Genomic DNA, 56,917 nt, shown 5'->3' with positions numbered 1-56,917 from the left:
GAGGGCGCACACGTACTGACCGGCGTAGGCGCGAAGGCACGGGTCGAAGAACCCGGTCAACTGATCTGGCGGCTCGAACCGACCGCAGCGGGCGGTCGCCCTGGGGTGACGGGAGGGTCCAAGGACCATCAGCTAGCGTTGAAATCCATCATTTCGGTATCGGCGCTCGGCATCAGGCTGATACCGAACTGACTCCGTCAGCACTCAACGGCGCTCGTCCTCTCGTCGGAAGCCAGGCGGCCGGCACGCTCGGTTAACCGCCGTACACCTCCAGCACGACCACATTCTGATCCATGCTCGGGACGGGTCTGGTCAGTGGTGGAACCAAAGCTCGTGCACGTGGTTGTCCGCACCGCGATACACGACGTGTTGGGTCTGATCGACGTCCCAGGTATAACCGACCATGATGCCGGCCCCCAGACCCGGCACCTGGGTTGCGGCGGCGACCTGTATGTTGCTCCACCCTTCGCCTTGGCGGAACCGCAACTCATTGACACCACCCTCTCTGCCCGTGTACAGCACATGCTGTGTCTGATCGAGATTCCAGGTGTAGCCGGTCAGCGCGTTTCCAGCCTGTGGGCCACCGGTTGCGGTGGTGAGATCGTGGTGATTCCAGCCGTCACGGTGATGGAACCACAATTCGTGAATATGCCCGTCGGACGCGCCTCGATGAACTACATGTTGAGTTTCATCGATATCCCACGTGTAGGCGGTCAGCCAATCAGCTGCCAGCGGGCCACCAGCGGCGGTGGTCAGATCGTTGTGGTGCCAGCGTCCGTCGTACCACAGTTCATGAATATGGAAGTCACCACCGCCGCCTACGACATGCTGGGTGGTGTCCACCTCCCACTGATAGCCGATGGGATTGTTACCCGAAGAGTTCGGTGGACTAGCGGCCGCTAGGCTCAGATCATTGTGGTTCCACCCGTCGCCGTGGTGGAACCACAGCTCATGAATATGATTGTCGGTGCCGAGGTATATTACGTGCTGCGTCTGATCGGCGGCCCGCGTATAGCCATTGACGGCTCCCAGGCCGAGAGAGCCACCTGCGGCAGCGGTCAGGTCGTTGTGGTTCCACCCGTCACCATGATGGAACCACAATTCGTGAATATGACCGTCCGCGCTCACGTACACTATATGCTGGGTATCGTCGACGTCCCAGGTGTATCCAGCCAGGCCACCAACCGACAGCGGAGAACTGGTGGTGGCGGTCAGGTCGATGTGATTCCACCCGTCACCATGATGGAACCACAATTCGTGAACGTGGCTGTCCGCGCCGTTGTACACCACGTGTTGCGTCTGATCGACATCCCAGGTATAAGCGACGAGGCCACCAAACCTGAACTCCATCTCAGGACCGGCTGAGGCGACAGTCAGGTCGTTGTGCTGCCAGACCATGGCAAGATCCTCCGTAATCATAAAGATAACTCGCGCCGCCCCCGCCGGGGCATCGCCATGACTCCATGAATTCGTGCGTGGGCGACGATCGCGTCGTCGACCTCCGGTCCGAGATGTCGGGCGGGCGCTCGCTACGTGAGGATCGCGTCGAAGCTCGACTCGCTGGTTCCGTGCCGGCCGTTGTACGCCTCGAGCATGGCCGCCTGCAACACATGGACACGAACGTCGGAAGTCGCGCGCGGCGACATGACTCCGGGCGCGTTTTCGTAGTTGAAGGCGATCACGTCAATGAATATCAAATCTCTGAGCTTTCGTCCTCGGACGAGCGTGAAGAGCGCCGACGCGATTGCGGGATAAGGCGTGAATTTCGGATCGCCGAGCCATTGCTCGAGATCCTCGCGCGGAACACTGAAATCAACATTGATCGAGCGAAGAGCGCTGATGCTGTCCGCTGCCGAAAGCGGCTGGGCAACCGTTCCCGTTTGCGATTCTTCCGAGCCCACGACGATTGGCCCATGCCAAGCCCACTGCTCATCACGCCAGAAGAAGTCGAAACCTCTCTGCTCACGGCGCCTGGCGATCATTTCAAGATTGCCGTGGTCCGCGTTGCCGAAGTTACTCTGGATCAGCGAGACCTCGTCGTATTCAGCCGTTCCTATCTTGACGGCGAACGACCAGCCTTCGTCAAGCCGGCGAGATTCCCCATGATCACCGTTATCTCTCCAGAAATGGAGAATTCCACCATCCTTTGCGGGAGCCACCAGCTCCAGATTTCCGTAGTGGGCGCCATCGAACGGAATTATGTCGGACTCCTCATCGAGACCGTAGTCACTCTGCATAAGGCAAGGCCTACCGCGAAATGGGCGGAGCACGTGGCCTAGTTCGGTCGGCTGAGTAATGGTGAGAGCTTCCCTCCACCCCTCCTGAACAGGAGCGCCTGAGTGGCCGAGGTTGCCGGTTCTGCCCCACGCATAAACATGAAGCGCCCCTTGATCGGAGACCACTGCAACCAAGATGTCACCGATAAAACTAAGGTCGCCCAGATCGCGCATTTCCTTCCAGCTCGCCTTGACGGTCTGGTTGTGCAGTGTCGTGAGCGCAAGTCCCGCGCCAACGAACTTCCGGTCGAGAAGGGTGTCTCCTCCGAACTGCTCGTTCGGACCTGGACTGCCCATGCGACCCCACGGCTGAATGCCACTCTCGAAGTGTTTCCGCCGCATCATTTCGAAGCCGCCGCTGCCGCCGCCCATCGGCACCACGACGTACAGTGCGCTGTCCATGTGCGAGTCGACGTCCTGGTCAAATATTCCCTCGCGGAACAGTGCACCGGTATATGTGATCGCCGGCGCCCCGACCGCACCGTTGAAAACTCTCCCCGCTTTCGACCAGACGAACGCTCCTCCGTTTTCCCGCCACCAGTGCTCAAGCTCGCCGTCCGCACGCGTGGCGACCGCTTCGAAGTTCTTCAGTGACGAACTTCGGAACGCTGCGAAGTCCGACTCGACCAGGGACGCTCCAACGTAGCGATTGCCCTGCGCGAACAGCGCCGGACCGTGCCACGGCAAGGTCGGATCCTCGTTGTCACGCCAGAAGTGCGCCAAGCCGCCGTCCGGCCACGCGATCAACACTTCGAAATTTCCTGTCCGGCCGGCTCGGCTCTGTATGAAAAACCCGCCGAGCGGCGACACCGCCGGTCGATCACGCCAATCCAACGCCATGGTTCGCCTCCGATGGCCGCAGCATAATCAACCGGCAGTCTAGCTAACTGGCATCACCGGCAGCCAGAGTCGGGCTCGCTCTTTCCTGGTTCTGGATAGATGCTGTCGTTGATCTTTCAGTTCTCACCAATAGGTCGAGTTCGGTGACTGGTCGTGCTGCAACTGGTGCGGCGCCGGCCGGATCCCTATCGCCTATCAAGCCGCCGAAGGGGCCAGTCCGATCAACGCACTCAATCCGCAGAAGTCCCCGCACAGATCGACTCATGGTGGCCGCGTCCGAAGGCCGGCTGCCCCGGGCAGTTCGACAGGTGAAACGGGTCGCCGCAGGTTGTCAACTGCAGTGAGTTCCGCGTACTGCGGCAGCTGTGGCCGTCGCGCGCGGGTTGCAGCGCCTGACAGGGGAACCGGTGGCGCGGATGCCGGAGCGTGCTGCGCCGTAGCCGGATACCGGCGGGACGACGTGTTTCAACGGCAGCAGTGGTCCGCGCGGCTGGCGGTACCTAAGCTCGGCCCGTGATCAGCGAAACCCGGCGCGTCTTCAGCGACCTGCACAGAGACGGCACCTTCGTGCTGCCCAACCCGTTCGACGCCGGCTCGGCCCGGCTGCTGCAGAGCCTGGGCGCGAAGGCGGTGGCGACGACGAGCTCGGGGCTGGCCGCGACGCTCGGCCGGTCGGATCAGACGGTGACCGTGGACGAGCTGATCGCCCATGTCCGGGCCTTGACCGGCGCCGTGTCCGTGCCGGTCGCGGTCGACGCCGAGCGGGGTTACGCCGAGACGCCGGCGGGGGTGGCTGTGACGGTCGAGGCGCTGGCGAGGACCGGCGCGAGCGGGGTCTCGATCGAGGACTACGACCCGGTCGCCGACGCGATCGAGTCGGTGGAGGCGGCGGCGGCCAGGATCGCGGCGGCGGCCGAGGTGTGCGCGAAGCACGGGATGGTGCTCACCGGGCGGTCCGAGAACCATCTGTACGGCGTCGTGGATCTGGATGACACGATCGTGCGGCTCCGGGCGTACGCGGAGGCCGGCGCCGGGTGCGTCTATGCGCCGGGGCTGACCGACCTGGACGACATCCGGCGGCTGGTCGGTGCTGTGGGCGTACCCGTGAATGTCCTGGCTCTGCACGGCGGCCCCAGCGTGCCCGAACTGGCCGCGGCGGGGGTCCGGCGGGTGTCCACCGGCGGGGGCCTGACCTGGGCGGCGTACGCCGGGCTGGCCGCGGCGGCGACGGAACTCTTCGAGCGGGGCACCCTCGAGGCCGGTGTCAACCCCACCGCTTTCAGCGAGGATTAAGCAGCCGGGACTAGGGTGCAGTGAGACGGCCGTCACACGCCCTGGAGGGACGCCCATGCTCAACCTGTCGATCCTGCTCGAGGACTCCGCGCGGACCTTCGGCGCGCGGACCGCGGTCGTGCTGGGCGAGTCGCGGCTCACCTACGCCCAGGTCGACGCGGCCGCCGGCCAGGTGGCAAACCTGCTGGTCAGCCGCGGCATCCGGCCGGGCGACAAAGTGGCGCTGTCCTGCCCCAACCTTCCGTATTTCCCTGTCGTCTACTACGGCATCCTCAAGGCGGGCGCCGTCGTCGTCCCACTGAACGTGCTGCTCAAGGGACGCGAGGTGGCCTACCACCTGGCCGACTCGGAGGCGAAGGCGTTCTTCTGCTTCCAGGGCACCGCCGAGCTGCCGATGGGCGCCGAGGGCAAGGCGGGCTTCGACGAGACGACGGGCTGCGAGCATTTCTTCCTGATCACCGCCGACCCGGCGGCGTCCTCACCGATCGAGGGCGCCGAGACGTTGGGGCAGGCGACGAAAGACCTGCCGCCGATCAGCGGGACGGTGCTGCGAAACGAGACCGACGCGGCCGTCATCCTCTACACCAGCGGCACCACGGGGCAGGCCAAGGGCGCCGAGCTGTCGCATTCGAACCTCCTCCTCAACGCGCTGACCTGCAACCGGCTGTTCTCGTCGACGCCGGGCACCGACACCCACCTGGCCGTGCTGCCGCTGTTCCACTCGTTCGGCTCGACCGTCAACATGAACGCCGGGTTCGCGACCGCGTCGACGCTGGTGCTGCTGCCACGGTTCGAGGCGGGCGCGGCGGTCAAGCTGCTGGAGTCGGAGGACGTGACGTTCTTCGCGGGCGTACCCACGATGTATTGGGGTCTGCTCAACGCCCTGTCCGACGGCGTCGACGTGGAGCGCATCGCCCGGAACATGCGGGTCGCGGTCAGCGGCGGGTCCAGTCTGCCCGTGGAGATCATTCATCAGGTCAAGGACCGGTTCAAGGTCCAGATCCTCGAGGGGTACGGCCTGAGCGAGACGTCTCCCGTGGCCACCTTCTCGGATCCGCACGCGGAGCCTCGCCCGGGTTCGATCGGCATCCCGATCTGGGGTGTCGAGGTGAAGCTGATCGACCCGGAGTGGAACACGATCGACGCCCCGGACGAGATCGGCGAGGTCGCGATCCGCGGGCACAACATCATGCGCGGCTACTACAACCGGCCGGAGGCGACCGCCGAGGTCATGCGGGACGGCTGGTTCCGCAGCGGCGACCTGGCGAAACGCGACAAGGACGGCTTCTACTACATCGTCGACCGGGCCAAGGACATGATCATCCGCGGTGGCTTCAACGTGTACCCGCGGGAGATCGAGGAGGTGCTGATGACGCACGAGGCGGTCTCGCTGGCCGCGGTCATCGGCGTGCCGCACGAGAGCCACGGCGAGGAGATCAAGGCGTACGTGATCCGCACCGCCGGCGCCACGACCACGGAGGACGAGCTGATCGCGTGGTCCAAGGAGCAGATGGCGAGCTACAAATACCCGAGAATCGTCCAGTTCGTGGATTCGCTTCCCATGACAGCGACGGGCAAACTGCTCAAGCGCGCATTGGACTAAGACTCCTAACATTGCGCGCATGACGGAGGACGCGTGACGACGCTGCAGCTGGAACGTCCCGGGTTCACGCGCGTCGCCCAGTTGCGGCACACCTCGCCCGGCCGGCTTCAGCTGATGCTGGCGGTGCTGGTGGCGCTGGGTCTGCTCACCGGGTTGCTGGCCGGTGTGGCCGCGAGTTCCGCCGGGTCGGGCACCGATGACCTGGGCGGCCGGGCGCAGCCGCTGCTGACCGAGGCGGAGACGATCTATTCGGCGCTGGCCGACGCGGACACCACGGCGGCGCAGGCGTTCCTCGGCGGCGGGCTGGAACCGGCCACGCTGACCGTGCGGTACGAGAACGACCTGACTCGGGTGACCACGGCGCTGACGTCGGCTGCCCGGCGCACGCCGGAGGGCGGCGAGTCGGCCGACGCGGTTCGCGAGCTGTCCACCGGTGTGACCCGGTACGCGGCACTGGTGGCGGCTGCCCGGGCGAACAACCGGCAGGGTCTGCCGGTCGGTTCGGCGTACCTCTCGCAGGCTTCGGCCTTGAACCGCGAGATCCTCCAGCCTCAGGCCGACCGGTTGCTCCGGATCGCCCAGCAGGAGGTCGACGACGCCTACTCGTCGGCCCGGAGCACCCCGTGGATCGCGATCTACGTGATCCTGATGATCCTGTTGTTCGTGATGCTGGCGCAGGCGCAGGTGCGGCTGAGCCGGACCACCAAGCGCACCTTCAACATCCCGCTGGTCGCGGCGACCGGGCTGACGCTGGTGCTGGCGCTGGTCTCGTTCGGCGTGCTGGTCGCCCAGCGGACCCACCTGGACACCGCCGAGGAGGACGGCTCGACCCCGGTGACGCTGCTGTCCAAGGCGCGCATCTTCGCGCTGCGGGAACGCGGCGACGAGGCGCTGGCGCTGGCAGCGCGAGGCAACGGCGAGGCCTACGAGCAGGACTTCGGCACCGTGTCGCAGCGGCTGACCGGGCAGTACGGGCTGCTCGAGGTGGCCCGCGCGTCGATCGACGGCGACGCCGAGGGGCATGTCCGGGAGGCGATGGACGCCCACGTGAAGTACCTGGACATCCATCGGGCGATCACCGGGCTGGACGAACAGGGCGACCACGACGGCGCCGCCACCCTGGCCGTCGGTCCCGAGGCGACGACCACGTTCGACAAGATCACCGACGGGATCGGCGCGGCGCTGGACGACCGGATGGCCCTGTTCACCAAGGAGATCGACGCGGCCGGGCGGGGCCTGGGCGCGCTGACCGTGCTGGGCCCGCTGCTCGCGCTGATGATCTGCGCGCTGTGCTGGCTGGGCATCCGCGCCCGGCTGGAGGAGTACCGATGAACCGCCGGCTGGTGTCGCTCGCCGCCGTCACGCTGCTCGGGCTGACCGCGGGCTGCACGGCGAGCCAGGACGGCGGCCGGATCGAGCCGCCGGTCGCCGCGGCACCGTCCGCTCCTCCGCAGGCCGCCGCGCCGGACACCTCCTGCAACCCGCGGGCCAGCCTGCGCCCCGGCGCCGGTTCGATGCCGGCGCCCGGGCAGATGCCGGCCGGCTCGCACATGGCCGCGATCCAGAAACGCGGCCGGCTGATCATCGGCACCAGCCAGGACACCCTGCTGTTCAGCTCGCGCAACCCGTTCACCGGCGCCATCGAGGGCTTCGACGTGGACATGGGCCGGCAGGTCGCGCAGGCCATCTTCGGCAACCCCGACAAGATCCAGATCAAGGTCATCGGGTACGACCAGCGCGTGGATCTCGCCGCGGACGGCACCGTCGACCTGGTCGCCGACACGATGACCGTGAACTGCACCCGGCTGAAGCAGGTCGACTTCTCGGCGATCTACTACGAGGCCGGGCAGCGGGTCCTGGTCTCCACCGACTCGCCGGCCGCCGGCATCCAGGACCTCGGCGGCAAGCGCGTCTGCGCGGTGGCCGGCTCCACCTCGCTGGACAACATCGCCAAGGTCGGCACCAAGCCGGTGCCGGTCGGGCGGACGGGCTGGGCCGACTGCCTGGTCGCGTTCCAGCAGAACGAGGTGGACGCGATCTCGACCGACGACACCATCCTGGCCGGGCTGGCCGCCCAGGATCCGTACGCGAAGGTGGTCGGCGACAAGTTCACCGAGGAGCCGTACGGCATGGCGATCTCGAAGCAGTACCCGGAGTTCACCCGGTTCGTGAACCAGGTGCTGGAACGGAACAAGGCCGACGGGACGTGGAAGAGGACGTACGAGAAGTGGCTGCACGACTTCGGCCGGGCGCCGCAACCCCCGCAGGCCTCGTACCGATGATGCTGGATCCGCGCGCCGAACTGGCGCGTCTCGAGGCGGCCGTGGCCCGGGTGGCCGAAAATCTCGTGGAACTGGACGACAGCGTCGCCAAGCGCGACCTGGACGCGCGGTCGCTGACCGGCCGGACCGCGTCGGCGTGGGCGTCGGCGAAGGACGCGCTGACCCGGCTGTGGGAGGGCTACCGGCAGCTGACCGCCGCGATCACCGAGGCGCGGGCGCTGCGTGACGTGGGCGGCCCGGCGTTCGCCCACCAGGTGCTGGGCCGGTCGATCACGCTGTCCACGTCGGTGGTGCCGCTCCATCAGCGCGGCCTGCTGGGTGCGGGGCAGGAGCGGCGGACCTGCTCGCCGGGCGAGCTGCTGGCCACGATGGAGGACGCGTTCCGGACGGTGGCCGACGTGGCGACCCGGGCCGGCGACGCGTGGCAGCGGCTGCTTCCGGCCAGCGCGGACGCGGCCGCGGCGGTGGCGAACGTGCGCCGGCTGATCGGCCGTGACCAGCAGGGCCTGGCACTGCTGGACGAAGCGGACCGGCGGCTGCGCTACTTCACCCAGACGATGGGGTCCGACCCGCTGGGCGTCGACGAGGCCGAGCTGACCGCGATCCGGGCGCTGGTCGACCGGGCGGACGCCGAGCGCACGTCGGCCGGTGAGCTGCGCGAGGTGCTCGGGCAGCGGCTGGCCGAGGCGCACAAACTGCTGGCCGAGGTGGACGCCGCCGAGCAGGCCGCGGCGGAGGCTGCCGCCCATGTCGCCGACCGGTTCGGCTCGGGTTTCGTGGTGGCGGACGGGCCGGACCTGCGGCCGGATCTGATGGCGGTGGACGCGCTGGCCTCGGCCGGGCACTGGGCGCTGATCAGCCCGCGGCTGGCCGAGTGGACGCGGCGGGCGCGGGCCCGGCTGGACGAGGTGAGCGTGACCTCGGAGCGGGCGGGTGAGCTGCTGTCGGCGCGCAACGAGCTGCGGGGACGGTTCGAGTCCTACCAGGCCAAGGCGAAACGGCGCGGGCTCGACGGTTCGCTGGGCTCGGCGGCTGATCGGGTACGCGAGGCGCTGTACGTGGCGCCGATCGATCTGGAGGCCGCGCGCGCCGCGGTCAACGCCTACCAGGACGCGGTGCGGGAGGCGGCGTCGTGAACTGCCTCCGCAACTGTCCGGGCTCCATCGTGGACGGATACTGCGACACGTGCGGGATGGCGCCGGCCAAGGTGACCACTCCTTCTCCCCCGCCACCGCAACCGTCCCCGGCTCCGCCCCCGCCGCCGCCTGCCCCCTCGCCTGCCCCCTCGCCTTTCCCCTCGCCTTCACCTTCGCCCTCGGTCGAGGAACCCACGGACGATCTCGCCGAGCCCGTCACGGCGCCGATCTCCACGCCGGCCTCCACGCCGACCCGGACGGCACGCAGCACCCGGGCGATGAGCACGCGCACCGGGAGCCGGCGGCGGCGCTTCGGCGGCGGGCTGGTGGACATCGCGCCGATCATCCAGGCGGACCCCTCCACCGCGGTCATGTCGCCCGCCGAGGTGCCCGAGAACAAGCGGTACTGCGCCAAGTGCGGCAAGGAGGTCGGCCGGGGGCGGAACGGTCGCTCCGGGCGTACCTCAGGATTTTGCTCGTCCTGCGGCGAGGCCTTCGACTTCACGCCCAAACTGGGCAAGGGCGACCTGGTCGGCGGCCAGTACGAGGTGGCCGGGCCGCTCGCGCACGGCGGCCTGGGCTGGATCTACCTGGCCACCGACAAGAACGTCTCGGACCGCTGGGTGGTGCTCAAGGGCCTGCTCAACGCGGGTGACGACGACGCGCTGGCCGCCGCGGTCGCCGAGCGCCGGTTCCTGGCCGAGGTCGAACACCCGAACATCGTCAAGATCTACAACTTCGTCGAGCACGACGGCGCCGGCTACATCGTCATGGAGTACGTCGGCGGCGAGTCGCTCAAGGGCATCCTCAAGGACCGGATGGCCGCCAACAACGGCCGGCACGACCCGCTGCCCGTCGAGCAGGCGCTGGCATACCTGCTGGAGATCATGCCCGCGTTCGGCTACCTGCACGACCACGGCCTGATCTACTGCGACTTCAAGCCGGACAACGTGATCCAGACCGGTGACCAGGTGAAACTCATCGACCTCGGCGGCGTGGTCCGGGAGGACGACCTGGACTCGGCGCTGTACGGCACGGTCGGCTTCCAGGCGCCCGAGATCGCCACCCAGGGCCCCAGCCCGGCCTCCGACATCTTCACCATCGGCCGCACCCTGGCCGTGCTGACCACCGACTTCCGCGGCTACCAGAGCACCTACGCGACCAGCCTCCCGTCCCGCGAAACGGTCGACGTCTACCAGCGGCACGAGTCGTTCTACCGGCTGCTCGTCCGGGCCACCCAGGGCGACCCGGCCGCCCGGTTCGACGACGCCGGCGAGATGACCGAACAGATGCTCGGCGTGCTGCGCGAGGTGCTCGCCGCCGAGGGCGACCCGCGTCCCGCCACGTCCCGGCAGTTCACCGGCGAGCTGCGGACCGACCCGCGCAGCGACGCGCCGGACTGGCGGTTCCTCCCCTCGCCGATCGTGGACCTCACCGACCCGGCGGCCGCGTTCCTCGCCTCGGTCACCGTCACCGACCCGCAGGAGGTGCTCACCCTGCTCGGGCGGGCCCCGGCGCACACGGTCGAGGTCCAGCTGCGGGCGATGCGGGCGATGATCGACCTGGGCGCCGCGGCGCGCGACGACCACCCCGGCCTGGACACGTTCGCGCACGCTAAACGGACCCGGGACGCGCTCGGCGCGGCCATGGCCGGCGACTGGCGGGTGGCCTGGTACGACGGCGTGCTCGGGCTGGCCTCCGGCGACCTGCAGCTGGCCCGGCGCCGGTTCGACGAGGTGTACTCGGCGCTGCCCGGCGAACTCGCGCCCAAGCTGGCCCTCGCGCTCGCGCTGGAGCTGGCCGGCGACCACGAGCTCGCGGCCGGCTACTACGACGTGGTGAGCCGGACCGACCCGGCGTACACGACCGCGGCGGCCGGGCTGGCCCGGTGCCGGCTGGCCACCGGCGACCGCAACGGTGCGGTGGAGGCATACCATCGCGTACCCGGCACCTCGGCGGCCTATCGCAGCTCGCGGGTCGGGGCGGTGCGGGCGCTGGTCCGGCCGCATCCGCATGCCGCCGCGGCGGTCACCGCGCTGGCCGCGGCGGCGGAAATGATCAGCAAGCTGGAGGCGGAGGCGGCGCAGGTGGCCGAACTACGGGCAGAACTGCTCGAACAGGCACTGATGGTGTCCGGGAACGGCACACCGGTGCCGGGCACGATCCTGGGCCGGGGCGACGGCATCGCGGGCGAGCGTGACCTGAGGTTCGCGCTGGAGAAGGCGTACCGGGAAATGGCCCGGGCCGCGCACGGCCCGGAGCGGATCCGCCTGGTCGACCTGGCGAACACCTCGCGGCCGAGGACGCGCACGTGACCGCCGCGGTGCAGTGCGTCGCCTGCGACGACGAGCGGGCCGCCGGCGCCACGTTCTGCGAGGCGTGCGGGCGGCGGCTGGTCACCTGCACGCATTGCGGCGGCGGGGTCGGCGACGACGGATACTGCGAGAGCTGCGGGATGATGGCCGAACGCGAGAACGACCACGCCGAGGACGACGCCGGCGCCCTCGGAGCCGCGGTCACCGACCGTGGCAAGCGGCACCACCGCAACGAGGACGCCGCGTTCTTCGCCTCCTCCGACGGCGGCGTGGATCTGGTGGTCTGCGACGGGGTGTCCGCGTCGGCCCGCGCCGACGAGGCCTCCTCCCTGGCCGTCCGGATCTGCGGCGAGGCCCTGGCTTCCACCGAGCCGGTCGACGCGGTCGCCGCCGCCGGGGCGGCGGTCAGCGCCCTCGGCACCGATCGGGACTCGCCGGCCTGCACGATCGTGGCCGCCACGGTGCGTGGCTCCTCGATCCGGGTGGCCTGGGTGGGCGACAGCCGGGCCTACTGGGTGCCCTCCGCCGGCCCCGCGACCCAGCTGACCGAGGACGACTCGTGGGCGCGGCACGCCGTCGCCCTGGGCGCCGACCCGGAGACGGCGATGCACAGCCCGCAGGCGCACGCGATCACCGCCTGGCTGGGCGCGGACGCCCCGGCGGTACGGCCCTCGGCCAAGGACCTGGACGTGGAGGAGCCCGGGACGCTGGTGCTGTGCACCGACGGTCTGTGGAACTACCTGATCGACCCGGCCGACTTCGCCGACGCCGTCCGTGGCAACCTCGACAAAGGCCCGCTGGCGGCGGCGCAAGCGTTGGTCGCGTTCGCGAACGAGCGTGGCGGCGCGGACAACATCACCGTCGCCCTGACACCTGTGGGAGGTCCCCGTGGCGTACTCCGCTGAGGCGTTCCAGAACGAGTTCCTGCCCCTCGGTGGCACCGAGGTCAGCGCGATCGTCACGGTCACCTCGACCGGCTCGGCGACCGGCCGGCGTACCTCCGGCGCCACCGAGGTGATCATCGTCGACGCGTCCGGCTCGATGCAGGCGGAGGGCCGGATGGCGGCCGCGCGGCAGGCGGCCAAGGCGGCGGTGGCCTGCCTCGACGACGGCGTGCACTTCGCGATCATCGCCGGGGTCAGCACCGCGCAGCAGCTCTTCCCCGCGCCCGGCCAGCTCGCCGTGTCCAGCCCGCAGAGCCGCGCCGACGCGATCCGCTCGATCGACCGGCTGCAGGCCAGCGGCGGCACCGCGATGGGCGCCTGGCTCAAGCTCGCCGCCCAGCTCTTCGCCCAGCGGCCCGGCGACATCGCGCACGCCATCCTGCTCACCGACGGCGACAACGGCGAGCACGCCGGCTACCTGGAGAAGGTGCTGGAGAGCATCGGCGGCAACTTCCAGTGCGACTGCCGCGGCGTCGGCACCAACTGGAAGGTCGCCGAGCTCCGCAAGATCGCCGGCGCGATGCTCGGCACGGTCGACATCGTCGCCCGCCCCACCGACCTCACCGCGGCGTTCGAGCAGATGATCACCAACGCCATGGGCAAGACCTCCGCCGATGTCCAGCTCAAGGTCTGGACCCCGGTCAACACCACGATCCGGTACGTCAAACAGGTCGAACCGTCGGTCGTGGACCTGTCGGGCAAACGCGTCGAGGACGGTCCCCGGGCCGGGCGATACCCCCTCGGCGCCTGGGGCGACGAAAGCCGCGACTACCACGTCAGCGTCCAGGTCAACCCCGGCGCGGCCGGCGACGAGATGCTCGCCGCACGGGTGTCCGTGGTCGAGGGCGACGACGTACACGCGCAGTGCCTGATCCGGGCCGTGTGGACCGACGACAGCGGGCTGTCCACCCGGATCAACCGGCAGGTCGCCCACTACACCGGGCAGGAGGAGCTGGCCGACGCCATCCAGGCCGGGCTGGAGGCGCGCAAGGCCGGCGACGAGCACACCGCGACCATCAAGCTGGGCCGGGCCGCGCAGCTCGCGCACGAGAGCGGCAACGACGCCACCACGGAGCTGCTGTCCACCGTGGTGGACATCGACGACGCGGTGACCGGCACGGTCCGGCTGCGCCGCCGGGTGGAGGCGGCCGACGAGATGGCCCTGGACACCCGATCCACCAAGACGGTGCGGGTCGGGCGGGCCTCCTCGTGATCTGTCCCCGCGGTCACGAGTCCGCGACCGACGACTTCTGCGACGTCTGCGGCGTCCGCATGGGCGCCGCCACGGCACTCATCCCGGCGGCGGCCCCGGTGGTGGCCGCGCCGGCCGCGCCGCCCTGCCCGCATTGCGGCACGCCCCAGCCGGACGCCGGCCGTTTCTGCGAGGACTGCGGCTACGACTCGAGCACCGGTCGCGTCCCCGTCCTGACGGCGCCCGCTCCCGCTCCCCGCGGGGAGTGGACCGCCACGATCACCGCCGATCGCACCTGGTTCGAGGCCAACGCGGTCGACGGCGTCACCTTCCCGGCCGACCACCTGACCCGGGACATCCACCTGCCGCCGCCGCAGCTGCGGATCGGGCGCAAGAGCGCGTCCAAGGGCACCGATCCGGAACTCGACCTGGCCGACGACCCCGGCGTGTCGCACAGCCACGCCATCCTCACCCAGAACCTGGACGGCGTCTGGCTGGTCGCCGACGTCGGTTCCACCAACGGCACGTACGTCAACGAGACGCTGCTCGAGGCCGGCCGCAGCCACCCCTTGGCCGACGGCGATGTCCTGCACGTCGGCGCATGGACATGCATCACTCTTCACGCCGATTAGAACACCTGTACTATTCGGCAGATGCGACCTGCCACCTTGCTCCTCGGCGCCGCCCTGATCGCCCTGCCCGTCATCGCTTACGCCACCGCGCCCTCCTCCGCCCCCACCTCGCGCAACTCCGCCCCTGCCCTGCGCCCCACCGCCGTCCCCGCCCCCGCCGCCGCCCTCGCCCGGGCCTTCGCCGAGGCCTGTGACTGGACCGAGCTGGCCCTGCCCACCGGCTACGCCCGGCCCGACGTGCACGCCGCCGGCGGCCACGGCGTCTACGCCGGCGTCGCCTGGGACCTCGACATGGGCCGCAACGAGGCCCTGCTCTGGCAAGGCGGCGTGGCCCGCCCGCTCGGCGACGACACGGATGTCCACGACGTGAACGCGAACGGCGCCGTCGTCGGCCGCGGCAGCGGAAACACGCCGGTCCGCTACACCGCCGGCTACTGGGAGGAGCTGCCCCGCCCGGCCGGCGCGACCGGGGTGGCGACCGACATCAACGACGCCGGGGACGTGTTCGGCGCCCTCGACCACGGCCGCCTGATCCGGTGGCCGGCGGCGAGGCCCGGCACCTACGAGCTGGTCGCCTCGCCCTTTCCCGGCAACCACATCCCGATCGACCTCGCCGAGGACGGCACGCTGCTCACCCGCGCCGTCATGTCCGGCGGCACGGCCCCGGCCTGGCTCCGCGCCGCCGACGGCACGTGGACACTGCTGCAACGCGCCGAGGGCACCCACGAGATCATGCCGGCGGCGGTGGCGGGCGACCGGGTGGTCGGCAGCGACCGGGGTGAGACTGCCCTCGAGTGGGACAGGTCCGGCACGATCACCCAGGCCGTGACGGGTTTCGTCCCGGTCGACGCCAACGCGGCCGGGCAGGTGCTGGGCCGGCTCGATCCGTCCTCCCGGCCGGCCGTCTACCGGGACGGGAAACTCGAGGCGGTGCTGCCGACGACGTTCAACGGCCGCCGGGTCGACCCTCGGGCGCTGGACGACGACGGCACCGTACTGGGCACCGCCGACGGCGGCGACGACGACCCCGACCGGGCGGTGGTCGGCAGCTGCTGACCCGCCTGGCACCGCCTTCTCCCCGCGGCCGCCTTTCGGGGCACGCCTGGTCCTTTGAGGCCTCGCGCGCCCCCCGATCCTTTGAGGGCGCGCGCCCCGATCCTTTGAGGGCGCGGGTGCCCGTCCTTCGTGGGAACGCTTCGGGTTTCGGCCCGGGGCGTTCCCGGCGTTGCTTATCCTCGCGCCGATGAAGGACGAACGGGTGGCCGGCACGGAACGCGCCGAAGTGCTTGCCGAACTCACCCGCGCCCTCGACCAGGGCGACCTCGCCCTGGACGACTACGACTACCGGGTCGCCGCGGTGGGCACGGCCACGTACACCTCGGAACTGCTCGCCCAGCTCAGCGACCTCCCACCGGAATACGCCTGGCTGCCACCCACCGCGGTGGCCCCACCCGATCAGCCGCGCGTGGCCGGCGCCGGCCGCGGCGCCCTGATCCTGGGGATCCTCAGCCTGCCCACGTCGTTCTGCATCTTCGGCGGCATCCTGGGCGTCATCGCGATCTTCCTGAGCCTGCGCGGCGAACGCGCCCGCGGCTTCTCCCCCGCCATGCTCGGCTGCGTCTTCGGCATCGTCGGCGTGGCCCTGTCATTCGCGGCGCTGGCCGCCCTGGTCTTCGCCCTCAACAAGCCAATGTCCCCCTGATCACCCTCCCCGCCCCTCCCCTCGCCGTTCGGCCCTCGCCCCTCGCTCTCCGCCCTCGCCCTTCCGCCCTGGCCCTTCCGCCCTGGCCCTTCCGCCCTGGCCCTTCCGCCCTGGCCCTTCCGCCCTGGCCCTTCCGCCTCCGCCTTCCGCCCTTCCGGTCGCCTTTCGCCTGCCCGGTTGCCCGCCTTCAGCTCGCCTTCCCGGCGGGTTCCGGGATCAGGTACTCGCCGCCGCACGCCTCGGCCAGCGACGGACCGAAGAGCGCCGCCGGAAAGGACACACCCGCCGCCCCCGTCCCCGCCAGCAGGCGGAAGGCCGCCTCGGCCGGCACCGCTCCGGTGAACTGCTGCGCATCCCCCACCCGCAGCCAGCCCTCGCGCACGCTGCCGTCCGCCCAGCGCACCCGCGCATGCCCCCACGAGTACTCGCGCGGCCGCTCGCGAGCCTTGAACTCGAGCCCCGCCATCCGGCGGATCAGGAACTCCCGCAGCGGCCCGATCGCCAGCAACGACAGGGCCGCGGGCAGCACCGCCCGGACGACCGGCGCGTCCGGCACCTCGCTGGAGGCGGCGACCACGGACGGCGCCCCACTGGCCCGCCGGGCGGCGACGAGCTCGCCGAGCGGCATGCTCGAGGTGGTGACCTGCGAGCCGTCCGGCAGCGTGAGCCGGAGCGCCTCGCCGCCGAGCCGGGCGGCCACCAGGGCGCCGTCCCGGTAGCGACGGCCACCGAACCGGCTGCCGCCCTCGACTCCCGGGAGCCCTTCGAACAGGGTGCGGGCCAGTGCCTCGCCCATCACTCCCGCCTCGATCGCCAGCGAGGGCACCATGTCGACCCGTACCGAAAGGGGCTCCGGCCGGTCTTCGCACAGCTTCACGACCACGCTCTCGGTGGCGGTGGCCCCGAAGCCCGCCCCCGTCACCAGCGTCCGTCCGGCGGCGACGGCCTCGTCGTGCAGGCGCAGCAGAGCGTTGGCGGCGGCCACGTCGTTGGCCAGGTCGATGTAGTCGCTCCCGGCGGCGAGGCACGCCCGGGCGATCGGCGTCGCGCTCGACAGGAACGGCCCGATCGTGTTGATCACCACGGCGGGCCGCTGCCGCCGGATCTCGGCGGCGGTCGCGTCCACAGCGCCGGCGACTACGGTACGGCCGCCGCCGGCCCGTTCGGCCACCCGTGCCAGGCGTTCCGCATCCCGCCCGACGAGCACGGGCGTCACGCCCCGGGCCACCAGCTCGGCCGCCACGGCTCGCCCGCTGCGTCCCGTACCGCCCAGAATCCAGACCTCAGCGCTCATCGTTGCTCCTCACCCAGTCATGACATGCCATGTCATCACCATAGCTCGTGATGACATGGCATGTCATCAGGCTAGGCTTGGCAGCATGGTTAGGTGGCAACCGGACGCACGCGACCGCCTGGAGCGCGCCGCGATCGAGCTGTTCCAGGAGCAGGGCTTCGCCGCGACGACCGTGCCGGAGATCACCGCCCGGGCCGGCCTGACCACCCGCACGTTCCACCGCCACTTCGCCGACAAGCGCGAGGTGCTCTTCGGCGCCGTGGAGGAGATGCCCGAGCTCGCCACGCGCATGATCATCGACGCGCCGGCCGCCCAGGAGCCGATGACCGTGATCCTCGAAGGCCTGCGGATGGTCGCCGTCACCCGCTTCGAGGGCCGCCGGGACGACTTGCGCCTACGCCGCGAGATCGTCCGCTCGGACGCCGGCCTGCGCGAACGGAACCTGCACAAGTGGTCGACCCTCAGCGAGGCGATCCGGGCCGGTTTCATCGCCCGCGGCCTGCCCGCGACCAGGGCGGCGCTGCTCGCCGAGACCGCCGTGACCCTGCTTCACGTGTCGTTCGACGAGTGGCTCGACCGGGACGACGACAGCAGCCTCTTCCAGATCATCGAGAACACCAGGGACCTGCTCCGCGAGGCGATCGCCTAGAGCCGATCGACCGGCCCACGCTAAGCGCCGGCCAGGTGGGTGGCGGCGAGGGCGGCAAGATCCGGGGTACGCGCGAAGATCGACAAGCCGCGCCCCGGCCGGGTGCCGCCGTCCCTGGTCCGGTAGTAGCCACCCGCCTCGGTGACGATCAGCGACGTGGCCGCGAAGTCCCACACATGCCCGCTGCTCTGCACCGCGACATCGAGATCCCCGCGCGCGACCAGCAGCGGCGGATGCAACCGCCACGCCCGGCCCGGGATGGCCGCCAGCAGAGCGCTCACCTCGTCGACCGCCGGCAGAGGAACCACGCCGAGCCGCACCCCCGGTTCACCGAGCCCCTCCGGATCGCCGCCGTCCCCGGCCTCGCCCGACTCGCCGGGCGCGCCTGACTCGCCTGACTCGCCTGACTCGCCTGACTCGCCTGACTCGCCGCTATTGTCCGGCGCGCTCGAGCCGACGCCATCGTCGGTGGCGACGGCCAGGTCGAGCTCACGGTCGACGCTGAGCCGCACGTCGGGCACCGCCGGATCGGCCGGCCCGACACTGACGCTGACCTCGTCACCGGGTGCGGCCGCCGGCCCGACACGGAGGCGACGAGCCGACCCGAGTGCGTCGAGCGGCGCCTCCCAGGCACCGCCCCCGCGTTCCGCCCAGAAAACCCGCCGCTGCGCGGGAATCACCGCCACACCGGCCACGATCTCCCCGTCCGACTCGAGCGCGACCAGCACCAGCCACCGGTCGTCCCCGGCGACGAAGAGCGCCGTCCCGTCGATCGGGTCGACGATCCACCGCCGGGCGCCATCACCGGCCTGCCCGCCTTCCTCGCCGAGCACAGCATCGTCGGGCCGCTCCGCCGAGAGCACCGTGCGAATCTCGGCCTCCACAGCCCGATCGGCCTCGGTGACCACACTGCCGTCCGCTTTCACCTCGCGGCGCAACCGCGCCAGGTCGGCGAACCAGCGCATCCCGACCGCGGCCCCGGCCAGCGCGGCCCGCCGCGCCACCTGAAGATCATCGCTCACGGTCCTCATCAGACCACGCCGACCGGCCGCCATGGACCTTTCGAGGTGAAGGTCCGGCGAAGTTCGCACCGCCCTGGCCTTCGTCGGTGCCGTCCTTGCCGCCGGCGCTTTCGCTGAGTGTGGGGGCAGGGGCTGCGGCCGGAGCATGACCTGCCCGCGGCGCCCAGAACCGGATGGTCACGCCATCGTCGCGCCCGGAGGGGTGGCCGCGCTGATGTGGTCCTGGGCCGCCGTCATGTCAGGCGCTGATCCACTCCGTGGCCAGCCGCTGCCCGGACACGTGGCACTCGATGCGGACCGGGCCGGTCCGCGACGACGGGAAGGAGAAACACCCGACCTCGTCGGCGGTGGTCTCGGCAACCGGGCCGCTCGCGTCCAGCAGCCACACCTTGCCCGGCTCCGGCGGGATCAGCTGGCCCTCGATGCCCGCGTCGCTGACCTCGATCTCCACCCGCAGGTCGCCGAGGGCGAAGACCAGGTTGCGCGGGGCGCCGGACAGCGGGCCGCGGACGGCCGCGACCCCGTCCAGCCGGGAGTCGTAGAGCAGCGAGGCCAGGGCCTTGTCCAGGTCGGTCACGTGGTAGGCGAACACCAGCCGACCCGCCGCCAAGATCTGCTGCTCGAGCGGCTCCGGGCGTACCGCGTCGGCGATGTCGCGCATCAGCTCGTCGTCGTCGCTCCAGTTACGCCAGGGCATCACGGTCACCTTCCCATCTGTGCGGAACGATCCGCCTCGAGATATGCCCGCACCGCGTCCGTGTCACGCAGTTTGGCGAGCACCCTGCTGCGGGTCGGCCCGATGCTGCCGATCGGGATGCCGAGAATCTGGCTGATCTCCGAGTACGCGTACGGCGGATCGGCGGCCAGCATGACCAGCAGCTCACGTTGCTGAGGGGCCAGCTGGCCGAGACCGTCGAGCAGCACCTGCCGGCGTTCCACGGCAAGCAGCATCTCGTCGATCTCCGGCTCGGCGGACCGGTCCTCCTTCATGGTCATCGGGTCCACGGCGACACTCCGCCCGTTGACCCGCAGGTACCGCTCGCACTCGTGGCGCGTCGTGGTCGCCAGCCAGCCCGGTAGGGCGGCCGGTTCCCGGATCTGTCCGAGGTGTTCGACCAGGCGCAGCCAGACCAACTGGCTGACGTCCTGGGTGTCCGACGGGGACAGCCGGTAGTGCCGGATGACGAAGCCGACCAGGCCGGCGAAGCGTCTGACCAGCTCGTTCCACGCGTCCTCGTCACGATCGATGCTCGCCTTGACCAGCTCGGGTAGTTCCCAGTCGGCCATGTCCGATGCCATGTCGTCCCCGCTCTGCCGCGACGTGGACCGGACGGCCCCCCAGCCGTCCGATCCATCACTTGGTCCGGAGCCGTGCACGGGATCAACCGAGCCCCTGCAGGATCCGCATCGCCTTGCCATATCCGGCGATCGCCTTGCCGAAGTGGTCCAGTTTGTCCACGGCCGCGCGGGGCTCCAGGCCCTCCTCCTGGCAGATCCGCGCGATCGCACCGGCGATCTGGGGCGCCGCGAACGACGTCCCGCTCCAGAATGCCCACGCATCCGCCTCGAAGGAGTCGGGCGAAGGGTCGAAAACCGGCGACTCGACGCCACTCACGTAGGTGGACCGGATGCCCTCGGCCACCGCGGAGAAGCGGACCTTGTCGCCGTAGGACGACCAGGGCGCCGGGGTGAGGTACGCCGTCAGCCCGGCAACCGACTCGACGCCGTCCAGGTCGGCGGGCCACACCTTGGCCTCGTCGCCGTGGTTGCCGGCGGCCGCGACGATCACGGTGCGGCCCTCGGTCTCGGCCAGGACCTTGGCGACGGCGGCCGCGGTGGCCGGTGGCGGCTGGTCGTCGACGGTACGCACGCCGAGCGACAGGTTGATGATCTGCGCGCCGTCCTCATGGGCCGCGAGGATCGCCTCGGCGATGTCGTAGTCGGTGGCGAAGCCGTCGGTGTCCGCCGCGCGGTACATGCTCAGCGCGGCGCCGGGCGCCACCCGCGCGATGATGCCCGCCACGAACGTGCCGTGACCGGCCTGGTAGTCGAGCAGCCCGTCCGGCCCGGCCGGCAGGATGTCGAGCACGTCGATGTTGTCGTCGCGGCGCTCGATCGTGTTGAGCCAGCCGTCGCCGCGCTGCTGGCGCGGGATGCCGGTGTCGATGACCGCGACCTTGATCGGCGCGTGGCCGGGCTCGCTGGGCAGAGTAGCGGGCCCGGCCGCGCGGTCAGCGGCCGGCGGCGCGGCCGTTTCGGGGCCGCCGGTCAGGGTGCCCAGCCCGGCGGTCGCCTGGCCGGGCGCCGGGGGCGGGGGCGGCGGGGGTGTCGGCTCGGGACCGCCGACGCCCTTGCCCACCGCGGCCATCGTGGCCAGGTAGTTGGGGAACGCGGCGACCTTGGCCGCCTCGCCCGCGGAGAAGACCCGGTCGAGATCGGTCGGCGCCGCGGCCGGCCGGCGGACCAGCACGTTGCGCGCGCGCCCGGTGCCGTCGCTCGCCGACTCGAAGTCGGTGAACAGCGATTTCGCGTCGTCGGCGGCCCACGCGTCGGACGGGAGGACCACCTCGCCGCGGGCCCGCAGGCTGACCGTGCCGTCGCGGCGGCCGCGGAACTCGACCTGCGGCCGGGCCTGATCGCCGCAGCGCCGGCCGATCAGGATGCCGAGGAGACGCTGGTCGGCGCCGCTGGTGCCGGCGCCGAGCTGGCCGGTCTGCTGCCCCAGGATCGCCCGGAGCCGGGCCGTGTCCTCCGGCCCGTAGGATTCGGGATAGTCCCCCTCAAACGCGTAGCCCAGGCGGTCTTGCTCGAATCTCATGGGTATCCCCGGTTCCCTCACACGGCGGAAGAAGGTCTCTTGGCAGGAGTAGAGACGCCAGTCGACCTCGTGATACACGCCAGGCGTGTCCATGAGGGAATAATTTCGGATCCCCGCCGGTACGGTCCGGTCGCCGCCGATCTGGTGCGGCAGGCTCGGCGGTCGGGTCCACCGGCCGCACTGGCGCTCGCCCTCCGCGCGCAGGCCTGGGGACGCCGCGCGCAGTTCGCCGCCGCGGAGGCGAAACGCCTGCTCGACGAGGCTGCGACAGTGGCCCGGCGGCATCGGCTGGAGCACGTTCTGGCCGAGGTTCTGATGACCCGCTCGGTGGTCAATCAGGAACTCGGCAACATGGCCGGCGCGTCTCGTGATCTCGATCACGCCCGGCCGATAGTCGGTCCCGACGAGGCCGTCGAGCTCGCCTTCCAGCGGGCGGTGCTCGACCAGAACCTCGGCCGGCTGGGCCCGGCGGCCGAGGCGTACCGGGAACTGCTGGCCGGTGACGGGTTGTCCGCCCGGCTGCGAGTGGTGGCCGGCAACAACCTGGCGATGATCGAGTCGCAGCACGGCCGGCACGGCGACGCGTTGCGGCTGCTGGCGGACGCCGGTCAGGCCGCGCCCGGCGTCGGGCCGGCGCACGTGGCCATGGTCAGCGAGACGCAGGCCTGGGTGACCGTGCACGCCGGCCGGCTGAGCGAGGGCATCCGGCTCTTCGACGAGGCGGCCCGAGCGCACGAGGCCGCCGGGCTGCCGCTCGGCGAGCACTTCATCGAGTACGCCGACGCGCTCATCGACCTGCGCCTGATCCCCGAGGCGGCGGGCGCCGCGCAGGCCGCCGCCGACGAGTTCCGCCAGCACGGGGTGCCGCTGATGGGCGCCGAGGCGGAGCTGCGCGTGGCCCAGCTCGCGCTGCTCGCCGGTGACCCGGAACGGGCCGAGGCGGCGGCGCAGGCGGCGGCGCGCAGCTTCGACCGGCAGGGCCGGCGGGCGTGGACGGCGCGGGCGGCGCTGGTGCGGGTCGAGGCGCGATTACAGGCCGGCACGGCCGCCGGCGGCGACCTGCGCGATGCGCGGCGGGTCTGCCGGACCTTGGAGCAGCAGGGCACGTGGGCGTACGCGGTGGACGCCTATGTGATCGCCGGCCGGGTGGCCGCGCACCTGGGCCGCCGCGACGACGCGGTCGGGCTGTGGGAACGGGCCGCCGAACTGGCCCGCAGGAGCCCGGTGCTGGTGCGGATGCGTGGGAGCGTGGCCGGGGCGAACGCCGCCGCCCTGCAGGCGGACGATGCCGGCGTACTCGCGTACTGCAGAAAGGGTCTCTCCGATCTGGCCCGGCACCGCACCGCGCTGCCGTCGGTGGAGCTGCGCGTGCTCGCCTCCGGGCACGGCGCGGAGCTGGGGCAGCTGGGTCTCGAGGTGATGGTCCGCGGTGGCTCGGCGCCGCGCGCGCTGGACTGGATGGAACGCACCCGGGCGGCCGCGCTGCTGGCCGTGGAGCCACCCGGCGGCGCCGACGGTGGCGACCTGGCCGAGCTGCGCGGTCTGCACGCCGAGCTGGAGAGCCTGACCACCGACGGCGATCGGCGGGTGACCGCGCCGGAGCCGCTGCTCGCGAAGCAGAAGACCGTCGAGGACCGGATCCGCCGGGCGAGCTGGCGGCAGCGGGCCGGCGCGCAGGCGGTGACCACCACGATCAAGCCGGCGCAGCTGCGGTCCGACCTGGACGGCCGGGTGCTGGTCGAGTTCGCGAACCTCAAGGGCGACCTGGTGGCGGTGGTGGTCGAGCCGCGGAGCAGCAGGCTGGTCCAGCTCGGACCGGTGTCGGCGGTGCTGAGCCAGATGCGCACGCTCTTCTTCGCCCTGCGCCGGATGACCCAGGAGTTGCCCGCGACGTCGCTGGCCGCGGCCCGGCTCAGCGCCGACTCCCGGGTGTCGCGGCTGCGCGCGATGCTGCTCGCGCCGCTCGGCCTGCCGGACGACGCCGAGCTGGTCGTCGTGCCCGTCGGCCACCTGCACGGCATCCCGTGGTCGGCGTTGTGGGACCGGCCGGTGTCGCTGGCGCCGTCGGCCGGGATGTGGGCGCGGACGGCCGCCACGTCCCGCGCGAACGGCCTGACGGTGCTGGTCGAGGGGCCGAGCCTGCCCGGCGCGACCACCGAGGTGCTGCGGCTGCGGGAGCTGTACCCGTCGGCCACCGCGCTGAGCCCGCCGGAGAGCACGTCCGCCGAGGTGCTGCGCCTGCTGGACGGCGCGGCGCTGGTTCACCTGGCCTGCCACGGCTGGCTGCGCGCGGACAATCCGCACTTCTCCTCGCTGGTGCTCAGCGACGGCCCGCTGACCGTGCAGGAGCTGCACACCAGCGGGGTCGCGCCGCACCGGCTGGTGCTCGCGTCCTGCCAGTCCGGCGCCGACGTGGCGTACGCGGGCGACGAGGTGGTCGGCTTCATCAGCTCGCTGCTGGCCCGCGGCACCGGGGGCGTGGTGGCCAGCGTCGCCGCGGTGCCCGACGTGGCCGCCGTCGACCTGATGTACGCCCTGCACGAGCAGCTCGCCGGCGGGCAGACGCTGGCTCGCGCCCTGCATGCCGCCCGCTCCGACCTGGACCGTGACGACCCCGCCAACTACGTCAACTGGTGCACTTTCAGCGCCTACGGAGCGGCCTGATCACGCTGCGAAGTCGATGTATCAGGGCCGACAGTCGGGTCTCTGACTCTGCGTGGATGTCGGACTGGAGCACGACAAGCACAACGGATCAGGGCACCGGCGGCAGGCCGCCGTGCTCTTCGCAGACCTGACCGGTTTCACCACGCTGGTCGAGACGGTCGAACCGGAGATCGTGTACCAAGTGGTGAGGCCGCTGATGGATGACCTGGTGGCAATCGCGAGACGGCACGGCGGGGAGATTCAGCAGGTTCTCGGCGACGGCTTCATGTGCGTCTTCGGCCTGCGGGAGACGATCGGTGACGAGGCGGACCGCGCGGTCCGGGCGGGGCTGGCACTGGTTGCCGCCGGCGGCAGCCGCTCGGTGCGTCCGTCGGTGCACGCGGGGGTCGAGTGGGGCGAGGTCTTCGTGACCCCGTCCTGGCCGCCCGCGGGGTACGGCGTGTGGGGACGCGCCGTCAACCTCGCGCAGCGGCTGTGCAGCCTGGCCGGTCCGGGCGAGTTGCAGATCGGCCCGGGGGCGTACGCGATGGCCGGGCGCGGCACGGGCGGGATCCCGACCGGGCCGGCCGTCCTCAAGGGCATCCGGATGCCGGTGCTGAGTCACCGGGTGCCGGCCGCCGCCGGTGCCGCGACCGGCGGTTACAAGCTGGTCTGATAGGCCAGGACGCCTCGGTTGACCGCGGTGATCGCCTTCCGGGCGGCGCCGCGGACACCCTCGGACGCGGCGGGCGCGTCGCGGAGCTGGGTGAGCAGGTCGAGCACCTGCCTCGCCCAGCGGACGAAGTCACCGGCGGGCATCTCCGAGTCGTAACTGGTGGAGCCGCTGGCCAGCACCCGGGCCAGCGGCTCGCCGTTGGCCCAGCGGTAGATCGGCCAGACGAAACCGGCGTCCGGCTCGCGGGTCAGCGACAGGCCGTGGTCGGACTCGTCGGACTCGATGTCGGCCCACAGCTTGGCGCACGCGTCGACCGCGGCCATGATCGGTCCCTTGGGGACGGACGCCCGTTCGTCGCCCTCGCGGCGCGACTCGTAGAGCACCATGGACACCGCGGCGGCGAGTTCCTCGGGGGCCAGGCCGTCCCAGATGCCGCGGCGCAGGCACTCGGCGACGAGCAGGTCGGCCTCGGTCCAGATCCAGCCGAGCATGCGGCCGGCCTCGGTCACCCCGCCGTCGGGGGTGAGGTAACCGCGGGCCGCCAGGATCGCGCAGACCTGGTCGAACGTCCGCGCCAGCGAGCCGGTGCGACCGGCCACCTTGGAGCGCAGCGCGTCGGTGTCGCGTTCCAGCCGGTGCCGCCGCTCGGCCCAGCGGGCGTGGTCCTCCCGCTCCGGGCAGGCGTGGCAGGGGTGCTGCCGCAGCTGGATCTTGAGCAGGGCCACCTCGGCGTCCTCGCCGCCGGTCGGCGACTTGCCGCGCTTGCGCCGGGTGTCGCCGTGCCGGTCCAGGCCGGTGGTGCCGATCAGGGCGGCCAGGTCTCGCCGGGCGCCCGGCGAGCGCGGGTTGAAGTGCCGCGGCACCCGGATGCGTTCCAGCACCTCGATCTCGCCGCTGAAGTCGGCGCCGCTGACCCGGCCGGCCCAGCGGTCCTGGGTGACCACCAGCGGACGCGGCTCGCCCAGGCCACCGGCGCCCGGGTCGACGACCACGGCCAGGCCGGCCCGGCGGCCCTGCTGCACCCGGATCACGTCGCCGATGCGGAGCCGCTGCAGCGAGGACGCCACGGCCGCGCGGCGCTGGGCGTTGCCCTGGCGGGCCATCGCCTTCTCCCGGTCGGCGATCGCCACCCGCAGCGCGAAGTACTCCTCGAAGTCGCCGTGGTGGCAGGAGACGTCCTTGTCGTACGACTCGATCGTCTCCTGGTTGCGCTGCACCTGCCGGGCCAGCCCGACCACCGAGCGGTCCGCCTGGAACTGGGCGAACGACGACTCCAGCAGGTCCCGGGACGCCTCCGCGCCGACCGAGCCGACCAGGTTGACGGCCATGTTGTACGACGGCCGGAACGACGACCGCAGCGGATAGGTGCGGGTGGACGCCAGCCCGGCGACGTGCCGGGGGTCCACATCGGGGTTCCACAGCACCACCGCGTGGCCCTCGATGTCGATGCCACGCCGCCCGGCCCGGCCGGTGAGCTGTGTGTACTCCCCCGGGGTCAGGTCGACGTGCGCCTCGCCGTTGAACTTGACCAGCCGTTCCAGCACCACGCAGCGGGCCGGCATGTTGATGCCCAGCGCCAGCGTCTCGGTGGCGAACACCGCCTTGACCAGGCCGCGGACGAAGCACTCCTCGACCGCCTCCTTGAAGGCCGGCAGCATGCCCGCGTGGTGCGCGGCGACCCCGCGCTCGAGCCCGTCCAGCCACTCCCAGTAGCCCAGGACGGTCAGGTCCTCCCCCGGGATGCTGGCGACCTTGGCCTGCGCGATCCGGCGGATCTCGGCCCGCTCGTCGGCGCCGGTCAGGCGCAGCCCGGCGGCCAGGCACTGCTGCACGGCGGCGTCGCACCCGGCCCGGCTGAAGATGAACACGATGGCCGGGAGCAGCCCGGCGCGGTCCAGCCGGTCGATCACCTCGGCCCGGGGCGGCGGGGTCCAGCGGCGGGGCCGGCCGCGCGGACCGGCGGCCCGGTCGGTGAGCTCCAGCCGCCGCTGCATCTCCCGCGAGTACCGCAGGAGCTCGGGATGCACGTCGTGTTTGCGGGCGGCGTCGGCGTCGTGGAAAAGGTCGAACATCCGCTTGCCGACGAGCACGTGCTGCCACAACGGGACCGGGCGGTGCTCACTGACGATGACCCGGGTCTCACCGCGAACCGTGACGAGCCAGTCGGCGAACTCCTCGTAGTTGCTGACCGTCGCGGACAGCGACACGAGGTTGACGGACGGGGAGAGGTGGATGATGACCTCTTCCCAGACCGCGCCGCGGAACCGGTCGGCGAGGTAGTGCACCTCGTCCATCACCACGTAGGCCAGCCCGTCGAGGCTGGACGAGCCCGAGTAGAGCATGTTGCGCAGCACCTCGGTGGTCATCACCACCACGGGCGCGTCGCCGTTGATCGCGTTGTCGCCGGTGAGCAGGCCGACCCGCTCGGCGCCGTAGCGCTGCACCAGGTCGTGGTATTTCTGGTTGGACAGCGCCTTGATGGGCGTGGTGTAGAAGCATTTGCGCCCGCCGTCGCGCAGCGCCAGGTGCACGGCGAACTCACCGACCACCGTCTTGCCGGCGCCGGTCGGCGCGCACACCAGCACGCCGCTGCCCTGCTCCAGGCCCTCGCACGCCTCGCGCTGGAAGTCGTCCAGATCGAAGCCGACGTCCACCATGAAGTCGTCCAGCGCGGGGAACTCGGCCACCCGGGCCGCCCGCCGTCTCGACTCCGCGTAACGCTCGGCGGGACTAGTCATGACCACCAGAGTAGGTCGTGAGTGTGACAGGTTGCGATCCCGGCGGTTGCCGACGGGAGTGTCGGAGGCACTCGGTATCGTGCGGGGCGTGCCGGATACTGAGCATCGTCCCGTTGATGCCGTGCTCTTCGACTTCCACGGCACGCTCGCCCAGGTCGAGGACCCGGTCGCCTGGGTGGTCGCCGCGGCCGCGGCATGCGGCGCGGCACTGGACCGGGGGCGCGCGACCGTGCTGGCCGACCGTCTGGTCACCGCGGGCCGGGCCGGTGGCCCGCTGCCCTACCGGGTGCCGCCCCATCTGGCCGAGCACTGGGCCGACCGCGACCTGTACGAGCACAGTCACCGCGCCGCCTACACCGGCCTGGCGGCGACCGTGGCGACGGACGTCGAGGGCCTGGCCGACGCCCTGTACGACCGCCTGCTCGGCCCCGAGGGCTGGCTGCCCTATCCGGACACCGAGCCGACGCTGCGCACCCTGCACGACGCCGGCATCCGGGTCGGTGTGGTCAGCAACATCGGCTTCGACATCCGCCCGCACTTCGCCGCCTGGGGCCTGGAGTCGCTGGTCGACGCGTTCGCGCTGTCCTACGAGGTCGGCCGCTGCAAGCCCGACCCGGCCATCTTCCTGCGCGCCTGCGGGATGCTCGGCGCTGATCCGGAGCGGACGCTGATGGTCGGTGACACCCCGGCTGACGCGGGCGCGGTCAAGGCGGGTTGCGCCGCGCTGGTCCTCCCGGCGGCCGAGCCCGGCCGGGTCAACGGACTCGGCGCGACCCTCGCCCTGGCCCACGTCTGAACGCGTCGCGCCGCCGGGTCCCGCCGGACGCGTGTGCGAGCCGTCCGGCGCGGGTGCCCCCCTCACGGCCGGTCGCGCCCTTTCGCTGGGCGCCCCGCGAGCCCAACGCATCCCGTGGGACAACACGCCCACCGAGAACGCAATCGGCAGGACGCGTCTAGCGGAGCAGTTTCAGCGCTCCGGGGACGCAGGTGACGGTGATCGGCAGGGGCCCGGTGCGCTCGCCGTCGGCGTACCCCACGATGTCGTCCGCGTGGATCCGCACCTCGCGCGCGCGATAGGTGGTCACCAGCGGGTCTGTGACGTGCGTGCCCTTGATCAGGCGGGGCCGCAGGCGGGCCAGCTTGAACCGGCTCATCGGCGCGGCGACCACCACGTCGAGCAGCCCGTCCGTCGGGTCGGCGCCGGGCAGGATGCGCATCCCGCCGCCGTAGCTCTCGCACACGCCGATCGCGACCAGCACGCCCTCGAAGCCGCGGTCCACGCCGTCCAGTTCCAGCGCGTACACCCGGGGGCGCAACCGGGCCATCTCCAGCGCGATCGCGACGTCGTAGCGCCGCGGCCCTCGCGGCCAGCGCATCCGGTTGGCGCGCTCGTTGACGATGGCGTCGAAGCCCGCCGCCAGCACCGCGCCGAACCAGCGCACCTCGCCGTCCGTTCCGGTGATCTTGGCAAGGTCGATGCGGTGGTCCCGGCCGTCGGTCAGTGCGGCCGCGATCGACTCGGCCGCCGTCAGAGGAGCCAGGGGTACGCCCGTGCCGGACGCGAAGTCGTTGCCGGTGCCGGCGGGCACCACCCCGAACGGCACGTCCCGCCCGGCCACGGCCTGCAGCGCCTGGTGCACCGTCCCGTCGCCGCCCACCGCGACCAGCGCGGCCACGCCCTCGGCCACGGCCCGATGGCACGCCTTCTCGGCCTCCTCGGCGTTGGCGGCGTCCAGCATCTCCACCACCAGCCCGGTGGTGCCGAGCCGCTCGACCACGCCGGGAATGAGTCCGCGGTGCCGGCCGCGCCCCGCGGAGGGGTTGGCCAGCACCGCGATCGTGTTGGTTGTCACAGCGGGAGAGGTTACCGGTCAGGTCATGTCGTCGAAACGGCGCTCCAGCGGCAGTGGCTTGGCCACCGGCTCCGGAGTCTCGAGGGCGGTGGCGCCGTCGACCCGCCCCATCGCGCCGACCGGCTCGCGGTCGTCCTCGATCGGCGAGATCTCGTCGTCGTCCAGCCCGGCGTAGATCTCCTTGCCCCGGCCCTTGCGCCGGTCGTTGAGGAACGCCACACCGACCGCGGCCAGGTAGAGCACGACCATGCACAGCGCCAGCAGCGTCATGCCGAACGGGCCCGGGTCGGGCGTCGCGATCGCCGAGAAGCCGAAGGACAGGAACACCACGATCCGCCACCAGCTCAGCAGCCGGCGCGCGCTGACCACACCGGTGAAGTTGAGCATGAGCAGGATCAGCGGGAACTCGAAGGCCGCCCCGAAGATCAGGATCATGCTGGTCACGAAGCCGATGTAGGCGCTGACCTCGAGTTGGGTGGTGTCGCCGATGACACCGGCCTCCATGATGAACGGGAGGCTGTGCTGGATGACGAAGTAGGCCAGCACGGCGCCGCCGATGAACAGCGGCGCGGCGATCGCCACGAAGATGTAGGCCCACTTGCGCTCGTGCTTGTGCAGGCCCGGGGCGATGAACGCCCACAGCTGGAAGAGCCAGACCGGGGCGCCGACGATGAGGCCGACCCACAGCGCGATCTTCAGCCGCAGGACGAGACCGTCGGTGGCGCCCAGCACGACGAAACGGCACTTGCCGTCGATCCACGAGCTCTCCAGGCCGCAGTACGGCCCCTCGAGGATGTGGAACACCCACTGGGAGATGATGAAGCCGACGATCAGGCCGGCAACGATGCCCAGCGCCGCCCAGAACAGGCGGTTACGGAGCTCCCGGACGTGCTCGATCAGCGTCATGGAGCCGTCGGCGGCCTGCTCGAACTTGGTCGGCCCCTGACGGCGCAGGGAGATGGCCACGGCTGATCAGCGGTCGTTCGTGCGCTGCACCGGGTCCACGTACGGCTGCTGCGCCTGTGCCGGACCCTGGCCGTTGCGCTGCGGGTTGTGGATCTCGGTGGGGTGCAGCGGCTCACGGCTGTGCTGCGGCTCCGCCTTCTCCGCGGTGTCGTTGTTGTCGTCCACCAGGCCCTTGGTCTCGGCCTTGATGATTCGCAACGACCGGCCCAGCGAGCGCGCGGCGTCCGGCAGTCGCTTCGCGCCGAAGAGCAGCACGAGGACGACGACGAAGACGATGATGTGCCATGGCTTGAGGGCACCCATGGAGAACTCCAGTCGGTCGGATCATGACAGGGGTGGTGCGGGGTCCATCGTACGTGGGGTTTCGGCGATGTAACCCGTCGCGGTAGCTGTGTATTGGCAGTGTGCCGGTGAAGTTCCGGACAACTCAGGACTAACGCCGCTTCATCGACGTTTCGCGCCGGGGAGCCAGGCGTGCTTGCCGGTCGGCTCGCCGTGCCCCGCCTTGATCAGGGCCAACCGCTCCTGCATCGTGCCGGTCCGCTGTTCCAGGCCCAGCAACGTCTGCTGCAACTGCTCCGCGTTGGTCTGCAGGGTCGTCGCCTCGGCCTGGCGGCGCTGCAGACGCTCGCCCGCCCGGCGCAGGTCGGCCAGCTTGCCGAGCAGCGGGAACGCGACCACGGCAAGGATGACCAGGCCGAGGACGCCCGCGCCGATGAGTATCCAGGTCATCACGGTGACGACCCTACCGGTCCGGGGTCGCGTACTGGTCGAGGGCCGTGGTCGCCTGCGCGCGGATCCGCTCCAGCAGTTCCGGCGGTCCGGTCACGGTCACGTCCGGCCCGACGCTGCTGAGCAGCCGCTGCGCCCAGCCCAGGTCGGTCACCCGCATGCTGACCAGCCACTCGTCGCCGTCCGGCCGCACCGACTCGACCGGGTAGTACTCGGTGATCCACCGGCTGCCCCGGCCCACCCGCAGCGTCACCAGCGGCAACTCAGGCCCCGGGTGGAACACGCCGTCGCTGACGTCGGCCGGGGTCGCCTCGGCCGGCGGGCGGGCCGCCTCGTCCAGCTCCGACCAGGCGTCGATCCGGTCGATCCGGAACATCCGGGTGGCCTCGGCGCGCCGGCACCACGCCTCCAGGTACGCCTTGCCGCCGACCATCAGCATCCGCATCGGGTCGACCGTGCGCTCGGTGGTCTCGTCCCGCGTCGCGGTGTAGTAGGTCAGGTGCAGGGCGTGGCCACGGTCGACCGCCGCGCGGATCCGGTCCAGCCGCTCGGCGTTGGCCGGGAGGCGCACCGACACCGGCGCGTCGGCCAGGTCGCCCGCGGCGCTCTCGATCTTGGCCAGGGCGCGCTCGATCACGTCGCGGTTACCCGTACCCGGCGTCTCGGCCAGCATCCGCAACGCGACGACCAGCGCGAGCGCCTCGTCCTGGGTGAGGCGCAGCGGCCGGTCGATGCCCGCGTCGTAGGTGATCGTCACGCGGTCGCCGTCGAGGACCATGTCGATCAGGTCGCCGGGGCCGTACCCGGGCAGCCCGCACACCCAGAGCAGCTCCAGGTCGGCGCGCAGCTGCTGCTCGGTGATGCCCAGCCCGGCGGCCGCGTCGGCCACCGCGATCCCCGGCCGGGCCAGCAGGTAGGGCACCAGGTTGAGCAGGCGGCCCAGACGGTCGGCGGAGGCCTTCGGCGGCGCCCCGCGCTGCTGCGGCATCACGTCGCCGCCACGTTCTCGTGCCGGGCGACGATCTCCTTGAGCTGCTGGATGACCGCCTCGCGCAGCTCCGGCGGGCCGTCCGCGCGCACGTCGGCGCCGTAGCCGACCAGCGTCGCGGCCAGCCGGTCCGGGTCCGAGTACGGAATCGTCAGCACATCGCCGTCGGCGCCCGCGGTGGAGTCGACCGCCCAGCGCCGCAGGCCCGCCGCCCGGCCCGGCCGGACCGTCACGGTGGCCCGCCCGTTGTGCGCCACCGGGCCCGACCAGCGGGAGACGTGCTCGATCAGGTCCTCGTTCGCCGGCGGCTGGTACGCGCCCGCGCGGCCGGTGAGACGCACGTTGCCGACGATGCGGGAGAGCCGGAAGCTGCGCGAGGCCTTGCGGTCCCGGTCGTGGCCCACCACGTACCACCGGCCCTGCCAGCACACCACGCCCCACGGCTCCACCCGCCGGACCGCCGGTTCGTCGCGCTCGGGCACCCGGTAGGAGAAGGACACCGCCCGCCGCTCCCGCGCGGCCGTGGTCAGCGGGCCGAACGCCGGGTCCACCGTCACCACCGGCTCCACGCCCAGCGTGGCCTGCGGGTCCACCTCGACGCCCGCGGCCCGCAGCTTGGCCAGGCCGGACGACGCGGCGGCGGCCAGACCGGCATGCTGCCACAGCCGGGCGGCGATGCCCACCGCGGCGGCCTCGTCCGGTTCCAGCAGGATGTCCGGCAGCGCGTACTCCCGGTGGGCGATCCGGTAGCCGAGCTCGTCGTCGAACGCGTTCGGCCGGGCCATCTCCAGCGGAACGCCCAGGTCGCGCAGCTCGGCCTTGTCCCGCTCGAACTTGCGCTGGAAGGCCTCGTGGTCCTTCGGGTCCTCCGGGTCGTGCTCGTAGCCGGGGACGGTCGCGGCGATCTGCGCGGCGGTCAGGAACCGTCGCGTGGACAACAGGCAGATCACCAGGTTCACCAGGCGCTCGGTGCGGGTCCGCGACACGACCGAAACGCTAGCAGCCCGGCGGCCCCACGGTTATCCGGCGACACCGTGGGGAAGGAGATCGGGTGCCGACCAGTGATACCGCCCCCGTCGGCCTGGCCGGCGCCGCCGCACCCGCCGAGGTGGCCGGGACCGAGATCGACGCCGCCTCCGACGAGGCCGAGAGCCGCCTGTGCCGGCGCTACCCAGAGATCCGCTACGTCTTCCTCGACCCGACGCGCGGCACGGCCGGACGCAACCACCGCGACGGCGGGACCGACCTATAAAGTCCCGACCCATGGTGCGCTGGCGGTCCGGGACGGTTCTTGCTCTCCGCCGCTCGTGGCGCGGCGCGAGCGAGCTGACGGTGCGCACCGGCGACGGCGAGGTGCGCGCGCTGGCCTACCCCGACCTGGTCGGCCGGCCCGAGGTGGGAGACCGGGTGCTGCTCAATGTGGGCGCGCTGGTGATGGGTCTCGGCACCGGCGGGTACGCCCTGGTCGTCGCGATCCCCGACCGCCTGCCCCCGGATCCCGCCGACGCGGGCACCGACCGCGACGCGGGCCACCTGGTCAAGGCCCGCTACACCCCGCTGCAGCCGATCCTGCTCGGCGTGGACGAGGAGGCCTCCCCGCACCGGGACACCATGGTCGCCGCCGACTCGCTCGACGGCATGCCGGTCGTCACGGCCGATCTCCACTCGGCGCTGCCCGCCGTCCTGGCCGGCATCCACGCCGACCGTCCGGCGGCCCGGGTCGCCTACGTCATGCTCGACGGCGGCGCCCTCCCCGCCTGGTTCTCCCGCACCCTCGACGGCCTGGCGGGCACGCTGGCCGGCACGGTCACCACCGGCCAGTCGTTCGGCGGCACCCTCGAGGCCAGCACGGTGCACACCGGCCTGCTGGCGGCACGGCACGTCCTGGGCGCCGACGTCGCGATCGTCGCCCAAGGCCCGGGAAACCTCGGCACCGGTACGCCCTGGGGCTTCTCCGGCGTGGCGGTCGGCGAGGCGATCAACGCCGTGGCAGTCCTCGGTGGCCACCCGATCGGCTCCGTCCGCTTCTCCTCCGGCGACGGCCGGGCACGCCACCAGGGCATCTCGCACCACTCCCTGACGGCGTACGGAAAAGTGGCCCTCGCCCCCGCCGACCTGGTGCTCCCCGCCGGCCTCCCGGCCACCCCGCCGAGTCTCCCCCCGCACCGCGTCGTCGAGGTACCCACCGACGGCCTCGAGGCGGCGCTGCGTGCCTCACCGGTGCCACTGTCGACCATGGGCCGCTCCTACGACCAGGACCCGTGGTATTTCCTCGCCGCCGCGGCCGCCGGCCGGCATGCGGGGACGTGCATCCGCTGAGCGGTAACCCGGCTTGATCTGATATCGACACAAGCCGATATTGAGGTATGGACACCGTGGTTCCGGCGCATCGCCGCCGCGCCGTCGTAGCCAGCACGGTCGGCACCACCATCGAGTGGTACGACTTCTTCCTCTACAACACGGCCGCCTCGCTGATCTTTCCGGCCCTGTTCTTCCCCAACCACGCCGCGTTCACCGGCATCCTGCTGTCCTTCGGCACCCAGTTCGTCGGCTTCGTGGCACGCCCGGTGGGCGCGGCGATCTTCGGCCACTACGGCGACCGCATCGGCCGCAAGGCCACCCTGATCGCGACGCTGGTGCTGATGGGCGCCACCACCACGCTGATCGGCCTGCTCCCGACCTACCAGACCATCGGGTACGCGGCGCCGATCCTGCTCGTCCTGCTGAGGATCGGCCAGGGCATCGGCGTGGGCGGCGAATGGGGCGGCTCGGTGCTCCTGTCGATGGAGTGGGGCACCCCCGGCCGCCGCGGTTTCTTCGCCAGCTGGCCGCAGGTGGGCGTACCCCTGGGCCTGGTCACCTCGACCGGCGTGGTGCGCCTGACCAGCGACTGGACGGGCCCCAGCTTCGACAGCTGGGGCTGGCGCATCCCGTTCCTGCTGAGTGTCGTCCTGATCGGCATCGGCCTGTACGTCCGCCTGCGCGTGCTGGAGAGCCCCGAGTTCACGTCGGTCGTCGACACCGGCAAGGTCGCCCGCCGCCCCTTGCTGAAGGTGATCCGCACCGAGTGGCGCACCATCCTCGGCTCAGCGCTGGTCCGGCTGGGCGAGCAGGCCCCGTTCTACCTGTTCACCAGCTTCATCCTCACGTACGGCACGAAGCAGCTGGGCCTGAACCGGGACGGCCTGCTGGACGACATCCTGATAGCCGCCACGGTGGGCCTGGTCACGGTGCCGTTGTTCGGCCACCTGTCCGACCGCTTCGGCCGAAGACGCGTCTACGGCGCCGGAATCATCCTGACCGGAGCCTTCGCGTTCCCCTATTTCGGCCTGCTCGACACCAAGGCGACGGGCCTGATCCTGCTGGCCGTGGTCCTGTCCCTGGTCTTCCACGACATGCAGTACGGCCCCCAGGCAGCCCTGATAGCCGAACGTTTCGGAACAAGCCTCCGCTATTCCGGCGCCGGCCTCGGCTACCAGCTGGCGTCGGTGATAGCCGGCGGCCCGGCCCCCCTGATAGCCACCAAGATCCTCCAGGAGACGGGCTCCAGCACCGGGATCAGCTGGTACATCATCGGCTGCTGCGCGCTAGGCCTGGTCGCCCTGATCTTCATCCTCCCCCGGGCCACCCGGCCGAGGCCCGAGTAGATCCCACCGATTCCCGGCCACGTCCAGAAAGACCGCCACCTGCCCGTAGGCCTCCACCCGAGGCTCGGTCACAAAGACCACCCCACGCTCCACCATGCGCCGGTACGCCGCGCCGAAGTCCTCCACCCGCAGAAAGAACCCGACCCGACCCGCCACCTGATTGCCGACCGCCCCCCGCTGACGCGCATCGGCCCGAGCAAGCAGAATCCCGGTCCGAGCTCCGGGCGGCCGCACCACAACCCACCGCTTGGCCCGCCCGTCATTGGTCAGCGACGGCGAGTCCTCCACGAGCTCGAACCCGAGCACCCCCACAAAGAAGTCCACCGCCGGCCCATATTCATCCACCACAAGCGCCACGAGCTCCAAATGCACCCCGCACCCTAAACACCCCCAACGCCCAGCACACGCGACGACCACCCGGCCGGCGAGCAGACGCGGCGCGAACGACCAGCCCGGACGAGCGGCCCGACGCGCGAACGGCCCGGACGAGCGGCGCGGGCAGACGCGCGCGGGCAGGCGCAGCGCGGCGCGGGGCGGGGCGGGGTGCGCGGGTCGGGCAGGCGCGGGTGCGCGGGGCGAGCGGGCGCGGCGCCGGGCGAGCGGGCGCGGCACAGGGCGAGCGGGCGCGGCACAGGGCGATGCGGGCGCGGCACAGGGCGATGCGGGGCGATCACGGGCAGGGCACGCGGCCGATCGGCCGAGCAGGCGATCGCAATCGGAGTCGAGACCCGGATGAGGCCCAACAACGATCCGACCCCGACCCGGAGCCGTAGGCCCTCGCCAACTCCCCAAGCAGGACCACAACAGGTCTGGGGCGGGGATTGCCCACTGAGACATCAAGCTTGACGGGCTCAGTGGGCAATCCCCGCCCCAGACCCCCACAGTGACCAGACTCAGAGCCGGGCGGAAGGCACGAAGACCACAATCGTCCGTAACCCCAGCCGCCGGCAAACAACCCGGAACAGATGCAAGGAGAGAAAGTTACGAAGTAACGATCAGATACAGCCACCCCGCGAGAATGACCCCGAGAACCGCAGCCATGACCCAGGTAGGGACGCGATGCCCCCCAGCCCGATTGCGCTGGATCTCGGCCCGGATCCGCTCACGCCGACGCGAGACCCGCGCCCACATGACGTCCTCGATGGTCCGCTCACGCTTGCCGGAGGAGGAAGGGCCGGAAGCGGAGGGGCCGGTGGAGGAAGGCTGGTCGGAGGACATGATCCGACCAGCCTAGCGAACCTCTCACATGCTGGCGATGAGCCGCTCGACCCGTTCGTCGTACGCCCGGAAGGGGTCCTTGCAGAGCACCGTGCGCTGCGCCTGGTCGTTCAGCTTGAGATGCACCCAGTCGACGGTGAAGTCGCGCCGCTTCTCCTGCGCGTGCCGGATGAACTCGCCCCGGAGGCGGGCCCGGGTGGTCTGCGGCGGCGTCTCCTTGGCCTCGAAGATCTCGAGATCGTTGGAGATCCGGTCGACCTGCTTCCGCTTCTCCATCAACGCGTACAGTCCTCGCCCGCGGCGCACGTCGTGGTAGGCCAGGTCGAGCTGCGCGATGCGCGGGTGTGACATCGGGATCTGGTGCTTGGCCTGGTACCGCTCGATGAGCTTGAGCTTGGAGACCCAGTCGATCTCGCGGGCGACCGGGTCGAGGTCGCCGTTCTCGATGGCGTTCAGGACCCGTCCCCAGAGTTCGACGACCCGCTTGGCGGTCTGGTCGCCGCCGCGCCGCTCGACGAACTCGGTGGCCTTGGCGAGGTATTCCTGCTGGATCTCGAGGGCGCTGACCTCTTTGTTGTTGGCCAGCCGGATCTTGCGGCGGCCGGTGACGTCGTGGCTGACCTCGCGGATGGCCCGGATCGGGTTTTCCAGGCTGAGGTCGCGCATCACCACGCCGGCTTCGATCATGCGCAGGACGAGGTCCGCGCTGCCGACCTTGAGCAGCGTGGTGACCTCGTTCATGTTGGAGTCGCCGACGATGACGTGCAGGCGCCGGTAGCGTTCGGCGTCGGCGTGCGGCTCGTCGCGGGTGTTGATGATCGGCCGGCTGCGGGTGGTGGCGCTGGAGACGCCCTCCCAGATGTGCTCGGCTCGCTGGGACAGGCAGAAGACGGCGCCTCGCGGTGTCTGCAGCACCTTGCCGGCGCCGCAGATCAGCTGGCGGGTGACGAGGAACGGGATGAGCACGTCGGCGAGCCGGCCGAATTCGCCGTGCCGGCTGACGAGGTAGTTCTCGTGGCAGCCGTACGAGTTCCCGGCCGAGTCGGTGTTGTTCTTGAAGAGGTAGATCTCGCCGGCGATGCCCTCGTCGTGCAGGCGTTTCTCGGCGTCGACGAGGAGCCCCTCGAGGATGCGTTCGCCGGCTCGGTCGTGGGCGACGAGGTCGGTGACCGAGTCGCATTCGGGTGTCGCGTACTCGGGGTGGGAACCGACGTCCAAGTAGAGGCGTGCGCCGTTGCGGAGGAACACGTTGCTGCTGCGTCCCCAGGACACCACGCGGCGGAACAGGTATCGAGCCACCTCGTCGGGCGAGAGCCGCCTCTGCCCCCGGTACGTGCAGGTGACGCCGTACTCCGTCTCCAGGCCGAAAATTCGCCGTTCCATGTCGAAACACTAGCCGTCCCGGACCCGTGATTGGCAGTCACCACTCACCGTTTCACCGGGTCTGACCGTGGAGTCTGCGCCGCTAGCTGCGGATACACTGCCGGCGGGATGAAATTACTGGTCACCGGCGGGGCCGGCTTCATCGGTTCGCATCTGGTCCGGAGCGTGTTGTGGGACCGGCTGCCCGGGCTGGAGGGCGCCCGGGTGACGGTGCTGGACAAGCTCACGTACGCCGGGAATCTCGCGAACCTGGGCCCGGTCGCCGAGAGCGACCGTCTCGATTTCATCCCGGGCGATGTCTGCGACGCGGCGCTGGTGGACACCGTGATGCGGGGCGTGGACGCGGTGGTGCACGCGGCGGCCGAGTCGCACGTCGACCGGTCGATCGTGGCGGCGGGCGAGTTCGCGGTGACGAACGTGATCGGCACCCAGGTGCTGCTGGACGCCGCGCTGCGGCACGGCACGGCACGTTTCCTGCACGTGTCGACGGACGAGGTCTACGGCTCGATCCCGGCGGGTGCGTGGACCGAGCGGTCCTCGGTGCGGCCCAATTCGCCGTACGCGGCCACGAAGGCCTCCTCCGACCTGCTGGCGCTCGCCTACCACCGCACCCACGGCCTGCCCGTGGTGGTAACCCGGTGCAGCAACAACTACGGCCCGTTCCAGCACCCGGAGAAGCTGATCCCGCGCTTCGTGACGAACCTGCTGTCGGGCCGCACGGTGCCGCTGTACGGCGACGGCAGCCAGGTGCGCGACTGGGTGCACGTGGACGACCACTGCCGGGGGCTGGCGCTGGCCCTGGCGGACGGGGAGCCGGGCGAGGTCTACCACATCGCCGGCACGGTGGAGCTGACCAACCGGGAACTCACGGACCGCCTGCTGGAGCTGTGCGGGGCCGGCCAGGACCGGGTCGTGCACGTGGCCGACCGCAAGGGCCACGATTTCCGGTACGCCCTGGACGACGACCGCATCCGCCGGGAGCTCGGTTACCGCCCCCGGGTGGGCTTCGACGCGGGGCTGGCCGCCACCGTGGCGTGGTACCGGGACCACGAACCCTGGTGGCGGCCGCTCACGATCGACTAGCTCTTGCCGTCGTCCTTGGCGTCGTCCTTGGCGTCGTCCTTGCCGTCGTCCTTGGCGTCGTGCCCCTCGGAGGCCGCGCTGGTGGTCGGCTTGCCCTCACCGGGCGCCGGGGCCACGGCGTCACCGGGCGCCGGGGCCGCGGCGTCGCCGAGCTCCTTCTCCGGCACGTCCTCGCCACCGCCGAGCAGGGTGGTCAGGGCGGCGCCGGAGATCCGCCGGAAGGCGCGTCCCCGCCGGGTGCGGTCGAGCACAGCCACCTCGAGCTGCTTGGCGTCCAGCTCGCGACGGGCGCCGTTCTCCCCGCCGACGCTGCCCAGGGCCTCCACGGCGAGCCGGAGCGCCACGGTGGCGTCCGCGGTCACGTCGTGCCGCTCCTTGAGCACCGCGGCGATGGCCTCGGCCTGGCCGCCCATCGCCATGAAGCCCGGCTCGTCCATCACCGAGCCGTCGTAGGTGATCCGGTACAGCTCGTCCGCCTCGGCCGTGGTGCCGACCTGCGCGACGCAGATCTCCACCTCGTACGGCTTCTGCGTCTCGCTGAAGATGGCGCCCAGCGTCTGGGTGTACGCGTTGGCCAGCGCCCGCCCGGTGACGTCCCGGCGGTCGTAGGACAACCCGAGCATGTCGGCCATCCGGATACCGGCCCGGCGCAGGCTCTCGAACTCGTTGTACCGGCCGACCGCCGCGAACCCGATCCGGTCGTACAGCTCGCTGATCTTGCGCAGCGACGTCAGGTTCTCGGCGACCAGAAGGATCCCGCCGCTGTACGAGAGCACGACGGCGGACCGGCCCCGCGCGATGCCCTTGCGGGCGTACTCCGAGCGGTCCCGCTGAACCTGCTCGGGTGATGCGTAGAACTGCATGGCCACGGGTGGCTGCTCCTTCTTCGATTGTCCGGCGCGGGGTCAGCCGCCCGGGTTCTCCATGCGTCCGGAAACCACCTGCTCGGCCACCGTGTTGATCTCCGTGTCGGTGAGGCGGTGGGTGCCCTCTGCGGTCGCGGTCATCACCACCGGGTAGATCTTGCGGGTCAGGTCGGGCCCGCCGGTCGCGGTGTCGTCGTCGGCCGCGTCGTAGAGCGCCTCGACGGCCAGCACGATCGCGTCCTGGGTGCTGACGCCGGTCCGGTACTTCTTCTTCAGCGCCGACTTGGCGAACAGCGAACCGGAGCCGACCGCGTCGTACCCGGTCTCCTCGTAGAGGCCACCGGCCACGTCGAAGCTGAAGATCCGGCCGGGCTTGGCCGGGTCGGCGGGCGACAGGTCGTACCCGGCGAAGAGCGGGACCACCGCGAGACCCTGCATGGCCGCACCGAGGTTGCCGCGCACCATGCCGGCCAGGCGGTTGGCCTTACCGTCGAGGGACAGCATCGCGCCCTCGGTCTTCTCGTAGTGCTCCAGCTCGACCTGGAAGATCCGCATCAGCTCGATGCCGATGCCGGCCGTCCCGGCGATGCCGATGAGCGAGTACGCATCGGCCGGATGCACCTTCTCGATGTCGCGGCTGGCGATCAGGTTGCCCATGGTCGCCCGCCGGTCGCCGGCCATCACGACGCCCTCGGCGGTCTGGATCGCGATGATCGTGGTGCCGTGCGGCGCCAGGTCGCCGGCCACCATCTGCGGCGGCACCGGCCGCCGCCCGGGCAGCAACTCAGGCGCGGCCTGACTCAGGAACTGCGTGAAGGAGGACGTCCCCGAGGTGAAGAACACATCTGGTAGACGCCCGGATGGATCAAAACCCGCTGCCACGTGGTTCCTTTCAGTTATCTGAATCGCACCGGCGTTGACGCACCCTATCGGGCACGCACCGCCGGTGCGACGATCGCGATCAACGTGTCCTCAGACGTTGCCCAAATCGGACAAAATGGCCTATTGGCCGCCTTTTTGAACGTATCCCCTAACAAATTCTTCAGCGTTTTCTTCCAGGACGGAGTCGATCTCGTCCAGCAGGTCGTCGACGTCCTCGTCGATCTCGGCTTTACGCTCTGCCACCTCGGGGTTGGCCTCGGTGGTGACGTCCTCGATCTCCTGGTCGCTCTTGCCCTTGCCGGACTGCGACTGACCGCCGGTGTCTCGGGTTGCCATCGGACTCCCCCTTCGCTCCCCGCCGCTTGCTCAACGGGATGTTGAAAACCTACCTCGCCCGTACGACAAAACGCCTCACCGGCTCGTGATGACCTCGAGCAGGTCCTTGGCGCTCTCACACTTGTCGAACAGGGCCCCGACGTGCTTCTTGGTGCCGCGCTCGGGTTCCATCATCGGAACCCGGACCAGCGACTCCCGGCCCACGTCGAAGATCACCGAGTCCCAGCTGGCCGCGACCACTTCGGACGCGTACTGGGCGAGGCAGCGGCCGCGGAAGTAGGCGCGCGTGTCCTCCGGGGGCTCGACCATGGCCTTGCGTACGGCCTCGTCCTCGAGCAGGGTCTTCATCGAGCCTCGGGCCACCAGGCGGTGGTAGAGGCCCTTCTCCGGGCGGACGTCGGCGTACTGCAGGTCCACCAGCTGCAGCTTGGGCGACGACCAGCCCAGGTCCTCCCGCTCCCGGTAACCCTCGAGCAGCCGCAGCTTGGCCACCCAGTCGAGGGTGTCGGAGCAGGACATCGGGTCGCGGCCGAGCCGGTCGAGGATGTCCTCCCAGCGGTCGAGCACGTCGGCGGTCTGGTCGTCCATGTCGGCGCCGTACCGCTCGTCGCAGAACGCCTTGGCCCGCTCGAAGTACGCCCACTGCAGGTCGAGCGCGGTCAGCCGGCGGCCGTCGCGCAGCCGCATCAGGTGCTTGAGCGACGGGTCGTGGCTGACCGCCTTGAGCTCGCTGACCGGGTCGGCGATGCCGAGCTCGCCGGTGAACACCTTCTCCTCGATCATGGCGAGGACCAGTGCCGTGGTGCCCACCTTGAGGTAGGTGGCGATCTCGGACAGGTTGGCGTCGCCGATGATCACGTGCAGGCGGCGGTACTTGTCGGCGTCCGAGTGGGGCTCGTCGCGGGTGTTGATGATCGGCCGCTTGAGCGTGGTCTCCAGGCCGACCTCGACCTCGAAGAAGTCGGCGCGGGAGGAGATCTGGAAGCCGGCGCCGGAGCCGTCCTGGCCGAGGCCGACGCGGCCGACGCCGGTGAAGATCTGGCGGGTGACGAAGAACGGCGTCAGGTGCGCCACGATGTCGGCGAACGGGGTCTGCCGGCGCATCAGGTAGTTCTCGTGCGAGCCGTACGAGGCGCCCTTGTTGTCGGTGTTGTTCTTGTAGAGCTGGATGCGGTGCGCGCCGGGGATGGTGGCGGCGCGGCGGGACGCCTCGGCCATCACGCGTTCGCCGGCTTTGTCCCAGCGGACGATGTCCATCGGGTTGGTGCACTCGGGGGTGCTGTACTCCGGGTGCGCGTGGTCGACGTAGAGCCGTGCTCCGTTGGTCAGTATCACGTTGGCCAGGCCGAGGTCCTCGTCGGCGAGCGCGTCGGCCGGGTCGTAGGCGGCGCCGGAGTAGGTGAAGCCGCGCGCGTCCCGCAGCGGCGACTCCTCCTCGTAGTCCCAGCGGGCGCGTCCACCGCGGGTCAGTTCGGGCCGCGCGCCGTACGCGTTGACCACCTGCGAGGAGGTGACCATGGGATTGGCGCCGGGCTGACCGGGGACCGAAATGCCGTACTCGACCTCGGTGCCCATGATCCGTCGAACGCTCATGCCGCTGCTCCACCCGCCGGTTTCTGCCGTGCCCTTGTATCGAGCCTAGACGCTTCGCGTTCCATTCACGCGTCTGGCCGTGCGCGGCGCGGCACGCTGCGTGCCGATGCGGTGGCCGAGCAGGTGCATCGGTCGCTCGATCCAGACGTACGCGCAACGGGCCGCGGCCAGCGCGCAGACCGCGCAGGCCGCGGTCGCCACGCCTCTGACCAGGAACGGACGCTCCGCCACGCCGGGAAGGAACCGGGCGAAGGCCTGGAGCACGACGATGTGGGTCAGGTAGAGCGAGTAACTGATGGCGCCCAGCGCGGTCAGCGCCCGCGGCATCGGGCGTTCGCGCAGGGCGAAGAATGCGGCGAATGTGACGACCACCGCCACCACGACGGCCGGTTGCACCACGGTCGTGAGCCCGAGCGCCACCGAGGCGGGAGCCGGGAGTGACCGCGACGACCGGAGGGCCGCTCCCGCGAACATGGTGGCGATCAGCAGCAGACCCTGCCGGGACGAGGTGACGGTGCCGCCGGAGCCCTCGAGCAGGTTCGGCAGGGGCAGCATCGCGGCCACTGCCAGTGCGCCCGCGACCGCGGCGCTGTGCCGGTGCAGACGGCACGCGAAGAGCCCGGCCACCATCAGGTAGAAGACCATCTCGTACGTGAGGGTCCAGAACGGCCGCAGCGCCCCGCGCAGCCCGAGCAGGTCGGTGAGCATCGTGGCGTGGCCGAGCAGCCCGGTCGCGGACCGCAGCACGGGCGGGACGGCGGCGCTGGTGACGATCAGGGCGGCGATCGCGGCCAGGTAGACCGGGTAGATCCGGAACAGCCGGGTGATCCAGAACCGGCGCAGCGACCCGCGCCGCTCCAGCGATGCGGGGATCAGATAGCCGCTGACCAGGAAGAACAGCAGGACAGCGTACTTGCCGCAGTCGAACACCCGGAAGATCGCGAGGTGCGTCCCGGTGCCGAGGATCCACGGCCCGAGGTGGAAGAGCAGCACGACCCCGGCCGCGTACCCCCGAAGTGCGTCGATCCAGCCCAGCCGCTCCCCCACGCCGGGCCCAACGAGAAGCGGGCGGAGGGGGTGACCCCTCCGCCCGCCCTGAATGCCTCGTTACAGGTACTGACCGGTGTTGCTGGCCGTCTCGATGGAGCGGCCGGCCTCGGCGCCCTTGCCGCCGGAGACGAGCGTGCGGATGTAGACGATCCGCTCGCCCTTCTTGCCGGAGATCCGGGCCCAGTCGTCCGGGTTGGTGGTGTTCGGCAGGTCCTCGTTCTCGCGGAACTCGTCGACACAGCTGTCGAGCAGGTGCTGCAGCCGCAGCCCCTTCTTGCCGGAGGTGAGGAACTCCTTGATCGCCATCTTCTTGCCGCGGTCGACGATGTTCTGGATCATCGCGCCGGAGTTGAAGTCCTTGAAGTACAGGACCTCCTTGTCACCGTTGGCGTAGGTGACCTCCAGGAAGCGGTTCTCCTCGGTCTCCGTGTACATCCGGAGGACGACCGCCTCGATCATCGCCGCGACCGTCGCGTCGGGGTTGCCACCGTGCTCGGCCAGGTCGTCCGAGCTGAGCGGCAGGCCGGTGAGGATGTACTTGGCGAAGATGTCCTTCGCCGCCTCCGCGTCCGGACGCTCGATCTTGATCTTCACGTCCAGCCGGCCGGGCCGCAGGATGGCCGGGTCGATCATGTCCTCACGGTTGGAGGCGCCGATCACGATCACGTTCTCCAGGCCCTCGACGCCGTCGATCTCGCTGAGGAGCTGGGGGACGATCGTGTTCTCCACGTCGCTGGAGACGCCGGAGCCACGAGTGCGGAAGATCGAGTCCATCTCGTCGAAGAACACGATCACCGGGGTGCCCTCGCTGGCCTTCTCACGGGCCCGCTGGAAGACCAGGCGGATGTGCCGCTCGGTCTCACCCACGTACTTGTTGAGAAGCTCCGGGCCCTTGATGTTGAGGAAGTAGCTGGTGTGCTTCTCCTCACCCCGGCGCTCGGCGATCTTCTTGGCCAGTGAGTTGGCCACCGCCTTGGCGATCAGCGTCTTGCCGCAGCCGGGCGGGCCGTAGAGCAGGATGCCCTTCGGCGGGCGCAGCTGGTGCTCCCGGAACAGGTCGGCGTGCAGGAACGGCAGCTCCACCGCGTCGCGGATCTGCTCGATCTGGGAGTGCAGGCCACCGATGTCGGTGTAGTCGACGTCGGGCACCTCCTCCAGGACGAGCTCCTCGACCTCGCTCTTCGGGATGCGCTCGTAGGCGTACGCCGAACGCGGCTCGATCATCAGCGAGTCGCCCGCGCGCAGCGTGCCGCCGATCAGCGAATCGGCCAGGTGGACGATCCGCTCCTCGTCGGCGTGCGAGACGACCAGGGCACGGTCGCCCGGGCCGCCGGCCGGATCGGCCAGCACCTCCTTGAGCAGCACGACCTCGCCGACCCGCTCGTAGCCGAACGCGTCGACCACGTTGAGCGCGTCGTTGAGCAGCACCTCCTGGCCCCGCTTGAGCTCCTCGACCTCGAGGCTCGGCGAGACCGCGACGCGCAGCTTGCGGCCGCCGGTGAAGACATCGACTGTGCCGTCCTCATGGGCGGCGAGGAATACGCCGTAGCCGCTGGGCGGCTGGGCGAGGCGGTCAATCTCCTCTTTGAGAGTGACGATCTGAGCACGGGCTTCCTTGAGGGTCGCCACGAGCCGGTCGTTGTTCTCGGTCAGTCGGGCCAGCTGCGCCTGCGTTGCCGCAAGCCGTTCCTCGAGCTGCCGGACGTGTCGGGGGCTTTCGGTCAGCTTGCGCCGAACCAGAGCGAGTTCCTCCTGCAGAAACGCAACCTGGCTGGAGAGATCGTTGGCCTCTTTCTCCCAACGTGCGGCGCCAGACGCCTCGTCGCTACGTGCCACGTCCCACCTCCCCGGGGGCTCGAACGTCTTGGGAGATAACACTAACCGCTGCACGGCGGATTTAGACCCATGCAACACCCTCGTAGCGAAAGCTTGATCAGCGGGCAAATCCCGGACGACCGACTTGTCGGCGGGTTCGGGTACCGTCGAGAAGTACGCGCCAGGAGAGGATTTCGGGTGACCACCGTGAGCACGGAGACCGAGACGGACCAGCTCGAGGTGTGGGTCGATCAGGACCTGTGCACCGGCGACGGGCTGTGCGTTCAGTACGCGCCGGAGGTTTTCGAGTTCGACATCGACGGCCTCGCCTACGTCAAGGACAGCGGCGGTGAGCTGCTGCAATCCCCCGGAGTGCGTACCGGCGTCCCGGAGCGGCTGCGCCTCGAGGTGATCGACGCGGCCAAGGAGTGCCCGGGCGACTGCATCCACGTGGTGCGGCAGTCGGACGACGTGGAAGTAGCCGGTCCGGACGCCGTCTGAGGCGCCGCCACCACATAGCAAGACCCTTTTACCGCCTGATGAACACCAGGTGGGGCAAATCTCACAGCGTCGGGCGACCCACCAGCGATGCCACCACGCGCGAAAACTCCTCCAGCCGCTGAATCTGGCCGGGACCGCCGTCGTCCAGCGTCTTGCCGAACCGCAACGCGTCGTGCCGCAGTGCGGCCCGGGTCTCGTCCTCGGCCATCCCGGGCGGCGGCACCGCGTCGTCCACCGAGCTCAGCAGCAGATAGACGTCGATGCTGTCGACTCGCGCCTGGCCGGTCGAGGTGCGGGTCAGCCGCCGCCGGCAGCCCACCTCGGTCACCGTGGACAGCGGCACCACCCGCAGCGACGAGGTCATCGAGCCGACCGGGCCGTCACCGGGCGCCACGTCCTCACCGTGCCACAGCACCAGGCGGCTGCCGTCGCAGATGACGACCTCCTGCCAGACGCCGTTCACCTCGTTGACGAAGCGTTCCAGCGTGAAACACAGCACCTCGGCGCCACGCAGCACACCGAACAAAGCGTCCAGGGCCACCTCGGGGTCGCGCAGGTAGGCGCGTGCGGCGGAGTCGAGGTCCTGGTAGGGCGACCAGTCCGGGAAGACCGCCGGCATCTCGTTGCTGCCACCGAACGGCGGAGAACTCATCGCGCCCACCCGATCCCTCCCGTTTCGCCGTCCCGCCCCGGCAGAAAACTACCCGACGCCCACCAACCGGTCACACCCCGGTGGTGTCGTCCCGCTCCGCCGCCAGAGCGGTACGGGCGGCCTTGCGGAGGGCGTACGCCTCAGCGCCCTTGCTGGGTTTGCGGCGACGCGGCGGTGCGGTGACGCCCGGGGCGAGCCGGCGGGCCGAGACGAGGAAGGCGGTGTGCGCGACCATCCGGTGGTCCGGGCGAACCGCCAGGCCCTCCGCGTGCCAGTCCCGCACCAGCGACTCCCACGCCCGCGGCTCGGTCCACCCGCCGCGCTCGCGGAGCGCCTCCACCAATTCGGACAACTGGGGCGTAGTGGCCACGTACCCGATGAAGACCCCGCCCGGCACGAGAGCCCGCTCGACCATGTCGAGGGCCTCCCACGGGGTCAGCATGTCCAGGATGATCCGGTCGAAATCGGTCTCGGCCGCCTCCGCCACATCGCCCTCGTGCAGGTGCCACGCCGGGTGCGGACCGCCGAAGAAGGCTTCCACGTTCTTCCGGGCGATGGCCGCGAAGTCGTCGCGCAGCTCGTACGAATGAAGCTCTCCCCCGGCCCCGACGGCGCGCAACAGGCTGCAGCTCAGCGCGCCCGACCCGGCGCCCGCCTCCAGGACCCTCGCCCCCGGGAAGATGTCACCCATGGCGACGATCTGCGCCGCGTCCTTCGGATAGATCACCTGCGCGCCCCGCGGCATGGACAGCACGTAGTCGGAGAGCAGCGGACGCAGGGCGAGGTACGCGGTGCCGCCGGCGGAGCTGATCACACTGCCCTCGGGCAGCCCGATCAGAGCGTCGTGATCGAGCGCGCCGCGGTGCGTGTGGTAGGCCTTGCCGGGCTCCAGCACGATCGTGTGCATCCGGCCCTTGGGGTCGGTGAGCTGCACGCGGTCACCGGGACGGAACGGCCCCCGGTGCGACGGTGTGGTCTCGGACTCTTCGGCCAGGTGCTGGGTGGTCACGATCTCTCTTTCGCCTGTGCGACGGTTCGCGGTGGCTCCAGCACCGCGGCGAGATCCGCGACGTGCAGGACGCCGACCACATCTTCCCCGGAGACCACCAGGTACTGCGCACCCGGGTACGCCTGGATCGCCTTCACCACCTGCTCGCCGGTCAGATCCGCCTTGAGCGCGGTCAGCTTGCCCACGTCACGGGCCACCGAGTCGACCGGCACCCACGGCCGCCGATCCGCCGGAACCTTCGCCGCCGCGGCCACATCGACCAGCGCCACCAGCCGCCCCGACGAGTCCTCCACGCCCAGCGCCGGCCGGTCCCGCGCGTCCTCGACGCCACGCCGCTCGGCCTCGGCCAGCGGCGTGCCCGACGGCACCCCGAGCACCGGCCGGGCCAGCGCACCGAGGTCGACCAGCGGGAACCGCGAGGTCATCCGGGCCAGCCGGATCGACTGACCCGCCCCCTGCCACAGCGTGACCACCACCAGCAGGATGAACAGCATCCCGAACACCGTGACGAACCCCAGCCGGTAGAGCACCACGGTCCCCCCGGCGGTGGCGACCGCGATCACCCGCCCCGCCCAGCCCGCCACCACGGTCGCCCGGGTCCGGTCCCGCACGATCGCCCAGACCAGCGCCCGCAGCGCCCGCCCACCGTCCAGCGGCAGGCCCGGCAGCACGTTGAAGAACGCCACCAGAATGTTCGAGGCGGCCAGCTGGAACGCGATCTCGCCCGCGATGGTCCGGTCCGGCAACAGGTGATAGACCAGCGCCGACAGCCCGCCGAGCACCAGCGACACCGCCGGTCCCGCCAGCGCCACCAGCGCGTCCACCCGAGGGTTCGGCGCCTCACGATCCATCTCGGTGTATCCGCCGAGCAGCTCCAGCGTGATCCCGCGAACCCCGATGCCGAAGCGCCGCGCGGTCAGCGCGTGCCCCAGCTCATGCAGCAGGACCGAGCCGAGCAGGCACAGCACGAACCCGAACCCGATCAGATAGCTGACCGGCCCCGGCAGATCCAGCGACCCCTGCACGAAGCCGCCGTAGACCACGGTGACCAGCACCGCGAGCACCAGCATCGACGCGTTGAGATAGAGCGGGATGCCCAGCACACGGCCGACCACCCGCCCGGAGCGGATCCGACGAGGCGGCTCTGCGCGGTCATCCACGCCCCGATGGTACGGACGCCACAACTTCAACCTCAAAAACACGATGTCGCACCTGAGCGGGTGATACGGACCGTCGCTCACGCCGAGGGCGCACGCCCGGCTCTGGCCGCTGCGCGTCCAGAACGAGCCGGCCGCGCTTCATTCTGCGGGAGTGGTCACCCTTCCCAAGAGATTTGTTGTCGTACCCGGCCGATAGCCTCTGCCGTATGACGGTGACCGAATCCTCCGGGCCTGCGTCATCTCCCGGGCCTGCGTCATCCTCCGGGACTGCGCCCACGTTCGCAGGCCCGTCGTTGTCGCCGTCGCGAGCCGCCGACTTCAAGACGTGCCCACTGCTGTTCCGCTTCCGCACCATCGACCGCCTGCCCGAGCAGGCCACCCCCGACCAGGTCCGGGGCACGCTGGTGCACGCGGTGCTGGAGCGCCTCTTCGACCTGCCCCAGCAGGAACGCACCCGGGGCGCGGCCGAGGCCCTGGTCGAGCCGCAGTGGCTGCGCCTGATCGAGCAGGAGCCCGCCCTGGCGGGCCTCTTCGACCCTACGCCTCCCGCCCAGCCCGCATCTCCCGCCCAGCCCACACTGTCCGGCGAGCCCGCGCCCTTCGCCGAGCCCGCGCTTTCCGCCGTCACCGCGTCCGTGCCACCGATCGGGCTCCCGCCTTCCGCCGAGCCCGCGCTTTCCACCGCCGCCGCGCCCACGTCATCTGCCGCGCCCACCTCATCCGCTGGGCCGGCGCCTTCCGCTGGGCCGGCGCCTTCCGCCGCGCCCGTGGAGTTGATGCTCGACGGGATGCCGCTGGCGCCTGACGCCCGGCTGGAGTCGTTCTTCGCCAGCGCCCGGGGTTTGCTGGGCAGCTACTTCGCGGTGGAGGACCCGACCCGCCTGGAACCGGCCGAACGCGAGGCCTTGGTGTCCACCTTGGTCGACGAAGAGTTGCTGATCCGCGGCTACATCGACCGCCTCGACGTTTCCCCCGCCGGCGATCTGCGGGTGGTCGACTACAAGACCGGAGGGGCGCCGCGAGAGGCTTTCGAGGGCAGGGCGCTGTTCCAGCTCAAGTTCTACGCGCTGGTGCTGTGGCGCACCCGCGGGGTCGTGCCCCGGGTCTTGCGCCTGCTCTACCTGAAGGACGAGGAGATCTGCGACTACAGCCCCGACGCCGAGGAGCTGGAACGCTTCGAACGCACGTTGGTCGCCTTGTCCCACGCGATCGAACGCGCCAAAGAGGAACGCGACTTCCGCCCCAAGCCCAGCAAACTCTGCGGTTGGTGCAGCCACCAGGCGTTGTGCCCCGAGTTCGGCGGAACCCCTCCCCCCTACCCGGAACGCGCCCCGCAACCCGACGCCACACCCGAGGACTTGCTGACCACAGCCGACTGACGACACCCACCGCGCCCACGCCACCCGCCCCGGCGACCGAGACCGGCTCGCTCGACCCGGGCGGGTGACTAGGCTCGGATCCGTGGTCGACCCCTACCTCAACACGCTGGTGGACTTCTGCGCCCAACGGGATGTGGACGTGTTGACGCGCGCGGCGGCCGAAGAAGTGGCCGGCGGCCGGATAGACGTAGTCATCCTGTTCGGCGGCAGCATTCTGGCTGGTGGCGACGTCTTCGCCAGGGCTGTAACGGACGATGTGGCCGCGCGTTCGATGATCGTGGGCGGCCAGGGGCACTCGACCGATGCCCTGCGCGATGCGGTGCGGCATCACCTGGTCTGGGACGACGTGGCGTGGCCGGCGAAGGCCAAGGTCGCCGGACCACCGGAAGCCGAGATGGCGCGGCCGGCGGACGCCGCGGTGACACGGCCGGCGGACCTGGCCGAAGCCGCAGTGACGGGGGCGGCGGAAGCTGCGGCGACGGGGCCGGCGGGGCTCACGGAAGCCGCGGCGATTGGGCTGGCGGAAGCCGCGGTGGCAGGGCTGACGGAAGCCGCGCTCTTCGACCGCTATCTCTCGGAGCGCCACGGCCTGCACGCCGACCTTCTCGAGCACGAGTCGACCAACTGTGGCAGCAACGTCCGGAACTCCCTGGCCCTGCTTGCCGCCCGGGGCATCCCGCACAGGCGGATCCTGATCATCCAGGACGCGTCGATGCAGCGGCGCATGGATGCCGGCTTCCGGCTGCACGCACCTGACACGCGGATCGTGAACTTCGCGTCCCACCGCACGCACGTCGGCGACGACCCGCCGCTGGGCATGTGGACCCCGGAACGTTACGTGTCCCTGCTGATGGGCGAGATCCCGCGACTCACCGACGATCAGGACGGCTACGGTCCGGCCGGGCGCGGCTTCATCGCCCACGTGGATATCCCGCCCGAGGTGACTCACGCCTACGCCGCACTCAAGGCGTCCGGAAAAGCCGAACCTCGCCCGGCCGACCCGCGATGGGCGGACACCGGCGCGTAACGAGGGGCACCCACCGCGGCGCCCGCCTCCTCTCGCAGGAGGCGGGCGCCGGGATGGGCGTCACCAGAGTGTCGGGCCGCGGACCACGGGCCAGCGTTCGGGGATGTCGCGGCGGCTCGCGGGGCGGGGCGTGCGGAGCCGGCGTACGAAACGGCTCTCGCTGGGTTTGGGGTCGGTCTTCCTGGTCATGGTCGAGCCTTTCTCGGAAGAGGTGGATCAGGACGCGGGCCGGGCCGTTGGCGCCACGGAATGTGGGAGGTCAGGCGCCGCGTGGCTCAGGCCTGGATGAGGGCCGGCCGGATGACATGGGTGAGAGCGAGGATCGATGAGAGCCGGCTGGATCTGGCTGGATGAGGAGGGCGTGGTCCGGGAGGGTCAGGCCGCTGCACGGGTGGGGGCGGTTGCCCGGCGGATGGTGATGTCGCCGCTGGCGGTGCGGATGCGCAGCTCCAGCTGGGCGCCGGTGGACTCGGGGGTGGCTCCGGGGGCGTCGCCGCCCATGGAGAGTTCGTTGCGGGTCTTGCCGGACGCGGTGCTCACGTCGAGCCAGACGCCCGTGCCGGCGAGGACGCCTACCTTCACGTCGCCGGAGGCCGAGTTGATGCGGGCCTCGCCGGCTCGCAACGTGCCCACCTCGATGTCGCCGGAGGCCGTCTTCACGGCTGCGCCGGTGCCCGCGCCGCGGATGGTGATGTCGCCCGACGCCGACTCGGCGCTGACGTCACCGTTGACGTCACCGATGCGGAGGTCGCCGGAGGCCGAGGAGCCGCGGAGGGAACCGCCCACCCGGCCTACGGTCAGGTCGCCGCTGGCCGACTCGATCAGGGCGTCGCCGGTGACGTCGTCGAGCCGGACGTCGCCGGAGGCGATCTTGACCTGGGCGGCGGCGTACCTGCCGGTGGCCTTGAGGTCGGCCGATGCCAGGTGGCAGGCCAGGGTGCTGTCCGCGGGGACGCGGACGACCACGTGCAGTTTGCCGCTGCGGCGGAGGCTCCAGCCGCCGTGCTCGGGGGCGCGGACGGTCAGCGTGTCGCCGTCGAGGCTGATCTGGGTGTTCTCGGCGGCCTGGCGGGACGCCTCGCTGCCGTCCATGGGGCGCACCTCGGCCAGCACGCTGACCCGGTCCTCGGCGGTGATGTCGACCTGGCCGGCGTGCACGCTCAGGGCCACGGTGACGGGGGTGGAGTGGTCGAATTCGGGCATGGTGAGGCTCCATTCGTACTCGAAAGGCGTTTTGGGTCAGGCTTGGGCGAAGCCGGTGATGCGTTTGCCGGGGCGGGACGGCGGCGGGCCGGCGGGGCGCTGGACGGCCATGGTGACCGCCCGGACCAGCCACGCGTTCACCGAGATGCCCTCGGCGGCGGCGGTCTGCTCGACGTGCGTCTTGAGTGCCTCGGGCATGCGCAGGGTGAGCCGCGTGAGGTCGCCCTCCACGGCGGGAGGCACGCGCGGCGCCTCCGTCTCGTGCTCGGTCACCGTGGTGGTGACCACCAGGTCGGCCTCGCGGCCGCGGAGCCGGACCTCGACCGTCGAGTCGGCCAGCCGGGTGGTGATCTCGGCGGCCGCGTCGGACAGCGCCTCGAGGAGGGCGAGCCGGGCGGATGCGTCGAGCGAGTGGCTGAGCAGCTCGGCGGCCCGCGCGGTGTCGGGGCCGCCGGGTGCGGCGGCCGCGGCGAGATCGGCGCGGAGCGTTTCGAGATACGGCGTCAGGTCCATGTCACCACTATGACGTCATCGATGACGTCAGTCAAGCGTCACGATGGCAGCATCGGGAAAGCCGCCGACCACGGACACCGTGACCGAGTCGCCGCGGCGGGCGTCGGTGCCGGCGGCGAGGACCGCGGTGACGAGGACGGCGGTGGCCGTCCTGGCTCTCCTGTGGTTGCCCACCCGAGCCTCATCGGCCGGCGACAGGGCCGGCTGACCGCCCGGGCGAAGAAAACCGCGCGGAGAAGGGCCCAGGCGGAGAAGAGGCGGAGAAGGTCAGGCGGCGAGCAAGGTGGCCAGGTAGGCGGGGTCGATCCCCTCGAGGGACGAGCGCAGGTGCACGCCGTCGGTGGGGGGCAGCTCCAGCTCGGCGGGGATCGCCAGCACGGCGGCGCCGGCGGCGAGGGCGCTGGCCACGCCGACGGGGCTGTCCTCGATGGCGACGCAGCGTTCGATCGGGACGCCGAGCAGCTCGGCGGCCGTACGGTAGGGCTCGGGGTCGGGTTTGGGGGCTTTGACCTCGTCGCCTACGACGATGGCGTCGAAGTTGTCGCGGCCGATCGTGCGCAGCGCCACCTCGACCAGGCGGCGCCCGGTCGACGTCACCAGCGCGGTCGGCAGGCCCGCCTCGCGCACCGCGGTGAGCAGCTCGAACGCGCCGGGGCGCCACACCAGGCCGTCGGCGAACAGCTCGAAGACCCGGTCGGTGAGCCACTCGACGTCGGGCGCCTCGGGACGGTCGGGCTGGCCCAGGTCATCGCGCAGGATCTGCATGGTGCGGCCCATGTTGCTGCCGATCATCGCGTGCCGGGCGGCCAGGGACAGCTCGCCGCCGGCGAGCGCGGCCAGCTCACGCAGGGCGACGTCCCAGACCCGTTCGCTGTCGACCAGAGTGCCGTCCATGTCGAAGAGCACCGCGGCGGGAAGTGGTGATGTCAGGGCCTGCCTCCTGGTGACGCGCTCGGATCACCATTCTCGCCCACGCCGGGTTCACGTCAGCTTGCAGGGCTCCAGCGAATCCCGGTAACCCTTGGCGAACGACTCGGTGCGCTGTTCCGCCGAGCCGTGCGAGCCCTCCGCGAACCAGGGCTGGCCGGGGTCGTCGCCGACCGCCTCCAGCCCGGCCGCCAGCTCGTCGGTGTCGTCGTCCTGCAGGCTCAGGCGTTTCTGCCGCTCCATGTCGCCGATGTACGCCCCGGCCATGCAGTCGGCCTGCAGCTCCTGCTGGATGGTGAACTGGGCCCGCCGGTTGAGCCGCAGCTGGACGGCGTGGGCGTACTCGTGGCCGAGCAGGTAGAAGATGAACGCGTCGCCGATCTGCTGGAACGCCGCGTACGCCCAGTTCACGTCGTAGGCGATGAAGTCACCGGCGGAACAGTAGGCGGCGTTGTTGAGCCCCAGGGGCTGGCCGCCGCAGTCGACCTCGCCCTCCTGCTCGTACGCGATCACCCGCGCCACCGGCTCGAACCGCAGCCCGCTCTTGGCGAAGACGCCGGACCAGTACTCCTCGGCGATCTTGGTGGCGTCGCCGATGTCCGCCTTGAACTCCTCGGGGCTGTCGGTGCCGTCGGCGTCGGCACTGGCGGGCGCTGATGTGACAGGCGTCTCATCAGTCTCGGGCGGGGCGGCGCCGGGCCGGGCGGGCGCGGAGGCGCAGCCCAATCCCACCAGGACGGCCACCAAGGCGGACAGCACGGCGGAACGTCGGCCGTTCGGCAGAAGCATGAGGGTCTCCGAGGGGTGGCGGGACCGGGGCATTCCACGATACGTGTAAGTGCCGAACACGGATCATCACCGATCGGGGTGGCTCATGCTTCTGTCGAACCTACCGCGGACAGACATCGTGGTGCCCGAGGCGGTGCGGACTCTGGCGGGCGGGCGTCCACTGCGTCCGGTCTGGGTGAACGTCCTGGGCGGGACCACGTTCGAGATGCGCGACGAGGTGACCGGGCGCAGTTTCGTGAAGTTCGCCCCGGCGGGCAGCGGGCTTCCGCTGGCACGGGAGGCCGAGCGGCTGGCCTGGGCGCGGCCCTTCACGCGCGTACCCCAGGTGTTGTCCTCCGGGAGCGACCACACCGGAACCTGGCTGCAGACCGCGGCCCTGCCCGGCGGCAACGCCGTCGACGAACGCTGGCTGGCCGACCCGGCGCCGTCGGTCGCGGCGATCGGCCGCGGGTTGCGAGCGTTGCACGACACGCTGCCGGTGGACGAGTGCCCGTACAGCTGGTCCGTGGAGAACCGCCTCGCGTCGGCCTGCGAACGCGCCACCCGCGGGCTGATCGACGTGGCGCGGTGGCACCCCGACTACCACCACCTGACCGTGGCGGAGGCCCTCGCGCGGGCGGTGGACCGGCCGCCGATCGACCGGATGGTGGTCTGCCACGGCGACGCGTGCGCGCCGAACACACTGGTCGACGAGGAGGGCCGGTGGACCGGGCACGTCGACCTGGCCACGCTGGGCGTCGCGGACCGCTGGGCGGATCTGGCGATCGCGTCGTGGAGCCTGGACTGGAACTTCGGGCCGGGCTGGCAGGACGCGTTCTTCGCCGCGTACGGCGTGGAGCCCGATCCCGTACGCATCGCGTTCTACCGCCTGTTGTGGGAGCTCGGGCCCTGACCGGCGTAGGTTCTTCAGGTTATGAGGCAGGTATCGCTGGCGGGGCTGGGCGTGTCCCGCGTCGGGCTGGGTTGCATGGGCATGTCCGCGCTGTACACCGGCAAGGACACCGACGAGGCGGAGTCGATCCGCACCCTGCACCGGGCGATCGAGCTCGGCGTCACGTTCCTCGACACGGCCGAGCGCTACGGCCCGTTCACCAACGAGGAGCTGCTCGGCAGGGCGCTGGCGGGGCGCCGCGACGAGGTGGTGCTGGCCACCAAGTTCGGCCTGATGTCGCACATCGGGCGGGGCGGCGGCCGGGTCGTCGACGGGCACCCCGACAACGTACGGGCCGCGATCGACGGCTCGCTCAGCCGGCTCGGCACCGACCACATCGACCTCTACTACCTGCACCG

At 71.0% G+C, this 56,917-nt stretch carries 55 protein-coding genes and 1 pseudogene (2 of these 56 only partly in view); 25 read left to right on the top strand and 31 right to left on the bottom strand.

Annotation, left to right across the window (positions count from 1 at the left end):
* Positions 1-192, top strand: partial view of a hypothetical protein gene (locus QSK31_RS39260; RefSeq protein ID WP_285689807.1) — the final stretch only. The gene continues 627 nt to the left of window position 1, outside the view; only the last 192 of its 819 coding nucleotides appear in the window; its start codon lies off the left edge, out of view; its stop codon occupies positions 190-192.
* 120 nt (positions 193-312) lie between these two features.
* Here QSK31_RS39260 and QSK31_RS39255 read toward each other — a convergent pair whose 3' ends face one another.
* Both QSK31_RS39255 and QSK31_RS39250 read right to left on the bottom strand, forming a co-directional pair.
* Entirely contained in the window at positions 313-1,398 is a 1,086-nt protein-coding gene (locus QSK31_RS39255) for a hypothetical protein (protein ID WP_285689806.1), read from the bottom strand.
* Positions 1,399-1,529: 131 nt separating this feature from the next.
* Positions 1,530-3,116: a hypothetical protein gene (locus tag QSK31_RS39250; RefSeq protein WP_285689805.1), complete on the bottom strand. Its 1,587-nt coding sequence runs from the start codon at positions 3,114-3,116 to the stop codon at positions 1,530-1,532.
* A gap of 513 nt (positions 3,117-3,629) precedes the next feature.
* Here QSK31_RS39250 and QSK31_RS39245 point away from each other — a divergent pair.
* The 11 genes from QSK31_RS39245 to QSK31_RS39195 all read left to right on the top strand — a co-directional run bounded on the left by QSK31_RS39245 (position 3,630) and on the right by QSK31_RS39195 (position 16,215).
* On the top strand, positions 3,630-4,409 hold the full coding sequence (locus QSK31_RS39245; protein WP_285689804.1) for an isocitrate lyase/PEP mutase family protein: 780 nt from the start codon (positions 3,630-3,632) through the stop codon (positions 4,407-4,409).
* 55 nt (positions 4,410-4,464) lie between these two features.
* Positions 4,465-6,012 (top strand): long-chain-fatty-acid--CoA ligase, encoded by a 1,548-nt coding sequence (locus QSK31_RS39240; protein WP_285689803.1) that lies wholly within the window; start codon positions 4,465-4,467, stop codon positions 6,010-6,012.
* 33 nt (positions 6,013-6,045) lie between these two features.
* Positions 6,046-7,344 carry a GlnX family signal transduction membrane protein gene (locus QSK31_RS39235; protein ID WP_285689801.1) on the top strand — a complete coding sequence of 433 codons (1,299 nt, stop codon included), beginning with the start codon at positions 6,046-6,048 and terminating at the stop codon, positions 7,342-7,344.
* Positions 7,341-8,294 carry a glutamate ABC transporter substrate-binding protein gene (locus QSK31_RS39230; RefSeq protein ID WP_285689800.1) on the top strand — a complete coding sequence of 318 codons (954 nt, stop codon included), beginning with the start codon at positions 7,341-7,343 and terminating at the stop codon, positions 8,292-8,294. Before QSK31_RS39235 ends, QSK31_RS39230 begins: the two co-directional genes overlap by 4 nt.
* Positions 8,294-9,430 (top strand): hypothetical protein, encoded by a 1,137-nt coding sequence (locus QSK31_RS39225; protein WP_285689799.1) that lies wholly within the window; start codon positions 8,294-8,296, stop codon positions 9,428-9,430. Before QSK31_RS39230 ends, QSK31_RS39225 begins: the two co-directional genes overlap by 1 nt.
* A 56-nt stretch (positions 9,431-9,486) precedes the next feature.
* Positions 9,487-11,745 (top strand): serine/threonine-protein kinase, encoded by a 2,259-nt coding sequence (locus QSK31_RS39220; protein WP_502873079.1) that lies wholly within the window; start codon positions 9,487-9,489, stop codon positions 11,743-11,745.
* Positions 11,742-12,650: a protein phosphatase 2C domain-containing protein gene (locus tag QSK31_RS39215; RefSeq protein ID WP_285689796.1), complete on the top strand. Its 909-nt coding sequence runs from the start codon at positions 11,742-11,744 to the stop codon at positions 12,648-12,650. Before QSK31_RS39220 ends, QSK31_RS39215 begins: the two co-directional genes overlap by 4 nt.
* Positions 12,634-13,902, top strand: coding sequence for a vWA domain-containing protein (locus QSK31_RS39210; RefSeq protein ID WP_285689795.1), 1,269 nt, complete (start codon positions 12,634-12,636; stop codon positions 13,900-13,902). Before QSK31_RS39215 ends, QSK31_RS39210 begins: the two co-directional genes overlap by 17 nt.
* Positions 13,899-14,513, top strand: a complete 615-nt coding sequence (locus tag QSK31_RS39205; protein ID WP_285689794.1) for a double zinc ribbon and FHA domain-containing protein — start codon at positions 13,899-13,901, stop codon at positions 14,511-14,513. The genes QSK31_RS39210 and QSK31_RS39205 overlap by 4 nt, the downstream gene beginning before the upstream one ends.
* 21 nt (positions 14,514-14,534) lie before the next feature.
* Positions 14,535-15,569, top strand: coding sequence for a hypothetical protein (locus QSK31_RS39200; RefSeq protein WP_285689793.1), 1,035 nt, complete (start codon positions 14,535-14,537; stop codon positions 15,567-15,569).
* Positions 15,570-15,756: 187 nt separating this feature from the next.
* On the top strand, positions 15,757-16,215 hold the full coding sequence (locus tag QSK31_RS39195) for a DUF1707 SHOCT-like domain-containing protein (protein ID WP_285689792.1): 459 nt from the start codon (positions 15,757-15,759) through the stop codon (positions 16,213-16,215).
* A 187-nt stretch (positions 16,216-16,402) separates the two neighbouring features.
* Here QSK31_RS39195 and QSK31_RS39190 read toward each other — a convergent pair whose 3' ends face one another.
* Complete coding sequence (locus tag QSK31_RS39190) at positions 16,403-17,509, bottom strand: saccharopine dehydrogenase NADP-binding domain-containing protein (protein ID WP_285689791.1); 1,107 nt, start codon at positions 17,507-17,509, stop codon at positions 16,403-16,405.
* Positions 17,510-17,594: 85 nt separating this feature from the next.
* On the opposite strand from QSK31_RS39190, the gene QSK31_RS39185 reads away from it, so the two are divergent.
* A complete protein-coding gene (locus QSK31_RS39185) occupies positions 17,595-18,158 on the top strand; it encodes a TetR/AcrR family transcriptional regulator (RefSeq protein ID WP_285689790.1) in 564 nt (187 codons plus the stop codon).
* Between the two features lie 20 nt (positions 18,159-18,178).
* On the opposite strand, the gene QSK31_RS39180 is transcribed toward QSK31_RS39185, so the two are convergent.
* The 4 genes from QSK31_RS39180 to QSK31_RS39165 all read right to left on the bottom strand — a co-directional run bounded on the left by QSK31_RS39180 (position 18,179) and on the right by QSK31_RS39165 (position 21,998).
* On the bottom strand, positions 18,179-19,180 hold the full coding sequence (locus QSK31_RS39180; protein WP_285689789.1) for an inositol monophosphatase family protein: 1,002 nt from the start codon (positions 19,178-19,180) through the stop codon (positions 18,179-18,181).
* A gap of 238 nt (positions 19,181-19,418) precedes the next feature.
* Entirely contained in the window at positions 19,419-19,877 is a 459-nt protein-coding gene (locus QSK31_RS39175; protein WP_285689787.1) for a hypothetical protein, read from the bottom strand.
* A gap of 5 nt (positions 19,878-19,882) precedes the next feature.
* Positions 19,883-20,479 carry an RNA polymerase sigma factor gene (locus QSK31_RS39170; RefSeq protein WP_285689786.1) on the bottom strand — a complete coding sequence of 199 codons (597 nt, stop codon included), beginning with the start codon at positions 20,477-20,479 and terminating at the stop codon, positions 19,883-19,885.
* Between the two features lie 82 nt (positions 20,480-20,561).
* Complete coding sequence (locus QSK31_RS39165) at positions 20,562-21,998, bottom strand: S8 family peptidase (RefSeq protein WP_285689785.1); 1,437 nt, start codon at positions 21,996-21,998, stop codon at positions 20,562-20,564.
* A 144-nt stretch (positions 21,999-22,142) separates the two neighbouring features.
* Between QSK31_RS39165 and QSK31_RS39160 the strand changes: the two genes are divergently transcribed.
* Positions 22,143-24,662, top strand: coding sequence for a CHAT domain-containing protein (locus tag QSK31_RS39160; protein WP_285689784.1), 2,520 nt, complete (start codon positions 22,143-22,145; stop codon positions 24,660-24,662).
* 52 nt (positions 24,663-24,714) lie between these two features.
* A complete protein-coding gene (locus QSK31_RS39155) occupies positions 24,715-25,317 on the top strand; it encodes an adenylate/guanylate cyclase domain-containing protein (protein ID WP_285689783.1) in 603 nt (200 codons plus the stop codon).
* On the opposite strand, the gene QSK31_RS39150 is transcribed toward QSK31_RS39155, so the two are convergent.
* Complete coding sequence (locus tag QSK31_RS39150) at positions 25,302-28,055, bottom strand: DEAD/DEAH box helicase (RefSeq protein ID WP_285689782.1); 2,754 nt, start codon at positions 28,053-28,055, stop codon at positions 25,302-25,304. The two genes, QSK31_RS39155 and QSK31_RS39150, sit on opposite strands and share 16 nt — an antisense overlap.
* 76 nt (positions 28,056-28,131) lie before the next feature.
* On the opposite strand from QSK31_RS39150, the gene QSK31_RS39145 reads away from it, so the two are divergent.
* Positions 28,132-28,851, top strand: a complete 720-nt coding sequence (locus QSK31_RS39145) for an HAD family hydrolase (RefSeq protein ID WP_502873078.1) — start codon at positions 28,132-28,134, stop codon at positions 28,849-28,851.
* Between the two features lie 157 nt (positions 28,852-29,008).
* Here QSK31_RS39145 and QSK31_RS39140 read toward each other — a convergent pair whose 3' ends face one another.
* The 6 genes and pseudogenes from QSK31_RS39140 to QSK31_RS39115 all read right to left on the bottom strand — a co-directional run bounded on the left by QSK31_RS39140 (position 29,009) and on the right by QSK31_RS39115 (position 33,580).
* Positions 29,009-29,908, bottom strand: a complete 900-nt coding sequence (locus QSK31_RS39140) for a diacylglycerol kinase (RefSeq protein WP_285689778.1) — start codon at positions 29,906-29,908, stop codon at positions 29,009-29,011.
* A gap of 18 nt (positions 29,909-29,926) precedes the next feature.
* A complete protein-coding gene (tatC, locus tag QSK31_RS39135; protein ID WP_285689776.1) occupies positions 29,927-30,874 on the bottom strand; it encodes a twin-arginine translocase subunit TatC in 948 nt (315 codons plus the stop codon).
* A 105-nt stretch (positions 30,875-30,979) separates the two neighbouring features.
* A pseudogene (tatA, locus tag QSK31_RS39130) lies at positions 30,980-31,177 on the bottom strand (Sec-independent protein translocase subunit TatA); the annotation flags it as partial.
* Between the two features lie 141 nt (positions 31,178-31,318).
* Entirely contained in the window at positions 31,319-31,606 is a 288-nt protein-coding gene (locus QSK31_RS39125) for a hypothetical protein (protein WP_285689774.1), read from the bottom strand.
* A gap of 13 nt (positions 31,607-31,619) precedes the next feature.
* A complete protein-coding gene (locus QSK31_RS39120; protein ID WP_285689772.1) occupies positions 31,620-32,594 on the bottom strand; it encodes a helix-turn-helix transcriptional regulator in 975 nt (324 codons plus the stop codon).
* A complete protein-coding gene (locus tag QSK31_RS39115) occupies positions 32,594-33,580 on the bottom strand; it encodes a helix-turn-helix transcriptional regulator (RefSeq protein WP_285689771.1) in 987 nt (328 codons plus the stop codon). The genes QSK31_RS39120 and QSK31_RS39115 overlap by 1 nt, the downstream gene beginning before the upstream one ends.
* Positions 33,581-33,645: 65 nt before the next feature.
* Between QSK31_RS39115 and QSK31_RS39110 the strand changes: the two genes are divergently transcribed.
* Genes QSK31_RS39110 through QSK31_RS39100 form a run of 3 tightly spaced genes read left to right on the top strand, consistent with a single transcriptional unit; the run spans position 33,646 to position 36,241 of the window.
* A complete protein-coding gene (locus QSK31_RS39110) occupies positions 33,646-33,846 on the top strand; it encodes a hypothetical protein (RefSeq protein WP_285689770.1) in 201 nt (66 codons plus the stop codon).
* 11 nt (positions 33,847-33,857) lie between these two features.
* Positions 33,858-34,913, top strand: coding sequence for a DUF3866 family protein (locus tag QSK31_RS39105; protein ID WP_285689769.1), 1,056 nt, complete (start codon positions 33,858-33,860; stop codon positions 34,911-34,913).
* A gap of 47 nt (positions 34,914-34,960) precedes the next feature.
* Complete coding sequence (locus QSK31_RS39100) at positions 34,961-36,241, top strand: MFS transporter (RefSeq protein WP_285689768.1); 1,281 nt, start codon at positions 34,961-34,963, stop codon at positions 36,239-36,241.
* On the opposite strand, the gene QSK31_RS39095 is transcribed toward QSK31_RS39100, so the two are convergent.
* On the bottom strand, positions 36,182-36,613 hold the full coding sequence (locus tag QSK31_RS39095) for a VOC family protein (RefSeq protein WP_285689766.1): 432 nt from the start codon (positions 36,611-36,613) through the stop codon (positions 36,182-36,184). The genes QSK31_RS39100 and QSK31_RS39095 overlap by 60 nt on opposite strands.
* Positions 36,614-37,483: 870 nt before the next feature.
* Positions 37,484-38,842, bottom strand: a complete 1,359-nt coding sequence (gene pafA / locus QSK31_RS39090; RefSeq protein ID WP_285689765.1) for a Pup--protein ligase — start codon at positions 38,840-38,842, stop codon at positions 37,484-37,486.
* A gap of 108 nt (positions 38,843-38,950) precedes the next feature.
* Between pafA and rfbB the strand changes: the two genes are divergently transcribed.
* The gene (rfbB, locus tag QSK31_RS39085; RefSeq protein ID WP_285689764.1) at positions 38,951-39,925 is read left to right on the top strand and encodes a dTDP-glucose 4,6-dehydratase; all 975 of its coding nucleotides are present in this window, start codon (positions 38,951-38,953) and stop codon (positions 39,923-39,925) included.
* Here rfbB and prcA read toward each other — a convergent pair.
* The 6 genes from prcA to arc all read right to left on the bottom strand — a co-directional run bounded on the left by prcA (position 39,922) and on the right by arc (position 46,488).
* Positions 39,922-40,794: a proteasome subunit alpha gene (gene prcA / locus QSK31_RS39080; protein ID WP_285689762.1), complete on the bottom strand. Its 873-nt coding sequence runs from the start codon at positions 40,792-40,794 to the stop codon at positions 39,922-39,924. The genes rfbB and prcA overlap by 4 nt on opposite strands.
* Positions 40,795-40,830: 36 nt before the next feature.
* Positions 40,831-41,673 (bottom strand): proteasome subunit beta, encoded by an 843-nt coding sequence (gene prcB / locus QSK31_RS39075; protein WP_285689761.1) that lies wholly within the window; start codon positions 41,671-41,673, stop codon positions 40,831-40,833.
* Positions 41,674-41,793: 120 nt separating this feature from the next.
* Positions 41,794-42,009: a ubiquitin-like protein Pup gene (locus QSK31_RS39070; RefSeq protein ID WP_285689760.1), complete on the bottom strand. Its 216-nt coding sequence runs from the start codon at positions 42,007-42,009 to the stop codon at positions 41,794-41,796.
* Between the two features lie 75 nt (positions 42,010-42,084).
* Positions 42,085-43,602, bottom strand: coding sequence for a depupylase/deamidase Dop (gene dop, locus QSK31_RS39065; RefSeq protein WP_352244541.1), 1,518 nt, complete (start codon positions 43,600-43,602; stop codon positions 42,085-42,087).
* Between the two features lie 45 nt (positions 43,603-43,647).
* Positions 43,648-44,649 (bottom strand): acyltransferase family protein, encoded by a 1,002-nt coding sequence (locus tag QSK31_RS39060; RefSeq protein ID WP_285689759.1) that lies wholly within the window; start codon positions 44,647-44,649, stop codon positions 43,648-43,650.
* A gap of 60 nt (positions 44,650-44,709) precedes the next feature.
* Complete coding sequence (gene arc, locus QSK31_RS39055) at positions 44,710-46,488, bottom strand: proteasome ATPase (protein ID WP_285689758.1); 1,779 nt, start codon at positions 46,486-46,488, stop codon at positions 44,710-44,712.
* 186 nt (positions 46,489-46,674) lie between these two features.
* Between arc and QSK31_RS39050 the strand changes: the two genes are divergently transcribed.
* A complete protein-coding gene (locus QSK31_RS39050; RefSeq protein WP_285689815.1) occupies positions 46,675-46,968 on the top strand; it encodes a ferredoxin in 294 nt (97 codons plus the stop codon).
* A gap of 61 nt (positions 46,969-47,029) precedes the next feature.
* Here the strand turns inward: QSK31_RS39050 and QSK31_RS39045 are convergent, their stop codons facing one another.
* From QSK31_RS39045 to QSK31_RS39035, 3 genes are all read right to left on the bottom strand, one after another.
* A complete protein-coding gene (locus tag QSK31_RS39045) occupies positions 47,030-47,620 on the bottom strand; it encodes a hypothetical protein (RefSeq protein WP_285689757.1) in 591 nt (196 codons plus the stop codon).
* Positions 47,621-47,690: 70 nt separating this feature from the next.
* Complete coding sequence (locus QSK31_RS39040) at positions 47,691-48,629, bottom strand: tRNA (adenine-N1)-methyltransferase (protein ID WP_285689756.1); 939 nt, start codon at positions 48,627-48,629, stop codon at positions 47,691-47,693.
* Positions 48,626-49,699: a site-2 protease family protein gene (locus tag QSK31_RS39035; RefSeq protein WP_285689814.1), complete on the bottom strand. Its 1,074-nt coding sequence runs from the start codon at positions 49,697-49,699 to the stop codon at positions 48,626-48,628. The genes QSK31_RS39040 and QSK31_RS39035 overlap by 4 nt, the downstream gene beginning before the upstream one ends.
* 383 nt (positions 49,700-50,082) lie before the next feature.
* Here QSK31_RS39035 and QSK31_RS39030 point away from each other — a divergent pair, with 383 nt between their 5' ends.
* Positions 50,083-51,168, top strand: a complete 1,086-nt coding sequence (locus tag QSK31_RS39030; protein WP_285689755.1) for a RecB family exonuclease — start codon at positions 50,083-50,085, stop codon at positions 51,166-51,168.
* Between the two features lie 82 nt (positions 51,169-51,250).
* Complete coding sequence (locus QSK31_RS39025; RefSeq protein WP_285689753.1) at positions 51,251-52,195, top strand: YdcF family protein; 945 nt, start codon at positions 51,251-51,253, stop codon at positions 52,193-52,195.
* Positions 52,196-52,255: 60 nt separating this feature from the next.
* Here the strand turns inward: QSK31_RS39025 and QSK31_RS39020 are convergent, their stop codons facing one another.
* The 6 genes from QSK31_RS39020 to QSK31_RS38995 all read right to left on the bottom strand — a co-directional run bounded on the left by QSK31_RS39020 (position 52,256) and on the right by QSK31_RS38995 (position 55,627).
* Positions 52,256-52,384 carry a hypothetical protein gene (locus QSK31_RS39020; RefSeq protein ID WP_285689752.1) on the bottom strand — a complete coding sequence of 43 codons (129 nt, stop codon included), beginning with the start codon at positions 52,382-52,384 and terminating at the stop codon, positions 52,256-52,258.
* A 186-nt stretch (positions 52,385-52,570) separates the two neighbouring features.
* A complete protein-coding gene (locus tag QSK31_RS39015) occupies positions 52,571-53,398 on the bottom strand; it encodes a DUF4097 family beta strand repeat-containing protein (protein WP_285689751.1) in 828 nt (275 codons plus the stop codon).
* Between the two features lie 36 nt (positions 53,399-53,434).
* Positions 53,435-53,911 carry a hypothetical protein gene (locus tag QSK31_RS39010; protein ID WP_285689750.1) on the bottom strand — a complete coding sequence of 159 codons (477 nt, stop codon included), beginning with the start codon at positions 53,909-53,911 and terminating at the stop codon, positions 53,435-53,437.
* Positions 53,912-53,938: 27 nt separating this feature from the next.
* A complete protein-coding gene (locus QSK31_RS39005; RefSeq protein ID WP_285689749.1) occupies positions 53,939-54,085 on the bottom strand; it encodes a hypothetical protein in 147 nt (48 codons plus the stop codon).
* Positions 54,086-54,178: 93 nt separating this feature from the next.
* Positions 54,179-54,841 (bottom strand): HAD family hydrolase, encoded by a 663-nt coding sequence (locus QSK31_RS39000; RefSeq protein ID WP_285689813.1) that lies wholly within the window; start codon positions 54,839-54,841, stop codon positions 54,179-54,181.
* 51 nt (positions 54,842-54,892) lie between these two features.
* Positions 54,893-55,627, bottom strand: coding sequence for a neutral zinc metallopeptidase (locus QSK31_RS38995; RefSeq protein WP_285689748.1), 735 nt, complete (start codon positions 55,625-55,627; stop codon positions 54,893-54,895).
* An 85-nt stretch (positions 55,628-55,712) separates the two neighbouring features.
* On the opposite strand from QSK31_RS38995, the gene QSK31_RS38990 reads away from it, so the two are divergent.
* Both QSK31_RS38990 and QSK31_RS38985 read left to right on the top strand, forming a co-directional pair.
* Complete coding sequence (locus QSK31_RS38990) at positions 55,713-56,519, top strand: aminoglycoside 3'-phosphotransferase (RefSeq protein WP_285689747.1); 807 nt, start codon at positions 55,713-55,715, stop codon at positions 56,517-56,519.
* 21 nt (positions 56,520-56,540) lie between these two features.
* Positions 56,541-56,917 carry the 5' portion of an aldo/keto reductase gene (locus QSK31_RS38985; RefSeq protein WP_285689746.1) on the top strand. Its footprint extends 598 nt past the window's final position, so only the first 377 of its 975 coding nucleotides appear in the window; it begins with the start codon at positions 56,541-56,543; its stop codon lies off the right edge, out of view.

Source organism: Actinoplanes sp. NBRC 103695 (assembly GCF_030269485.1).
Taxonomy (GTDB): Bacteria; Actinomycetota; Actinomycetes; order Mycobacteriales; family Micromonosporaceae; genus Actinoplanes.
The sequence above is the reverse complement of the archived record's forward strand: the minus strand, read 5'-3'. Positions and strand labels throughout refer to the sequence as shown.

Coding starts and splice junctions, on each gene's coding strand:
- QSK31_RS39225 (WP_285689799.1), top strand. CDS start 8,294: ATGCTGGATCCGCGCGCCGAACTGGCGCGTCTCGAGGCGGCCGTGGCC.
- QSK31_RS39175 (WP_285689787.1), bottom strand. CDS start 19,877: ATGCCCTGGCGTAACTGGAGCGACGACGACGAGCTGATGCGCGACATC.
- QSK31_RS39010 (WP_285689750.1), bottom strand. CDS start 53,911: ATGGACCTGACGCCGTATCTCGAAACGCTCCGCGCCGATCTCGCCGCG.
- QSK31_RS39185 (WP_285689790.1), top strand. CDS start 17,595: ATGGTTAGGTGGCAACCGGACGCACGCGACCGCCTGGAGCGCGCCGCG.
- QSK31_RS39020 (WP_285689752.1), bottom strand. CDS start 52,384: ATGACCAGGAAGACCGACCCCAAACCCAGCGAGAGCCGTTTCGTACGC.
- QSK31_RS39165 (WP_285689785.1), bottom strand. CDS start 21,998: ATGAGATTCGAGCAAGACCGCCTGGGCTACGCGTTTGAGGGGGACTAT.
- QSK31_RS39045 (WP_285689757.1), bottom strand. CDS start 47,620: ATGAGTTCTCCGCCGTTCGGTGGCAGCAACGAGATGCCGGCGGTCTTC.
- QSK31_RS39230 (WP_285689800.1), top strand. CDS start 7,341: ATGAACCGCCGGCTGGTGTCGCTCGCCGCCGTCACGCTGCTCGGGCTG.
- QSK31_RS39150 (WP_285689782.1), bottom strand. CDS start 28,055: ATGACTAGTCCCGCCGAGCGTTACGCGGAGTCGAGACGGCGGGCGGCC.
- QSK31_RS38995 (WP_285689748.1), bottom strand. CDS start 55,627: ATGCTTCTGCCGAACGGCCGACGTTCCGCCGTGCTGTCCGCCTTGGTG.
- QSK31_RS39015 (WP_285689751.1), bottom strand. CDS start 53,398: ATGCCCGAATTCGACCACTCCACCCCCGTCACCGTGGCCCTGAGCGTG.
- dop (WP_352244541.1), bottom strand. CDS start 43,602: ATGAGCGTTCGACGGATCATGGGCACCGAGGTCGAGTACGGCATTTCG.
- QSK31_RS39120 (WP_285689772.1), bottom strand. CDS start 32,594: ATGCCGCAGCAGCGCGGGGCGCCGCCGAAGGCCTCCGCCGACCGTCTG.
- QSK31_RS39250 (WP_285689805.1), bottom strand. CDS start 3,116: ATGGCGTTGGATTGGCGTGATCGACCGGCGGTGTCGCCGCTCGGCGGG.
- QSK31_RS39220 (WP_502873079.1), top strand. CDS start 9,487: ATGGCGCCGGCCAAGGTGACCACTCCTTCTCCCCCGCCACCGCAACCG.
- QSK31_RS39195 (WP_285689792.1), top strand. CDS start 15,757: ATGAAGGACGAACGGGTGGCCGGCACGGAACGCGCCGAAGTGCTTGCC.
- QSK31_RS39105 (WP_285689769.1), top strand. CDS start 33,858: ATGGTGCGCTGGCGGTCCGGGACGGTTCTTGCTCTCCGCCGCTCGTGG.
- QSK31_RS39125 (WP_285689774.1), bottom strand. CDS start 31,606: ATGACCTGGATACTCATCGGCGCGGGCGTCCTCGGCCTGGTCATCCTT.
- QSK31_RS39200 (WP_285689793.1), top strand. CDS start 14,535: ATGCGACCTGCCACCTTGCTCCTCGGCGCCGCCCTGATCGCCCTGCCC.
- pafA (WP_285689765.1), bottom strand. CDS start 38,842: ATGGAACGGCGAATTTTCGGCCTGGAGACGGAGTACGGCGTCACCTGC.
- QSK31_RS39240 (WP_285689803.1), top strand. CDS start 4,465: ATGCTCAACCTGTCGATCCTGCTCGAGGACTCCGCGCGGACCTTCGGC.
- QSK31_RS39100 (WP_285689768.1), top strand. CDS start 34,961: ATGGACACCGTGGTTCCGGCGCATCGCCGCCGCGCCGTCGTAGCCAGC.
- QSK31_RS39255 (WP_285689806.1), bottom strand. CDS start 1,398: ATGGTCTGGCAGCACAACGACCTGACTGTCGCCTCAGCCGGTCCTGAG.
- QSK31_RS39035 (WP_285689814.1), bottom strand. CDS start 49,699: ATGCTGGTGCTCGCGGTGCTGGTCACCGTGGTCTACGGCGGCTTCGTG.
- rfbB (WP_285689764.1), top strand. CDS start 38,951: ATGAAATTACTGGTCACCGGCGGGGCCGGCTTCATCGGTTCGCATCTG.
- QSK31_RS38990 (WP_285689747.1), top strand. CDS start 55,713: ATGCTTCTGTCGAACCTACCGCGGACAGACATCGTGGTGCCCGAGGCG.
- QSK31_RS39170 (WP_285689786.1), bottom strand. CDS start 20,479: ATGGCATCGGACATGGCCGACTGGGAACTACCCGAGCTGGTCAAGGCG.
- QSK31_RS39190 (WP_285689791.1), bottom strand. CDS start 17,509: ATGAGCGCTGAGGTCTGGATTCTGGGCGGTACGGGACGCAGCGGGCGA.
- QSK31_RS39070 (WP_285689760.1), bottom strand. CDS start 42,009: ATGGCAACCCGAGACACCGGCGGTCAGTCGCAGTCCGGCAAGGGCAAG.